General features: G+C 72.9%; 49 protein-coding genes and 2 pseudogenes (1 of these 51 only partly in view). 27 read left to right on the top strand and 24 right to left on the bottom strand.

Features of this window, described 5'->3' with window-relative positions; translation table 11 throughout:
• Positions 1-200 precede the first annotated feature (200 nt).
• A complete protein-coding gene (locus G6W55_RS10910; RefSeq protein ID WP_175520601.1) occupies positions 201-464 on the bottom strand; it encodes a hypothetical protein in 264 nt (87 codons plus the stop codon).
• Here G6W55_RS10910 and G6W55_RS10905 point away from each other — a divergent pair.
• Positions 435-530, top strand: a pseudogene (locus tag G6W55_RS10905) (helix-turn-helix domain-containing protein); the annotation flags it as partial. The gene G6W55_RS10910 and the pseudogene G6W55_RS10905 sit on opposite strands and share 30 nt — an antisense overlap.
• Positions 531-692: 162 nt before the next feature.
• Here the strand turns inward: G6W55_RS10905 and G6W55_RS10900 are convergent.
• Positions 693-1283, bottom strand: a complete 591-nt coding sequence (locus G6W55_RS10900; RefSeq protein ID WP_175520600.1) for a TetR family transcriptional regulator — start codon at positions 1281-1283, stop codon at positions 693-695.
• A gap of 113 nt (positions 1284-1396) precedes the next feature.
• Between G6W55_RS10900 and G6W55_RS10895 the strand changes: the two genes are divergently transcribed.
• The 4 genes from G6W55_RS10895 (at position 1397) to G6W55_RS10880 (ending at position 5285) form a co-directional block, all read left to right on the top strand.
• Complete coding sequence (locus G6W55_RS10895) at positions 1397-2089, top strand: SDR family oxidoreductase (RefSeq protein WP_175520599.1); 693 nt, start codon at positions 1397-1399, stop codon at positions 2087-2089.
• A gap of 69 nt (positions 2090-2158) precedes the next feature.
• A complete protein-coding gene (locus tag G6W55_RS10890; RefSeq protein WP_175520598.1) occupies positions 2159-3214 on the top strand; it encodes an aldo/keto reductase in 1056 nt (351 codons plus the stop codon).
• A gap of 144 nt (positions 3215-3358) precedes the next feature.
• Entirely contained in the window at positions 3359-4363 is a 1005-nt protein-coding gene (locus G6W55_RS10885) for an NADP-dependent oxidoreductase (RefSeq protein ID WP_175520597.1), read from the top strand.
• 52 nt (positions 4364-4415) lie between these two features.
• Positions 4416-5285, top strand: coding sequence for an alpha/beta fold hydrolase (locus G6W55_RS10880; RefSeq protein WP_175520596.1), 870 nt, complete (start codon positions 4416-4418; stop codon positions 5283-5285).
• A 61-nt stretch (positions 5286-5346) separates the two neighbouring features.
• On the opposite strand, the gene G6W55_RS10875 is transcribed toward G6W55_RS10880, so the two are convergent.
• The 4 genes from G6W55_RS10875 to G6W55_RS10860 all read right to left on the bottom strand — a co-directional run bounded on the left by G6W55_RS10875 (position 5347) and on the right by G6W55_RS10860 (position 9643).
• Positions 5347-6039 (bottom strand): CBS domain-containing protein, encoded by a 693-nt coding sequence (locus G6W55_RS10875; RefSeq protein ID WP_175520595.1) that lies wholly within the window; start codon positions 6037-6039, stop codon positions 5347-5349.
• Between the two features lie 104 nt (positions 6040-6143).
• The gene (locus G6W55_RS10870) at positions 6144-7169 is read right to left on the bottom strand and encodes an alcohol dehydrogenase catalytic domain-containing protein (RefSeq protein ID WP_175520594.1); all 1026 of its coding nucleotides are present in this window, start codon (positions 7167-7169) and stop codon (positions 6144-6146) included.
• Between the two features lie 91 nt (positions 7170-7260).
• Complete coding sequence (locus G6W55_RS10865; RefSeq protein ID WP_217686777.1) at positions 7261-8778, bottom strand: bifunctional aminoglycoside phosphotransferase/ATP-binding protein; 1518 nt, start codon at positions 8776-8778, stop codon at positions 7261-7263.
• Positions 8771-9643, bottom strand: a complete 873-nt coding sequence (locus G6W55_RS10860; RefSeq protein WP_175520593.1) for a universal stress protein — start codon at positions 9641-9643, stop codon at positions 8771-8773. Before G6W55_RS10860 ends, G6W55_RS10865 begins: the two co-directional genes overlap by 8 nt.
• Before the next feature lie 304 nt (positions 9644-9947).
• Between G6W55_RS10860 and G6W55_RS10855 the strand changes: the two genes are divergently transcribed.
• The 5 genes and pseudogenes from G6W55_RS10855 (at position 9948) to G6W55_RS10835 (ending at position 14231) form a co-directional block, all read left to right on the top strand.
• Positions 9948-10553 carry a hypothetical protein gene (locus G6W55_RS10855; protein WP_175520592.1) on the top strand — a complete coding sequence of 202 codons (606 nt, stop codon included), beginning with the start codon at positions 9948-9950 and terminating at the stop codon, positions 10551-10553.
• Positions 10554-10692: 139 nt separating this feature from the next.
• Positions 10693-12018: pseudogene (locus G6W55_RS10850) on the top strand (nicotinate phosphoribosyltransferase); the annotation flags it as partial.
• A 12-nt stretch (positions 12019-12030) separates the two neighbouring features.
• Positions 12031-12333, top strand: coding sequence for a DUF1876 domain-containing protein (locus G6W55_RS38570; RefSeq protein ID WP_309243685.1), 303 nt, complete (start codon positions 12031-12033; stop codon positions 12331-12333).
• A 37-nt stretch (positions 12334-12370) separates the two neighbouring features.
• On the top strand, positions 12371-13279 hold the full coding sequence (locus G6W55_RS10840; protein WP_175520591.1) for a DUF1918 domain-containing protein: 909 nt from the start codon (positions 12371-12373) through the stop codon (positions 13277-13279).
• Positions 13280-13355: 76 nt separating this feature from the next.
• The gene (locus G6W55_RS10835) at positions 13356-14231 is read left to right on the top strand and encodes a universal stress protein (protein ID WP_175520590.1); all 876 of its coding nucleotides are present in this window, start codon (positions 13356-13358) and stop codon (positions 14229-14231) included.
• Between the two features lie 121 nt (positions 14232-14352).
• On the opposite strand, the gene G6W55_RS10830 is transcribed toward G6W55_RS10835, so the two are convergent.
• Positions 14353-15750, bottom strand: a complete 1398-nt coding sequence (locus tag G6W55_RS10830) for an Hsp70 family protein (RefSeq protein WP_175520589.1) — start codon at positions 15748-15750, stop codon at positions 14353-14355.
• A 182-nt stretch (positions 15751-15932) separates the two neighbouring features.
• Between G6W55_RS10830 and G6W55_RS10825 the strand changes: the two genes are divergently transcribed.
• A complete protein-coding gene (locus tag G6W55_RS10825) occupies positions 15933-16952 on the top strand; it encodes a phosphotransferase family protein (protein WP_175520588.1) in 1020 nt (339 codons plus the stop codon).
• Here G6W55_RS10825 and G6W55_RS10820 read toward each other — a convergent pair.
• Complete coding sequence (locus G6W55_RS10820; protein WP_175520587.1) at positions 16916-17548, bottom strand: ankyrin repeat domain-containing protein; 633 nt, start codon at positions 17546-17548, stop codon at positions 16916-16918. The genes G6W55_RS10825 and G6W55_RS10820 overlap by 37 nt on opposite strands.
• Positions 17549-17669: 121 nt before the next feature.
• Here G6W55_RS10820 and G6W55_RS10815 point away from each other — a divergent pair, with 121 nt between their 5' ends.
• On the top strand, positions 17670-19259 hold the full coding sequence (locus G6W55_RS10815; RefSeq protein ID WP_175520586.1) for an adenosine deaminase: 1590 nt from the start codon (positions 17670-17672) through the stop codon (positions 19257-19259).
• An 85-nt stretch (positions 19260-19344) separates the two neighbouring features.
• Here G6W55_RS10815 and G6W55_RS10810 read toward each other — a convergent pair whose 3' ends face one another.
• Complete coding sequence (locus G6W55_RS10810) at positions 19345-20082, bottom strand: SDR family oxidoreductase (protein ID WP_175520585.1); 738 nt, start codon at positions 20080-20082, stop codon at positions 19345-19347.
• Positions 20083-20145: 63 nt separating this feature from the next.
• On the bottom strand, positions 20146-20847 hold the full coding sequence (locus tag G6W55_RS10805) for a TetR/AcrR family transcriptional regulator (protein WP_175520584.1): 702 nt from the start codon (positions 20845-20847) through the stop codon (positions 20146-20148).
• A 179-nt stretch (positions 20848-21026) separates the two neighbouring features.
• On the opposite strand from G6W55_RS10805, the gene G6W55_RS10800 reads away from it, so the two are divergent.
• The 3 genes from G6W55_RS10800 to G6W55_RS10790 all read left to right on the top strand — a co-directional run bounded on the left by G6W55_RS10800 (position 21027) and on the right by G6W55_RS10790 (position 23946).
• Complete coding sequence (locus G6W55_RS10800) at positions 21027-21551, top strand: hypothetical protein (RefSeq protein ID WP_175520583.1); 525 nt, start codon at positions 21027-21029, stop codon at positions 21549-21551.
• 199 nt (positions 21552-21750) lie between these two features.
• Positions 21751-23439 (top strand): cytochrome c oxidase subunit I, encoded by a 1689-nt coding sequence (ctaD, locus tag G6W55_RS10795; protein WP_309243677.1) that lies wholly within the window; start codon positions 21751-21753, stop codon positions 23437-23439.
• A 3-nt stretch (positions 23440-23442) separates the two neighbouring features.
• Positions 23443-23946: a hypothetical protein gene (locus G6W55_RS10790; protein WP_175520582.1), complete on the top strand. Its 504-nt coding sequence runs from the start codon at positions 23443-23445 to the stop codon at positions 23944-23946.
• A 315-nt stretch (positions 23947-24261) separates the two neighbouring features.
• Here G6W55_RS10790 and G6W55_RS10785 read toward each other — a convergent pair whose 3' ends face one another.
• Positions 24262-24963: a response regulator transcription factor gene (locus tag G6W55_RS10785; RefSeq protein ID WP_175520581.1), complete on the bottom strand. Its 702-nt coding sequence runs from the start codon at positions 24961-24963 to the stop codon at positions 24262-24264.
• A 117-nt stretch (positions 24964-25080) separates the two neighbouring features.
• On the bottom strand, positions 25081-25551 hold the full coding sequence (locus tag G6W55_RS10780; RefSeq protein ID WP_175520580.1) for a cyclic nucleotide-binding domain-containing protein: 471 nt from the start codon (positions 25549-25551) through the stop codon (positions 25081-25083).
• A gap of 234 nt (positions 25552-25785) precedes the next feature.
• On the opposite strand from G6W55_RS10780, the gene G6W55_RS10775 reads away from it, so the two are divergent.
• The 3 genes from G6W55_RS10775 to G6W55_RS10765 are packed head-to-tail and all read left to right on the top strand — an operon-like array spanning position 25786 to position 28628.
• Positions 25786-26691, top strand: coding sequence for a universal stress protein (locus tag G6W55_RS10775; RefSeq protein WP_175520579.1), 906 nt, complete (start codon positions 25786-25788; stop codon positions 26689-26691).
• Between the two features lie 27 nt (positions 26692-26718).
• Positions 26719-27741 (top strand): zinc-dependent alcohol dehydrogenase, encoded by a 1023-nt coding sequence (locus tag G6W55_RS10770; RefSeq protein ID WP_175520578.1) that lies wholly within the window; start codon positions 26719-26721, stop codon positions 27739-27741.
• The gene (locus G6W55_RS10765) at positions 27738-28628 is read left to right on the top strand and encodes a universal stress protein (protein ID WP_375372442.1); all 891 of its coding nucleotides are present in this window, start codon (positions 27738-27740) and stop codon (positions 28626-28628) included. The genes G6W55_RS10770 and G6W55_RS10765 overlap by 4 nt, the downstream gene beginning before the upstream one ends.
• A gap of 139 nt (positions 28629-28767) precedes the next feature.
• On the opposite strand, the gene G6W55_RS10760 is transcribed toward G6W55_RS10765, so the two are convergent.
• Positions 28768-29790 carry an NAD-dependent epimerase/dehydratase family protein gene (locus tag G6W55_RS10760; RefSeq protein ID WP_175520577.1) on the bottom strand — a complete coding sequence of 341 codons (1023 nt, stop codon included), beginning with the start codon at positions 29788-29790 and terminating at the stop codon, positions 28768-28770.
• Between the two features lie 172 nt (positions 29791-29962).
• On the opposite strand from G6W55_RS10760, the gene G6W55_RS10755 reads away from it, so the two are divergent.
• Positions 29963-30526, top strand: coding sequence for a TetR/AcrR family transcriptional regulator (locus G6W55_RS10755; RefSeq protein ID WP_175520576.1), 564 nt, complete (start codon positions 29963-29965; stop codon positions 30524-30526).
• A gap of 83 nt (positions 30527-30609) precedes the next feature.
• Here G6W55_RS10755 and G6W55_RS10750 read toward each other — a convergent pair whose 3' ends face one another.
• Together G6W55_RS10750 and G6W55_RS10745 are read right to left on the bottom strand one after the other, a co-directional pair.
• A complete protein-coding gene (locus G6W55_RS10750; protein ID WP_175520575.1) occupies positions 30610-32835 on the bottom strand; it encodes an MMPL family transporter in 2226 nt (741 codons plus the stop codon).
• Positions 32836-32897: 62 nt separating this feature from the next.
• Positions 32898-33500, bottom strand: a complete 603-nt coding sequence (locus tag G6W55_RS10745; protein WP_175520574.1) for a class I SAM-dependent methyltransferase — start codon at positions 33498-33500, stop codon at positions 32898-32900.
• 221 nt (positions 33501-33721) lie between these two features.
• On the opposite strand from G6W55_RS10745, the gene G6W55_RS39395 reads away from it, so the two are divergent.
• Both G6W55_RS39395 and G6W55_RS10735 read left to right on the top strand, forming a co-directional pair.
• Positions 33722-35059: a histidine kinase gene (locus tag G6W55_RS39395; RefSeq protein WP_175520573.1), complete on the top strand. Its 1338-nt coding sequence runs from the start codon at positions 33722-33724 to the stop codon at positions 35057-35059.
• A complete protein-coding gene (locus tag G6W55_RS10735) occupies positions 35056-35751 on the top strand; it encodes a response regulator transcription factor (protein ID WP_175520572.1) in 696 nt (231 codons plus the stop codon). The genes G6W55_RS39395 and G6W55_RS10735 overlap by 4 nt, the downstream gene beginning before the upstream one ends.
• Before the next feature lie 17 nt (positions 35752-35768).
• Here G6W55_RS10735 and G6W55_RS10730 read toward each other — a convergent pair whose 3' ends face one another.
• The 6 genes from G6W55_RS10730 to G6W55_RS10705 all read right to left on the bottom strand — a co-directional run bounded on the left by G6W55_RS10730 (position 35769) and on the right by G6W55_RS10705 (position 43420).
• Entirely contained in the window at positions 35769-37574 is a 1806-nt protein-coding gene (locus G6W55_RS10730) for a serine/threonine-protein kinase (protein ID WP_175520571.1), read from the bottom strand.
• A gap of 200 nt (positions 37575-37774) precedes the next feature.
• Positions 37775-38527 (bottom strand): YqjF family protein, encoded by a 753-nt coding sequence (locus tag G6W55_RS10725; protein ID WP_175520570.1) that lies wholly within the window; start codon positions 38525-38527, stop codon positions 37775-37777.
• Positions 38528-38571: 44 nt separating this feature from the next.
• Positions 38572-39363: an MBL fold metallo-hydrolase gene (locus tag G6W55_RS10720; protein WP_175520569.1), complete on the bottom strand. Its 792-nt coding sequence runs from the start codon at positions 39361-39363 to the stop codon at positions 38572-38574.
• Between the two features lie 107 nt (positions 39364-39470).
• Positions 39471-40484 (bottom strand): hypothetical protein, encoded by a 1014-nt coding sequence (locus G6W55_RS10715; RefSeq protein ID WP_175520568.1) that lies wholly within the window; start codon positions 40482-40484, stop codon positions 39471-39473.
• A 78-nt stretch (positions 40485-40562) separates the two neighbouring features.
• Positions 40563-41279 (bottom strand): triacylglycerol lipase, encoded by a 717-nt coding sequence (locus G6W55_RS10710; RefSeq protein WP_175520567.1) that lies wholly within the window; start codon positions 41277-41279, stop codon positions 40563-40565.
• A gap of 197 nt (positions 41280-41476) precedes the next feature.
• Positions 41477-43420, bottom strand: coding sequence for a glycoside hydrolase family 15 protein (locus G6W55_RS10705; protein ID WP_175520566.1), 1944 nt, complete (start codon positions 43418-43420; stop codon positions 41477-41479).
• A gap of 275 nt (positions 43421-43695) precedes the next feature.
• Between G6W55_RS10705 and G6W55_RS10700 the strand changes: the two genes are divergently transcribed.
• From G6W55_RS10700 to G6W55_RS10675, 6 genes are all read left to right on the top strand, one after another.
• Positions 43696-44733, top strand: a complete 1038-nt coding sequence (locus G6W55_RS10700; protein ID WP_175520720.1) for a LacI family DNA-binding transcriptional regulator — start codon at positions 43696-43698, stop codon at positions 44731-44733.
• Positions 44734-45007: 274 nt separating this feature from the next.
• Positions 45008-46102, top strand: a complete 1095-nt coding sequence (locus G6W55_RS10695; protein ID WP_175520565.1) for an ABC transporter substrate-binding protein — start codon at positions 45008-45010, stop codon at positions 46100-46102.
• An 86-nt stretch (positions 46103-46188) separates the two neighbouring features.
• Positions 46189-47751, top strand: a complete 1563-nt coding sequence (locus G6W55_RS10690; protein WP_175520564.1) for a sugar ABC transporter ATP-binding protein — start codon at positions 46189-46191, stop codon at positions 47749-47751.
• Positions 47744-48706: an ABC transporter permease gene (locus tag G6W55_RS10685; protein ID WP_175520563.1), complete on the top strand. Its 963-nt coding sequence runs from the start codon at positions 47744-47746 to the stop codon at positions 48704-48706. Before G6W55_RS10690 ends, G6W55_RS10685 begins: the two co-directional genes overlap by 8 nt.
• A complete protein-coding gene (locus G6W55_RS10680; protein WP_175520562.1) occupies positions 48703-49737 on the top strand; it encodes an ABC transporter permease in 1035 nt (344 codons plus the stop codon). The genes G6W55_RS10685 and G6W55_RS10680 overlap by 4 nt, the downstream gene beginning before the upstream one ends.
• 140 nt (positions 49738-49877) lie before the next feature.
• Positions 49878-52262 carry an AbfB domain-containing protein gene (locus G6W55_RS10675; protein ID WP_175520561.1) on the top strand — a complete coding sequence of 795 codons (2385 nt, stop codon included), beginning with the start codon at positions 49878-49880 and terminating at the stop codon, positions 52260-52262.
• Between the two features lie 93 nt (positions 52263-52355).
• On the opposite strand, the gene G6W55_RS10670 is transcribed toward G6W55_RS10675, so the two are convergent.
• The 3 genes from G6W55_RS10670 to G6W55_RS10660 form a co-directional block, all read right to left on the bottom strand.
• Positions 52356-55634, bottom strand: coding sequence for a LamG-like jellyroll fold domain-containing protein (locus tag G6W55_RS10670; protein ID WP_175520560.1), 3279 nt, complete (start codon positions 55632-55634; stop codon positions 52356-52358).
• A 321-nt stretch (positions 55635-55955) separates the two neighbouring features.
• Entirely contained in the window at positions 55956-56603 is a 648-nt protein-coding gene (locus G6W55_RS10665; RefSeq protein WP_309243676.1) for a maleylpyruvate isomerase family mycothiol-dependent enzyme, read from the bottom strand.
• On the bottom strand, positions 56584-57134 hold the 3' portion of the coding sequence (locus tag G6W55_RS10660; RefSeq protein WP_175520559.1) for an O-methyltransferase. It continues 19 nt past the right edge of the window; 551 of the gene's 570 nt are visible here — the last part of the coding sequence; its start codon lies off the right edge, out of view — the gene reads right to left on this strand; the stop codon is at positions 56584-56586. Before G6W55_RS10660 ends, G6W55_RS10665 begins: the two co-directional genes overlap by 20 nt.

Genomic DNA, 57134 nt, shown 5'->3' with positions numbered 1-57134 from the left:
CGCTTCAAGACGCCGCCGGGCAAGCAGCTCTTCCTCTGCGTGAGACCCGGAAGGCGGTCCGTCGGCCGCGGTGGTGATGACCTTGTACGTGCCGCGCTGCCTCCTACAGCGGGGAACGCGGCCCTGCGCCAGTGCCTCCTGAAGACGCGCACGGGCCATCGGCCCGATATCCAGAGCAACCTCGACGGCACCGGTCACCGTCATGTCCGCGGCACCGAAGCGGGGAGGACCAGGCAGGCCAGGGCGAGGGCGAAGACGGCCCCGCGCAGCACGCTGACCGTCGGCCTCGGCCAACTCCGACTCCCTGTCGCGCTGATCGGCCCGGGGCCGCCGCGTTCCACGCGGGCCATCAGTTCCTGGGTGGCTTCGGCGAGCTTGACCAGGTCACCGGCTCGGCATGAAGCCCTCAGGGACGTCGTCGGAGCAGAACTGCTGCGCGCACAGCCGAGGCGCTGCACCTGCACGTCAACACAGTCCACTACCGGGTCCAGCGCGTCGAGCACTTCACCGGCCGCGACCTGCCCAGCCTCGCCGACCGGGCCCGACCCGTCCGGGGGCTGGGAGCCGGGCGCCGTCGACCCGGGCGCGCCGGGAGGCCCCGCGTCCGGATCTTGGCCGCCGGGCCACCCCGCAGTCGTGACCGATGCCCACGCGCCTCCCGGCAACAGGGGTTCTTGCTGTCGGGAGCGCCGTCACGCCGATTCCGTCAGCGCCGCGTGCGCGGCCGCGAGGAGCTCCTCCGAGAGGGGGGAGCCCTGGGTGGCCCGGGCCAGGATCAGCGCGCCGACCAGGGTGGACAGCCGGGTGAGGCCGTCCCGGGCGGCGTCCTCGGCGTCGGCCTCGGTGGCCCCGTCGGGGGCGAGGAACGCGGCGAAGGCGGCCACGCCCTCCGCGTAGACGCGGCGGGCCTCGCGGTCCTCGGGTTCGCGTGCGACGTCGGTGGCGAGCCCGGCGACCGGGCAGCCGTCCGCCGCGTCGTCGCGGTGCTCGGTGGAGAGGTAGGCGTCGATCAGGGCCCGCTGGGCGGCGTCCCGCTGCCCGCTGTACTGCTCGAGGCCCGCCGTGTGGCGCCGGGCGAGGTCGGCGAAGGCGTGGGCGGTGGCCTCGTCGACGAGCGCCTCCTTGGAAGCGAACTGCTTGTAGAAGGCGCCGTGGGTGAGGCCGGCCGCCTTCATGAGATCGGCGACGCTGACGCCCGTGCCCTGTTCCCGGAACAGCCTCGACGCGGTGTCCACCACCCGCCTGCGATTCTCCTGCGCCTGCGCCTGCGATACGCGGGCCATGGCCACCTCCATTTGGATGTCGACTGGCATCTATCGTAATCCGGTGTTTAGATTGGTGTCGTAATCTAAACGGCGCGGGCGTCAGACGGCACCCGCGAGGACCGGGAGCGGACATGGAACTCGACAAGGCGGTCGCGGTGGTCACCGGAGCCAACCGGGGCCTGGGCAGGCACCTGGCCGCGCAGTTGGCGGAGCGCGGCGCGAAGGTCTACGCGGCGGCCCGCCGCCCCGAAACCGTCGACCTGCCCGGCGTCACCCCGCTGCGCCTCGACGTGACGGACCCGGAGTCGATACGGCAGGCCGCCCGCACCGCGTCGGACACGACACTGCTGATCAACAACGCGGGCATCTCCACCGGCGCGACGCTGGTCGACGGCGATCCGGACGACGTACGTCGCGAGATGGAGACCAACTTCTACGGCCCGCTCGCCGCCACCCGCGCCTTCGCCCCCGTCATCGAGGGCAACGGCGGCGGCGCCATCCTCAACGTCCTGTCCGTACTGTCCTGGCTGCACCCGGCCGGCCTCGGCTCCTACGCCGCCTCCAAGGCCGCCGCCTGGGCCCTGAGCGGCGCGACCCGAGAGGAACTGGCGCCCCGCGGCATCACCGTCTCCGCCCTGCACGTCGGCTACATGGACACCGACATGGCCGCCGCCGTCCCCGCCGACCAGAAGACCCCGGCCGCCGACGTCGCCGCCCGGGCCCTGGCCGGCATCGCGGCGGGTCTGCCCGAGATCGTCGCCGACGACCTCACCCGCCAGGTCAAGCAGAGCCTCGCCACCGAACCCCGGCCGAGCCAGGTCTGACCCGCACCCCCTGCCACCCCTCGGCCCGACCGCCGCCTACCGAGCCAACCCCTTACGTCAGGACATCCCATGCGTTACACGACCTTTGGCCACCGGACCGGACTGCGCGTGTCCGAATTCGCGCTGGGCACCGCGAACTTCGGAACCGGCTGGGGTGCCGGCGCGGAGCCCGACGAGGCCCGCCGGATCTTCGACCGGTTCGCCGAGGCCGGCGGCACCTTCCTCGACACCGCCGACGGCTACCAGTTCGGCGAGTCGGAGGAACTCACCGGCAAGCTGATCTCCGCCGACCGTGAACACTTCGTCCTGGCCACCAAGTTCGCCCTCGGCGCCGCCCCGCAGCCGGACATCTCCCGGACCGGCAACAGCCGTAAGAACATGGTCGCCTCCGTCGAAGCCAGCCTGAGGCGCCTGGGCACCGACTACATCGACCTGTTGTGGGTGCACTTCCCCGACCAGCTCACTCCGATGGACGAGCTGCTGCGCGGCCTTGACGACCTGGTCACCGCAGGCAAGATCCACCACGCCGGGCTGTCCAACTTCCCCGCCTGGCGCGTCTCACGTGGCGCCGCCCTCGCCGACCTGCGCGGCCAGGCCCCGATCGTCGGCATCCAGCACGAGTACAGCCTGGTCGAGCGCACCGCCGACCGTGAGCTGCTGCCCATGGCCGAGAGCCTCGGGCTGGGCGCCGCCCTGTGGTCCCCGCTCGGCGGCGGACTGCTCACCGGCAAGTACCGCACCTCGTCCGAGGGGCGCCTGAGCGACCTGGGCGTGGTCATCCACACCGAGAACACCAGCCAGAAGACGGCTGTGGTCGACACCGTCCTGGCCGTCGCAGAGGAGGCCGGCGTGACGCCCGCCCAGGTGGCGGTGGCCTGGGTCCGCGAACGGGCCGCCCGCACCACGGCCACGCTGGTCCCGATCATCGGCCCGCGCAGCCTCTCCCAGCTCGACAGTTACCTCGGCGCGCTCGACGTCCGGCTCACCCACGAGCAGTACACCCGCCTCGACGAGGTCAGCGCGGTGCCGCTCGGTGTGCCGCACGAAGGCATCGCCGGATCGCTCGGCCACCTCCAGGGCGGCGACACGGGCCGCGTCATCGCGTCGGCCGTGCCGGTGGCCTGAACCCGGAAACGGGGTTCGACGACACGGCGAGAACGCCTCGCGAAACGCCACAGACAATCCCGTGCCGCGGCACACGCCCATCACGGACAGAGCCCCGTCCCCGCCCGGACGGGAGACCGAACCGAACGAAGGAAGACGAAGACGATGAAGGCATTCATGGTCGAGAAGTACGGCGACGCGACCGGAATGCGCGCCGCCGAGGTGCCGGACCCGCAGGTGGGCGCCGAGGACGTCCTGGTCCGGATCCACGCGGCGGGCGTCAATCCGCTGGACATCCGCATCCGGAACGGCGACTTCAAGGCGTTCCTGCCCTACCGTCTTCCCCTCGTCCTGGGCAACGACCTCGCCGGGACCGTCGTACGGACGGGACCGGAAGTGACCCGCTTCACGGTGGGCGACGAGGTCTGGGCCAGGCCCGACAAGGACCGCATCGGCACCTTCGCCGAACAACTCGCCGTCCACCAGGACGACTTGGCCCTCAAACCCGCCACGCTCACCATGGACGAGGCCGCCTCCCTCCCTCTGGTCGCGCTGACCGCATGGCAGGCCCTGGTCGAGCGGGCCCAGGTGCGGCCGGGTCAGAAGGTCCTCGTCCACGCGGGCGCCGGCGGCCTGGGATCCATCGCCGTCCAGTTGGCCAAGGCACTGGGCGCCCACGTGGCCGCCACCGCGAGCACCGCCAAGGTCGACCTGGTCAGGGAACTCGGCGCTGACGAGGTCATCGACCACCGCACCCAGGACTTCACCGAACTCCTCGACGGCTACGACGTCGTCCTCGACTCCCTCGGCGGCGAGAACCTCGCCAGGTCCCTGCGCGTCCTCAAGCCCGGCGGCCAGGCCATCTCCGTCGCGGGGCCGCCCGACCCGTCCTTCGCCCGCGAACTCGGCCTGAACCCGGTCCTGCGCCTGGCCATGACCGCACTCAGCGCCAGGACCCGGCGCCAGGCCAAGCGCCTCGGCGTCACCTATTCCTTCCTGTTCATGAAGGCCGACGGCGACCAACTGCGCCAGCTAACCCCCCTCATCGACGCCGGGAAGATCCGTCCCGTCGTCGACCGGGTCTTCCCCTTCGCCGAGACGCTCCAGGCGATGGAGTACGTCGAGAAGGGCCGCGCGAAGGCCGGCAAGGTCGTCGTCTCCATGACCTGACCGCAGGCCCAGCCCCTAGCCGGAAGATCCTCCACCCACCCCAGGACGGACCATGACCACATCGTCCAGCTTCCCCGCACCCGCCCCGTCGCCGTACCGGACGGCGAAGACCCGCTCCGTGTCCGTGCACGGCGTGAACTTCGCCTACCGGCAGCACGGTCCGGAGGTCGGCATACCGCTGATCCTGCTCAACCACCTGTCCGCGGTCCTGGACAACTGGGACCCCCGCGTCGTCGACGGACTCGCCGCCCGTCGCCATGTGATCACCTACGACAACCGCGGCGTCGGCGCGTCGGGCGGCGCCACGCCCGACACCATCGAGGCGATGGCCCGCGACACGGTGCTGTTCATCCGGGCTCTCGGGTACGACCGCGTCGACCTGCTCGGCCTGTCCATGGGCGGCTTCATCGCGCAGGTCGTCGCCGCGGACGAACCGGACCTGGTACGCAAGGTCGTCCTCGCGGGCACGGGCCCCGCCGGAGGCCCCGGGATCGACAAGGTCACGTCCCTCACCGTCAAGGACACCCTCAAGGCCGTCCTGACCCGCAAGGACCCCAAGCAACTCCTCTTCTTCACCGACACCGAAGGCGGCCGACGGGCGGCCCACGCCTTCCTGGACCGGCTGAAGGAGCGCACGGACGACCGGGACAAGGCCATCTCGCTCCCGTCCTTCCGCGCCCAGTTGAAGGCGATCCACCGCTGGGGCGTTCAGGCCCCCGCCGACCTGTCACGTATCCGACAGCCGGTCCTGGTGGCCAACGGGGAGAGCGACCGGATGGTCCCGAGCGTCAACACCCTCGACCTGGCGGCCCGGCTGCCCCGAGGCGAACTCGTCCCCCTCTACCCCGACGCCGGCCACGGCGGCATCTTCCAGCACCACGACGCCTTCGTCCCACGGGCCTTGAAGTTCTTGGAGGCGTAGCCGAACCGGCGGCGAGGTGTGAGGGCGCGCCCCGCTCCTCGCGCCCGCCGTTCCTCCTCGCTCATCGGGCGTGGTGCGTCGCCTCCGGCTCGGGTGTGGTGGTCGTGTCGTCCACGTGGTGGTTCAGGTCGGCGGTGACGTCGACCACTCCGTCCACGCCCTGGCACAGGCGGACGGTGACCGGGACGAGCGACTTGCGCTCGACCGTGCCGCGCAGGGTGACCCGGCCGTCGACGACGTGCACGGTGACCTCGCCGGGCTCGATGCCGAGCGTGCGCAGGAGGACCTCGCCCGAGATCTCCTCGCGGATCGCGCTGTCGCCCCGCAGGAAGACCCGTAGGAGGTCGGCCCTGCTGACCAGGCCGACCAGGCGGCCGGCCTCGTCGACCACCGGCAGGCGTTTGACGTGGTGGCGTTCCATGACCTGGGCGGCCTCCACCGCGGTCCACTCGGGGCGCGCGGTCACGGCGGGGCTGTTCATCAGGCCCTGCGCGATCGTGGCCTCGGCCTTGGCGCGGTCGGCGGGCCGGGGGCGCAGGACCGGCAGCAGGCCGGCCGGGTCGAGTCCGGCGGCCTCCTTGCGCAGCAGATCCGCCTCGGAGACCACCCCCACGACGTGCTCCTCGTCGTCCACCACCGGTACGGCCGTGATGCCGTACTCGGCGAGCAGCTTGGCGATCTCCTTGAAGCCGGTGTCCCGGCGCACCCGGACGACCGACGTGGACATCAGGTCGCTCACCTTCCGGTGCCACATGGTTCCCGCCTCCTCGTGTCGCGTGCGTGGTGTCGCGTGCGTTGCTCCTTCCACTCTCCGCCGGGCACGGCCGCGCGGCTTGGGCCGGTCGGCCCCGATCGGTCTCAGCGCAGCAGGACGATCTTGAGGGCGCCCGTGACGGTGCCCCGGGCGAACGCCTCGTAGGCGTCCTCCGTCCGGTCCAGGGGCAGGGTGTCGGTGACCAGCCCGGACACCTCCAGGTCGCCGTACCGCACCATCCCGAGGAGCCAGGGGACGGACGACGTGTCGACCTGGCCGGTGCTGATGGTGACGTTCTTGTGCCACAGGGACTCGAGGTGCAGCGTGGCGGGTCTGCCGTGCACGCCGATGGTGGCGATGTGCCCGCCGGAGCGCACGGCACGGGTGCTCAGGACGAACCCGTCCGGCTCGCCGGACGCCTCGATGACGACGTCGGCCCCGGGCCCCTCGGCCAGGTCGGCGATCAGCTTCCCGGGCAGGACCGCGGTGTCGCCGCCCACCCGGGCGGCCGCCTCCAGCCGCGCGGTGGACAGGTCGACCACCATGATCCGGCGCGGCGAGTACAGCCGTGCCACCAGCACCGACGCGAGCCCGATCGGCCCGGCGCCCACCACGACGACCGTGTCACCGGGGCTGACATGGCCGTTGCGCACGCCGACCTCGTAGGCGGTCGGCAGGACGTCGGAGAGCAGGACCGCCTCGGCGAGCGGCACGCTCGCGGGCCGCCGGTGCGTGGAGTGCTCGGCGAACGGGACGCGCACCAGCTCGGCCTGGGTGCCGTTGATCCGGTTGCCCAGGATCCAGCCGCCGCCCCGGTTGCACTGCCCGAACAGGGTGTTGCGGCACGCCCGGCAGCGGCCGCACGCCGAGACCGCCGACACGATCACCTGGTGGCCGGGGCGGAGCCGCTCGACGTCGGGCCCCACCTCCACGACCTCGCCGACGGCCTCGTGACCGAGGACCGTGCCCGGCTTCACCTCGGGCAGGTCGCCCCGCAGGATCCGCAGATCGCTGCCGCAGACGGTGGTGGCGTCGACCCGCACGATCGCGTCGCCCGGCTCCTCGATCGCGGGGTCCGTGACGGTGTCCCAGGACCGCTGCCCCGGGCCGTGATAGACGAGCGCTCGCACGGTACCAACTCCCTCGCTGCCCCCACTCAACCGTCACTCCGGGCCCGCACCCGGGCAACCGGGCCCCGTGCCGGACCGTGACGGGCGCGGATCAGCCGGGTTCCATGTACGGCCGCCGGAAGACCGGCGCCTGCTCGCCGCCTCCCGGCCGTACGGCCGCCAGTGCCCGGGACACGGCGGACTCCAGCGGCCCGCCCGTGTCGACGGGGACGGCCTCCGGCCAGGGCGGCTCACCGGCCGCCATGGCGCGGGCGATGCCGGCGTCGGCGTCGGACGGCCCTGCGGTCCGGGTGCTCAGCCGGGCCTCGGACACCTCCTCCGGCACCCGGCAGTGCAGGGCCACCAGATCCGCCTCGGCCTCCTCGGCCACGCGCCGCGCCGCCGTACGCTGCTCCGCCGTCGACCAGGTGGCGTCCAGCACCACCGACTCGCCGAGGGACAGCAGGACGGCCGCCCGGTCGAGCAGGGCCGTGTACGTGCGGGCCGTCCACTCGGCGCTGTAGATCCCCTCGCCGTAACCGGCCGCCGCCGACCGCTCCGGCGGGATGCCCGCCAGCTCCTTGCGCAGCCGGTCGCTGCTCAGCAGCGTGGCCTCCAGCCGGTCGGCGAGCGCACCGGAGAGCGTGGACTTCCCGCTCCCGGGCAGTCCGCCGACGAGCGTCAGCCCGACGGAGGCGGTCCGCAGATGGCGCAGCGCCGTCGAGACCAGCCGCCGCGCCGCGGACCGCGCGCCTGCCGCCCCCTGGCTGGCCCGGATGAGCGACACCTTGGCCCGGACGAACGCCCGGTAGGCCACGTAGTGGTGCCACAGGGACGCGGGCGCGGGATCGCCGGAGTACTCGCCGTAGCAGGCCAGGAAGTGCGCCGCCGTCTCCGGGGCGCCGAGCTGCTCCAGGTCCATGGCGAGGAACGCGGCGTCGTCCAGCCCGTCGACGTACCGCAGCCGGTCGTCGAACTCCAGGCAGTCCAGGACACGGGGGCCGTCGTCCAGACAGAACACGTCCTCGGCGAGCAGGTCGCCGTGGCCGTCGACCACCCGCCGCTGCTCGATCCGGGAGTCGAACAGCCGCTCGCGGCCGCCCAGATAGCGCCGTACGAGCCGCTCGACCTCCGGCACCCCGTCGGGCACCCCGTCCTCGCCGGTCAGCTCACGGACCTGCGCGAAACTCGCCTCCCAGCGCGCGGACAGCGCGTCCCGGGTGCCCTGGGCGTCCACCTCGGGGCCGCGCGGCGCCGCCGCGTGCCAGGCGGCGAGCCGGCGGGCCACGGCGCGCACCACGTCGTCGACCGGGGCGCCCGTCCGTACGAGCCGGGACAGCCGTCGGTCGGCGGGCATCCGGCGCATCACCACCAGGGGTTCCGGACCGTCCGCCCCGGGCTCCTGGAACTCGCCCAGGCCCAGGTACACGTCCGGCGCGAACCGGCGGTTGAGCGCGATCTCGCGTGCGCACGCCGCCCGGCGCGCCGACCGTGTGGTGTAGTCCAGGAACCCCAGGTCCACCGGCTTCTTGACCTTGTACGCGCGGTCGCCCGCGAAGAACACGATCGCGGTGTGGGTCTCGCACACCGCGGCCCCGGGGGACTCATTCGGCCCAGGGGTCTCAGTCATGGGGGACGACGGCCACGGGGCAGCGCCCGTGGTGCAGGGCGGCGTGGGCGACGGGACCCAGATGGGGCGCCACTCCTCGCCGGTGCGCGCGCCGGCCGACGACGAGCAGCGAGGCGTCCTCGGCCGCCCGCACCACGGCCTTGGCCGGGCTGGTCAGCCGGACGCTGTCGGCCACCTCCACCTGCGGGAACTTCTCACGCCACGGGCGGAGCGCCTTGACCAGCGCGTCGTCCGCCTCCTTCGTCAGCTCCTCGGTCACATGGTGGTCCGTGCCCCAGGGCATGCGCGCGTGGAACGGCACACTGCGGCCGTGGACGGCCAGCAGGGGCAGGCCGCGGGCGGCGGCGCTGCGGAAGGCGAAGTCGAGCAACTCGTCGCCGGGGCCGGTCAGTTTGAGCGCCACGACCACGGGACCCGCGGGCGGGGCGGGCCGGTGCCCGTCCTCGGCGGGCTCCGCGCGGACCAGGACGACGGGCCGTTCGGCCCGGGCCACGACCGGCATGCTGACGTCGCCCAGGAAGTAGCTCTCGACGGTCTCCAGACCCCGCGAGCCCAGCACCAGCATCTCGGACTCGGCGGCGGCCCTGAGCAGCGCCTCCTGGGCGTCCTCGGCGACCAGACTGCCCACGACCGTCAGACCGGGTCTGCGGGCCTGCAACTCCGACTGTGCGGTGTGGACCAGACGCTTCGCCCAGTAGTTCTGGTCGACCTCGGCCGGGGCGCGGGCCGGCTCCGGAGCCAGCAGCGGCCAGGCGTGCAGCAGCCGCAGCCCGAGCCGGCGCTGATCGGCCTCGTCGGCGGCCCAGCGGGCGGCGGCGAGACTCTCGGGTGAGCCGTCCAGGCCCACGGTGACGACGGGTTCCATGGCGGCGGCGCTCTCCCTCTTCGGATGCTCCTCATCGGGTTCCCACGGGTTCTCCTCTTCGAGAAGTACCCCAATCCCCTCCGGCGCGCATGTGGACCGGCCGCCCGCACCGGGTCCGTCACCGGGTCCCGCAGGGGTTCCGCACCGCGTCCCGCGCGGGGTCCCGGTGCGCGCGGGAGCGGGCGGGACCCGGTAGGGACCTTCGGCCCTTTGACCGGAGTGCGCCCGTGCCCGAAGCTGATAGAGCGAGCGGGGGGAGCCAGGATCGGGGGAACGCGACCAGCGAACCGCTGGAGGCCGACCCATGAACGCACACGAGTCGCCGTACCCGTCCGGCCCGCCCCTGCCGCACGACGCCCGTACGCCGGCGCGCGGCAACCCGCTCCGGCGGCCCTCCGACCGCTTCGAGTGGTGGTTCCGGCTCCTCCTGATGGCGCTCCTCGCCGTCGGGCTGCCCCTCGCCGCGTACAGCGCGGGCACCGCCGCGTACGACTCGGCGATGCGCGCTGTCCGGGCCCAGGCGGCCGAACGGCACCAGGTCACGGCCCGGCTGGCCGAGGACGTCGTACGCGACACCACCGTGGCGAAACGCGCCGCGAAGGTCCGCTGGACCGACGCCGACGGCGCCGTGCGCACCGGATCGGCACTGGTGAAGCCGGGGACCGCCAAGGGGTCCGCCGTCCGCGTGTGGGTGGACCGCGACGGCACCGTGACCAGCCCGCCGGCCACCGCGCTCAACGCGCGCACCACCGGCTGGGTGACGGGCGGCGCGGCCGCGCTCGGCGTGGGCCTCGGGGCCTACGGCGTCTGGGCGGGCACCCGTCTGCTGCTCGACCGCGGACGGTACGCGCGCTGGGAGGCCGAATGGGAGCGGGCGGAGCCGCAGTGGTCGGCCCGCTTCCGCCGCTGAGAAGCCGCCGCTGAGAAGCCGCCGATGAGCAACCCGAAGAGCCGCTGAGGAGCCGCCGAGAAGCCGCTGAGGATCCGTCGACAGCCGCCGGAGCGCCGGTGACCGCCACGCCGCCCGCACAGCACGAGGAGGCAGCACCATGTCGGACGCCACGACCACCGATCTGTACGAGGTGACGATGGCGATGTCCTACCTCCGGGAGGGCATGACCGCCCCGGCGACGTTCAGCCTCTTCGTCCGCGAGCTGCCTCCCGGGCGCGGCTTCCTCGTCGCCGCCGGACTGGAGTCCGCCCTCGACCTGCTGTCCGGCTTCCGGGTCGGCCCCGAGGACGTCGACGCCTTCGCCGCCGCGCTGCACCGGCCCCGCCGGGACCTGGAGCCGCTGCTCGGCCTGGAGTTCACCGGTCGGGTGCGGGCGGTGCCGGAAGGGCGGACCGTGCTCGCGGGCGAACCCCTGCTGGAGGTGACGGCACCCCTGCCGCAGGCCCAGCTCGTGGAGTCGTACGTGCTCAATCTGCTCAGCCATCAGACGGCGGTCGCCTCGAAGGCCGTGCGCTGTGTGCTCGCCGCGGCCGGGCGTCCGGTGGTGGACTTCTCGCTGCGGCGCACCCACGGCCCGCAGGCCGGGTTCCAGGCCGCCCGGCTCGGCGCGCTGGCCGGCTTCGCCGGGACCAGCAACGTGGCCGCCGCCACCGCCCTCGGCATCCCCGCCGTCGGCACCATGGCCCACTCCTACGTGGAGGCGTTCCCCTCCGAGGAGGACGCGTTCCGCGCCTTCGCCCGCACCCACCCCGGCCCCGTGACCCTGCTCGTGGACACCTACGACACCGAGGAGGGCGTCCGCGTCGCGGCCCGTGTCCTGCGCGACCTGGACCGCGGGCCCGGCTGCGCCGTACGGCTGGACAGCGGCGACCTCGGCGACCTCGCCGTACGGACCCGCGCGCTCCTGGACGAGGCCGGGCTGCCCGACGTGCGGATCGTCGCCAGCGGCGGCCTGGACGAGTACGCCGTGGACGGCCTGGTGCGCTCCGGGGCACCCATCGACACCTACGCCGTCGGCACCCGCGTCGGGGTGTCCGCCGACGCCCCCTACCTGGACTCCGCGTACAAGATGGTCGAGTACGACGGCCGCCCGGTGATGAAACTGTCGTCGGCGAAGGTCACGGCACCCGGCCCCAAACAGGTCTTCCGCCGCCCCGGCCACGCGGACGTGATCGCGCTCGCCGGCGAACGGCCGCCGCCGGACGGCGTCCCGCTGCTGGAGACGGTGATGGAGCACGGCCGCCGCACCGGCGGCCCGGCCACGCTCGCCGAGTCCCGGGCACGCTGCGCCGCGGACCTGGAGGCCCTGCCCGCCGCGGCCCGCCGGATCCGGGAGCCCGTCGCGCCCCGCGCCACGACCTCCGAGCGGCTGGACGCGCTCACCGCCCGCGTCCGGCGGGACATCGAACGGCGAACGGCGGCACACCGGCCCGACATGAGGAGGAGAGCCATGGCGCACACGGCGGAATGGAAGGTCCGTCTGCACCTCTTCGAGGAGGACGACGGAACGACGAAGGCCCGGCTGGTGCTGGACACCGGCACCACCGAACTCACCGGCCACGGCGCCGCGCACTGCCATCCGGCGGACACCGACGTCCCGGAGATCGGTGACGAACTGGCGGCCGGACGGGCCCTGAACGACCTGTCCCGGCAACTGCTGCGCATCGCCGAGCAGGACATCGAGGACCAGGGCGCACAGCGGCCGCGGGCCCGCGAGAGCGCCGCCTGGCCCATGTGACCCCGTGCACCCCCGACTCGAGGAGAGGGCGGCCATCATGCGAGCACACCTCGGCGACCAGCTCGTCGTCGAACGGACCAGGTCCGGTCAGCCCCGGCGCGACGGCGAGATCGTGGGCCTCCGTCACACGGACGGGACACCGCCGTACGAGGTGCGCTGGTCGGACACGGACGAGATCACCCTCGTCTATCCCGGGCCCGACGCGCACGTCCACCACCTGGAACACGGCGGGCCCGGCGCACCGCACGCCGGCGCGGCCCGGAGCGTCCCCCCGGCCGTCCCGTCGGCCGGCGCGGCCAACCCCGGCGACCTCGGCCGCCGTGTGGCCGCCGAACGCCGCGCCCGCGGACTCGGCCGCGAGGAGACGGCCCGCCGCGCCGGGATGGCGCCCGGCTACCTCGCCTACCTGGAGGAACAGCCCGCCGACCCGAGCGTGACGGCACTCATCAGACTCGCCGACGCCCTGGGCACGACCGCCGCCGCCCTGCGCGGAGGCGGCTTCGACCTGCCGCCGGGCCAGGGCCACGCACTGCTGCGGCCCCGGCTCCAGGACCTGGGCCCGGACGAGTGCCGCGCCCTGCTGTCCACCCACGGCATCGGGCGCGTCGCCGTGTCCGCGCCCGACGGCCGCCCGGCGGTCGTCCCGGTCAACTACGAGTTCCACGACGACACGATCGCCTTCAGGACCCGGCCCGGCTCGCTGCCCGCGGCCGCCGTCGGGACCGAGGTCGCCTTCGAGGTCGACCACGCGGACGACGCCCTCAGCCAGGGCTGGAGCGTCCTCGCCGTCGGCCCCGCGAGCGTCGTCACCGACCCGCGGGCGGTGCAGGAACTGGTAGAGCGGTCCCACACCCTGCCCTGGCCGGGCGGCGAACGCGACCTGTGGGTGTCGATCCGGGCCTCGACCCTGACCGGCCGCCGGATCACCGCGGCGGACCCGCACTAGGGCCTGTCCGGCCGGTGTCGCGGCGATCCGCGGGCGGTGCGACGGTAGTCACACGGACGGTAAGGCGGTGGTGAGGATGGAACTCCCGCTGGTCGTGGGCGTCGACGGATCGGCGTCCAGTCTGCGCGCGGTCGACTGGGCGGTGGACGAGGCGGCACGGCACGGACTGCCGCTGCGTCTGGTCCACGCCTCCCGCTGGGAGCGCTACGAGCGCGCCCTGCCCTCCTTCACCACCGGTCTGCCCGCCGAGGACGCGACGGCGCGGACCGTCGCCGCCGCCTGTGCGCGCCGCGCCGAACTCCGGAACCCCGAGGTCAAGGTGTCCGAGGAGGTGCTGCCCGACGACGCCGTGTCCGCGCTGCTGCGGGCGGCGCCCGAGTCGTTCGCCCTGGTCGTGGGGGACCGCGGCCGGGGTGAGCTTGCCGCGCTGCTGCTGGGCTCGGTCAGCCTCGCCGTCGCGGCCCGCGCGGCGTGTCCGGTCGTCGTCGTCCGCGGCGCGGAACCCAACGTGGGCGGCACCTTCGGCCGGATCGTGGTCGGCGTCGGCGACACGGCCGAGCGGACCGGCGCCGTCCGGTTCGCCGCGCGCGAGGCACAGGCACGCGGCTGCGCGCTGACCGCCGTACGGGCCTGGCGGCGGCCGGCCCACGAGCACCGGGACCATCTCCTGGTCGCGGACGACGCCGTGCAGGCGCACGACGAACGCGCCGCCACCGAACTGGAGGACGCGCTGAGCGAGGTCGTACGGGAGCACCCCTCCCTCACCGTCCACCGCCGCACGGCGGACGGCCCGGCCCGCCGGGTGCTGCTCGACGCGGCGGCCGAGGCGGACCTGGTCGTCGTCGGCGCCGTCCGCCGGCACGGCCACTTCGGCCTCCAACTCGGCACGGTCGCCCACACCCTGCTGCACCACGCCGACTGCCCGGTCGCGGTCGTTCCCCAACGGGTCTGAGCCCGCACGCCGGACGGGGATAACCAGTGGCCGCGGGACGCGCCGCGCCGATAGGGTCCGGGTCCCGGACGGCCGTATCGTCGGCGAGATCCAGGTGATCCACACGTTCCGTCCGTAACCGCTAGAAGGAGAAGCGGTGTTCCCTCCCGGTCACCGGGTGGCGGACGCGGATGACGAGTTCGGCGCTGGCGTCGAGGTCGAAGGTGACGTCGATCGGCTTGCCGAAGGCCGCGCGGCCCAGGTCGGTGATCGTGACGTGGCCGAGGAGGACGTTGTCGGCCAGCAGGTCGCTCTCGCCCTGGCAGACGGGGATGCGCAGGCTCTCCGTGTCCGGGTCGACGGTTTCGAAGCGTTCGGTGCGCCGGGTCGGGATGTCGGTGTTGCGCTCGATCAGGCGGCGGACGGTACCGCCCTTGGTGCCGATGCCCAGGGACAGCGGCGTCACGTCGGACAGCAGGGTCGTCCGGTACAGGCCCCGCAGGACGGCGGCCTGGAGCGCGGCGCCGTGCGCGACCAACTCGCCCGGCAGATGATGCAGTCTGGCCCGCGGGCCGACCACCCGGGTGACCAGGTCGCGTACCGCCGGCATCCGCGCCGACCCGCCCACCAGCACCACGCGGGTGACCTCGGTGGGGAGCCCCGCGTCGGCGAACACCTTGCGCAGGGGGCCCTCGCAGCGGGCCAGCAGGTCGGCGGTGACGGCCTGGAAGGTGGCGCGGGTGAGGGTCTCCCGGAGATGGAGCGGACCCTCGGTCGCCGTCGCCGGATAGAGGTACGGCAGGTCGATCTCGGTCTCGGACCGCGAGGAGAGATCGGTCTTGGCGCGTTCGGCGGCGTCGGTCAACCGGGTCAGGGCGGCGGGGGAGTTGCCGCGCCCGGCGGCGAGATGCGCGGCCAGCGCGGCGTCCCAGTCGTCGCCGCCGAGCGCGTTGTCACCGCAGGTGGCCAGGACGTCGACCACGCCGTCCCCGACCGCGATCAGCGACACGTCGAACGTGCCGCCGCCGAAGTGGACGACCAGAAGAGTCGTGTCGTCCCACTCGCGGTCCCACAGCCGCGAGTGGTCGTAGGCGAAGGCCGCGGCGGTCGGCTCGTTGACGATCCGCAGCACCTCCAGACCGGCCCGCCGCGCCGCCTGCCGGGTGGCACGCCGGCCCAGCTCCGAGAAATGCGCGGGCACGGTGAGCACGGCGGCCGTGACCGGCGCCCCCAGCCGGGCCTCGGCGTCCCGCTTGATTTTGGCGAGGATGTGCCCGCAGATCTCCTCGGCGGTGTACACCTCGCCGTCCACGGTGACGGTCCGTCCGCTGCCCAGATGCCGCTTGGCGGACACCACCGTGCGCTGCGGATGGCTCAGCGCACGGCGCCGGGCGGCCTCCCCGACCAGGATCCTGCCGTCCTCCGCGAACGACACGACACACGGGGTGGTCGGGGACCCCTCCGCGTTGGGCAGGGTCTCGCAGCGGCCCTCGCGGAACACCGCGACGGTGGCCGACACCGTCCCCAGGTCGATCCCCACCGCGACTCCCGCGGCCCCCGCCCCACCACGCTCCATCTGCGCTCCCCCCGGTACCGCCGACGCTGCCGCCAGCGTAGGGGCATCTCTGTCCTATAGAGGGACTTTCCATACCAAGTGCCGGTGGATCCGGTGGCGGTGATCAGCATGAGGGACGATGGACCGAGCCGAGACGGGGAGCGGACGTGGAGAGCATCACCAAGAACCGGCAGTCACCGCGGGTCCTGCGGGCCATGGTCGAACGCGCCTACGGCCCGGACCGTACGCCCGAAGGCGAGGGCTGGATCAACGAGTTGGGCCACGGCTGGTTCAACGTCGCCTACCGGATCCGGCTGCGCGACGGCTACGAGGCCGTCCTGAAGATCGCGCCACCGCCCGGAGTCGAGGTGATGACCTACGAACGGGGCGCCATGGCCACGGAGTTGGCGGCGCTGGACCTGATCCGCAAGCACACCGCCGTGCCCGTCCCCCGGGTCGACTTCGCCGACCGCGCCCACGACCTGTGCGACGCGGACTGGTTCTGCATGCCGTTCATCGACGGCGACAACCTCTCCGTCGCCGGCCCCGGGCTGCCCGCCGCGGACCTGGCCGCCTTCAAGGAGCGGGTCGGCGCGGCGAACCGGGAGATCAACTCCGTTCGCGGTACGGCCTTCGGGCCACTGGCCGGGCCGGGGGACAGCTCCTGGCGCCGGGTGTTCACGGGCATGGCCGAGGAGGTGCTGACGGACGGCGAACGGCGCCACGTCGACCTCGGGTGGGACTACGACACCGTGCGCGAGGTGCTGGCCGAGCACGCCGCGAGCCTGGACGAGGTGCGCGAGCCGAGGCTCGTGGAGTGGGACCTGTGGGACGGCAACGTCCTGGTCCGCGACGGCGGGATCGCCTCCGTCATCGACCACGAACGCGCCTTCTACGGCGACCCGCTCATCGAAGTCGGCTTCGCCGGAACCCAGTTGGCCGCCTTCGGTGACCCCGCCCCCTTCCTGCGCGGCTACGGGCGCCCTCCGCTGACCGCGGGCGAGACCGTGCGCCGCCGGCTGTACTGTCTGCACCTGGCGCTCGTCATGGTGATCGAGACGGTCTACCGCGGCCACACCGACCCCGGACCCTACGACTGGGCGCGCGAGCGGCTCGCCGAGGCGATGGCCCTCCTCGGCCGTGCCCCCGGTCAGAGTGCGGACCAGCCCTCGGGGGTCACGCGGTAGAACTGGCCGGCGTCGAAGTCCATCCGGGAGTGCCCGTGCACATGGACATGGTCCTCGTCGAGGCGGTAGGTGAAGCCGCCCATCATGCCGACGACCGTGAAGACGATCTGCACGGCGGGCCCCTCCGTCAGCGGGGACAGCGGCGGCAGCAGGTGCTCGACCTGGTCGAAGCAGCGGCCCGTCCGGTCCCGCAGGAGTGCGTGGAAGTGCCGTTCGAGCGCGGCCTCGGGGGCCGGAAGGCGTCGTACGGCGACCGGTTCCAGCAGGTCGAGCAGATGGGTGTGGCCCCGCTCCCGGGCGATGTCCATGGCGCGCCGTCCGTCCCGGGTGCGCTGGGTGCGCCAGCCGCCGTGGGCGATCAGCCGGGAGACGACGGCGAACTCCGCGCCGTGCCAGGCCGCCTGGTGCAGTGCGGTGAAGCCGCTGCGGTTGCCGGGCCGGGGCAGGTTCACCCAGTCCGGGTGCTCGCCCAGCACCGCGAACACGCCGTTCCAGTCGGCGTCCCGGGCGCGGTCGGAGAAGCGGTCCCGTTCCCCCAGATAGTGGTCGCCGAAGGTCCCGCGGTCCGTGAGGCCGTCCCACTGCACGCTGATCACCCGCCCAGGCTAACCGGGGCACGCGCGCCGCCGAAGGCCGCCCGTCACTCTCTCGGGTGGTCATCCGCCGTGCGCGGTGCGCTGCCCCGACGGTCCGGCGGCATATGCCGATCATGAGGCGGTGACCTATCAGAGCATCCGACGCCTCCGTCGGCCGCGCACCCTGCTCACCGTGGGACTGGGCGCCCTCACCCTGCTGTCCGCCCAGCCGGCCCAGGCCACCGCTCCGCCGCCCCGCCCGGCGACCGCGGCAGAGGCCGGTACCAACGCCTATCTGGCCGCCGTGAAGAACGACCCGGCGGCGCTGCGGCGCTTCTTCCAGCGGCTGCCCAAGGGCGCCGACCTGCACAACCATCTCTCGGGCGCGGTGTCGACCGAGTACCTGATCCGGCTGGCCGCCGAAGACGGTCTGTGCATCGACACCACCACCCTGACCGCCGTCGTCCCGCCCTGCGGCCCCGGCACCCGCCCGGCCTCCGACGCCCTCACCGACCGCGCCTTCCGCGACGCCGTCATCCGGGCCTGGTCCATGCAGGACTTCCCGCCGGACGGCAACGGACACGACCACTTCTTCGACACGTTCGGCAAGTTCGGCGAGGTGACCTGGCGGCACCGCGGCAAGCTGCTCGCCGAGGTCGCCGACGACGTCGTACGCAACAACCAGTTCTATCTGGAGACGATGGTCAGCCCCGCCTCCGACAGCGCGCGCAAGCTCGCCGACGAGGTCGGCTGGGACGACGACTTCGCCCGGCTGCACCGCAAGCTCGTCGCCGAGGGCAAGCTGGACGCGGTGGTGGCCGAGGCGCGCAAGGAGAGCGACGACTCCGACGCCGAGTTCCGCGCCGCCGCCCGCTGCGGCACCGACCGGGCCCGGCCCGGCTGCCGGCTGCCCGTGCGCTGGATCTCCCAGGTCTCGCGCGGCGGCACACCGGAGCGGGTCTTCACCCAGATGGCGCTGGGTATGCGGCTCGCCGAACGCGACCCCCGCTTCGTCGCCGTCAACCTCGTCCAGCCCGAGGACTGGGACAGCTCGCTGCGCAACTACAGCCTCCAGATGCGCATGCTCAAGTACCTGCGGAGCGTCTACCCCAAGGCCCATGTCACCCTGCACGCGGGCGAGTTGTGGACCGGGCTGGTCAAGCCGGAGGACCTCAGGTTCCACATCGCCGAGGCCGTGAACGTCGCCGGAGCCGAGCGCATCGGCCACGGCGTCGACCTGGTCCACGAGGACGACTGGCAGCGCACCGCCCGCACCATGGCCGCCCGGGAGATCGCCGTCGAGGTGCCCTTCACCAGCAACGCCCAGATCCTCGGCGTCAAGGGCGCCGAACACCCCTTCAACACCTACCGCGCGTACGGCGTACCGGTCGTCCTCGCCACCGACGACCCCGGTGTCAGCCGGATCGACATCACGCACGAGTACCAGTACGCGGCCCGGACCTACGGTCTGTCCTACCGCGAGCTGAAGAACCTCGCCCGGGCCTCCCTGGAGTACGCCTTCCTGCCCGGGCGGAGCCTGTGGCGGGGCAACCCGACGCGTGACGGCTACTCCCTGGGCGCCGCCTGCCGCGGCGAGCAGCCGGGCCGGGCCACGCCGGGCCGGCTGTGCCGCCAGGCGATCGCGTCGAGCCCCAAGGCCGCCGCGCAGTGGCGCCAGGAGGCCGCGTTCCGCCAGTTCGAGCGCACCTTCGGCACCCGCGGCCGCTCCTGAGCCGCCGCCGCACCACCCGCGCCGGCCGGTACGCGCCATGTACCGGCCGGCGCCGCGCGTCGAGGGGCGGCACAGGGAGAGGGCGTCAGGCCAGGCCGCCGTTGGCGTACAGGACCTGGCCGTTGACCCAGCGGGCCGGGCCCGCGAGGAACGCGACCGCCTCGGCGATGTCGTCCGGCGTGCCCAGCCGTTCGAGCGGGGCCGCCTTGGAGAGGTTCTCGACGGTCGCCTCGTCCTTGCCCTCCAGGAACAGTGGTGTGGCGGTCGGGCCGGGGGCCACGGCGTTGACGGTGATGTCCTTGCCGCGCAGTTCCCGCGCCAGGACGAGCGTCATGGCCTCGACCGCGCCCTTGCTGGCGGCGTAGGCGCCATAGGTGGGGAACCGGAGGCGGGTGACGGACGTGGAGAAGTTGATGATCGCGCCGCCGCCGCGCACCCGCCGGGCCGCCTGCTGCGAGACGACGAACGTGCCGCGGATGTTGGTGCGGTGCATCCGGTCGAGATCGTCGAGGTCCAGGGTCGCGATGGGCGACAGCAGCATGATGCCGGCGGTGTTGACGACGACGTCGAGTCCGCCGAACTCCCGCTCCACGGCGTCGAAGGCGGCGGACATGGCGTGCTCGTCGGCGACGTCACCGCCCACCGCGACGGCCCGGCCGCCGGCCGCGACGATGGCGGCGACCGTCTCGTCCGCCCGGGTCTTGTTGCCGGAGTAGTGCACGCCGACGGCGATGCCGTCCGCCGCGAGGCGCTCCGCGACCGCGCGGCCGATACCGCCGGAGCCACCGGTGACGAGGGCGACGCGTGGGGTGTCGGTGGTCATGGTTCTGCCCTTCGGTATGGGTTCCGATGCTTCTGTTCGGGGTGGGGTCCGGTGCGGTGGCCGTCAGGCGTCGCCGCTGCCCTTGCCCGCGATATGGAGCAACCACTGCCCCAGCAGCGCCGATTCGGCCTGGGTGAACGGCTGCGGGGTGAGGTCGCCGAGTGCGGACAGCAGGGTGGTGGCGGCCGCCCGCCGTATGTCGTGCTCGGTGGTGTCCGTCCGCGGGTCCAGCAGGATGTCCCGGTGGATCGCGTCACGGACCAGCTCGGACAGGTGTCTGTCGGGGTACAGCGCCGGGCGGGTGATCAGCGCGAGCGCGACCCCGGTGTTCGCCGTCATGACCATGCGCGCGGCGTCGTCCGGCGGGAGGCGCAGTCGGCCCTGTGCGGCGAGCCGCTCCAGGACCTCGCGCAGCAGACGCATGGCCTCCTCCGCGGCCTCGGGCTGGGAGCGCAGGGCCGAGGAGGACATCAGCTTGTAGGCGTTCGGGTGCGCCAGCGCGAAGGCCGTGTGGCTGTCCCAGCCCGCCCGCAGGTCCCGCAGCGGATCGGCGGACTTCCCGGCCGCCCGCTTGCTCGCCAGGTACTGGTCCCAGACGTGGTCGACCGTGGCCGTCAGCAGCCCGTCCTTGTCGCCGAACAGCCGGTACAGCACGGGCTGTTGCACCCCCGCCGCCTCGCAGACCGCGCGCGTGGACACATCGCCGCCGGGGGAGTGCGCCAGCAGGTCCGCGGCCGCCTCGATGAGCGCTGATCTCGTATCCATGTAATCGACGATAACAGGTTCGGTTTTCGGTGACAACGGGAATCTGTTATCGGTGATACGGACCTCTTGGTGGCGGTGCGCGCGGCCTGGGCCGTTCGGCTCTAGCCGGGTGCGGCCGGTGCTGACTTCACTGGGCGCGGACCGGGCGAAGGACGCCGGACGACGGGAAGGAAAGCCGGATGATCGCGGTGGTGGGCCACGCCGATGTGACCACGGAGACCCTGGGGCTGCTGGAGACCGGGCTGACGGCCCTGCTGGAGCGGGACACCGGGGACGAGCCGGGTGTGGTGCGCGCCGGGGGCGGGGCCGCGGTGGCGTTCGGACGCGCCGCGCGCCGGGCGGGGCGGGCTCTGGTCGTGGTGATCCCGACCTCGGGCATGGTCCCGGCCCTGCTGCCCGAGCGCGACCGGGTGCCGATCGGTGAACTCCTGCTGCTCGCCCGGTGGGTGCGGCTGCTGACGTACGACCCCGCCGACCGCGACGCGTGCGTGGGGGCGGACGAGGAGATCGTCGCGGGCGCCCGCCGGCTGGTGGCCGTCTGGGACGGATCGCCCTCCGACGGCCGGGACGCCACCGCGCATCTGATCGCCTTCGCCCGCGCCCGCGGGATCCCCGTCGAGGTGCTCTGGCCGGCGGGCGCCGCCCGCACGGGCCCGCGCGCGTTGCCGTCGCACGGCGGCGAGGCGCGCGCCTGCCGCCGCTGAAGTGGGGCCGATCGGCCCGTGGGCCCGGGCCGGCCAGGGCCGTTCGACCCTATCGGGGCCTCCCGCCCCTGCCGCGATCATGGACCGGCGGCCGGGAGGATCCGGTCCGTGGTCCCGCGTCCACGGCACTTCCCGTCCCCGTCATCGGCACGGACGGACACGAAGGGGAGGACAGGAACCCGTGGAAGAGGCACGGCCCGTGGATGAGGCACGGACAGAACCGAGGGGGACCGGGCGGCCCAGCGCCGCCGCCGTCCCCGCCACCCGTGAGGCGCCGCCGTCCGGCCGTCCCTCGTGGGTGGAGTGGCTGACGACCACCGACCACAAGAAGATCGGCACGCTGTATCTGGCCAGCGCGTTCGCGTTCTTCGTCGTCGGCGGCGTCCTCGCGCTGCTGATGCGCGCCGAACTCGCCCGGCCCGGACTCCAGATCATGTCCAACGAGCAGTTCAACCAGGCGTTCACGATGCACGGCTCGATCATGCTGCTGATGTTCGCGATGCCGCTGTTCACCGGATTCGCCAACTGGATCATGCCGTTGCAGATCGGCGCCCCCGACGTCGCCTTCCCCCGGCTGAACATGCTCGCCTTCTGGCTGTTCCTGTTCGGCTCGCTGATCGCGGCGTTCGGCTTCCTCACCCCGGGCGGTGCCGCCGACTTCGGCTGGTTCCTGTACGCGCCGCTGTCGGACTCCGTGCACTCGCCGGGCCTCGGCGCCGACCTGTGGATCATGGGCGTGGCGCTGTCGGGCTTCGGCTCGATCGCCGGCGCGGTCAACTTCATCACCACGATCATCTGTATGCGCGCGCCCGGTCTGACCATGTTCCGGATGCCGATCTTCACCTGGAACGTGCTGCTGACCGCCGTACTGATCCTGCTCGTCTTCCCGGTCCTGGCGGCCGCGCTGTTCGCGCTGGAGTGCGACCGGAAGTTCGGCAGCCACATCTTCGACGCGGCCAACGGCGGGGCGCTGCTGTGGCAACACCTGTTCTGGTTCTTCGGGCATCCCGAGGTCTACATCCTGGCCCTGCCGTTCTTCGGGATCGTCTCCGAGGTCATCCCGGTCTTCGCCCGCAAGCCGATGTTCGGCTACTTCGGCCTGGTCGCCGCGACGATCGCCATCGCCGGTCTGTCGGTGACGGTGTGGGCGCACCACATGTATGTCACCGGCGGTGTGCTCCTGCCCTTCTTCTCCTTCATGACGTTCCTCATCGCCGTCCCGACCGGGGTGAAGTTCTTCAACTGGATCGGCACGATGTGGAAGGGCTCGCTGTCCTTCGAGACACCGATGCTGTGGACCACCGGCTTCCTCATCACGTTCGTCTTCGGCGGCCTGACCGGCGTCATCCTGGCGTCACCGCCGATGGACTTCCATCTGTCCGACTCGTACTTCGTCGTGGCGCACTTCCACTACACGGTCTTCGGTACGGTCGTGTACGCGATGTTCGCCGGATTCCACTTCTGGTGGCCCAAGTTCACCGGCCGGATGCTCGACGAACGCCTCGGCAAGATCACCTTCTGGACGCTCACGGTCGGCTTCCACCTCACCTTCCTCGTCCAGCACTGGCTCGGCGCGGAGGGCATGCCCCGCCGCTACGCCGACTACCTCGCGGCCGACGGCTTCACCGCCCTCAACACCCTTTCCTCCATAGGCTCGTTCCTGCTCGGCCTGTCCCTCCTGCCCTTCCTCTACAACGTCTGGAAGACCGCCCGCTACGGCGAGAAGGTCGAGGTCGACGACCCCTGGGGCTACGGCCGTTCCCTGGAGTGGGCCACCTCCTGCCCGCCGCCCCGCCACAACTTCACGTCCCTGCCGAGGATCCGCTCGGAGTCCCCGGCGTTCGACCTGCACCACCCGCAGGTCGCGGCCCTCGAAGCGGAGCACTAGGCGATGATCCAACCCGTCGCCGCGCTCGGCGCCGCGATGCTGACCCTCTCCGGCTCCGTCTGGTATCTGCCCGCGCTCTCCGATCTGCGCGCCGGCGCCGACCGTCCGGACTCCCGGCGTACCGCTGCGGCCGCCTGTCTGAGCGGCTGGAGCACGACCGGGCTCGTCGCCCTGCTGCTCCTCGCGGCGGAGGCGTGGTGGGTACCGGGCGGCGCGGCCGTCACCGGGGCGGTGGTCACCGTCTGCCTTCTCGGGCGCGCGAGCGTCCAGCGCCGGCGCGAGGCGCGGGAGGCGGCGCGGGACTGGGCGGAACTGCGCACCGGTCCGCTGCCCTCGGCGCGGGCCCGGACCGTCGTCGTCCTGCTGCTGGCCGCCGGCCTGATCACCGCGCTGGCCACGGCCGCCCTGTCGGCCCGCGAGGGCTGGTCCCCGCTGACGGCGGCGGCTCCCGCAGGGGTGACGATCGCCGTCGCGGTGGGGTACGCGCGCGTGGCGCGCCGCCCGTGACGGTCGGGGTCGCCCGGGACCTGGTCGGTCCGCGTCCGGTGCATCGGCGCGGCTGACCGGGTCCGCCGCGATGCCGTCCCGGTCCGGGCGGTGCGGCCGCGGGTTGTCGGCGGGCTCCTGCGGCAGTGCCGGCGCCAGGTTTCGGCGCCCGTACCCCGGCAGTGGCGGTGCCAGGTTCCGGCGCCCGGACCTGCGAGCCCCGTCCGCACCCTGCGGGCGGGGCTCGCGCGGCGTGGCGTGGACCGCCTCGGCGCCCGTGAAGGTCGGCTGCTCGACGGCGGTGGCCCGGGCGGCGACGGCATCCGGGCCGGGACGTCACCTCGCCCGGTGGTCGCCCGGGTCCGGCTGGTCCAGATGGGAGGCCAGGACCGCGGCCTGGACGCGGCGCTGGACGCCGAGCTTGGCCAGGAGGCGGGAGATGTGGTTCTTGACGGTCTTCTCGGAGAGGTACAGCTTGGCGCCGATCTCGCGGTTGGTCAGGCCGTCGCCGATCAGCGCCAGGATGTCCCGCTCGCGCGGCGACAGGCTCGACAGCTCGGACGGCACCTCGGGGCTGTGCACGGGGTCGGCGCGCAGCGAACTCATCAGCCGGGCCGTGGTCGCGGGGTCCAGCATCGACTGCCCCGAGGCGACCGTGCGCACCGCCGAGACCAGGTCCGACCCCCTGATCTGCTTGAGGACATAGCCGGACGCACCGGCCATGATCGCGTCGAGCAGCGCCTCCTCGTCGTCGAACGAGGTCAGCATCAGACAGGCCAGCTCCGGCATCCGGTCGCGCAGCGCGCGGCAGACCGAGATGCCGTCGCCGTCCGGCAGCCGTACGTCGAGGACGGCGACGTCGGGACGGAGCGCGGGCCCGCGGGCGAGCGCGTGGTCGACCGTACCGGCGTCGCCGACCACGGAGATGTCCGGTTCGGCGTCCAGCAGGTCGGTCAGGCCCCGGCGTACCACCTCGTGGTCGTCCAGCAGGAACACGCGGATCGGGTTCTGCTCGGTGAAGACGCGCGGCTGCGGCATGGTGACCCCTGGTTCCCCGGTGACGTACAGGGTGCGGTCCGCCCCTGCTGCCGATCCTCACGCGCGGGGGCCGGACGCACCAGGGCCGACCGGCCCCACTCGCGCGGGACCCCCGGGTCAGACGCCGGCGCCGGCGCCGTACGGGGCGTAGAGGTCGAGCAGCCGGGTGCGGGACGAGCGGAGCCGGTGGGCGAGGACCTGGCCGGCCCAGCGGGCGATGTCGTTGCCGAGGGCCGGGTCCTCCTGGCACATCGCGCGGACGGTGGCCGCGTCGAACTCGTAGGCCCGCACCGGTGTGGTCGCCTCGGCGCCCAGGTGCCAGACGTGCGGGGTGAACAGCCAGGACCAGCCGACGAGTTCGTTGTGCCCGAGGCTCTCGATGACGGCGGCCCGGCGGCCCGGCACCCGCATGTCGAGTTCGATCCGGCCGGTGCGGATGATCCAGAACCGGTCGGCGAGGCCGCCTTCCTCGAAGAGGCGGGTTCCCTGCGGGACGGACACCTCCCGGGCGATGTCGAGGAGCCGCCGGCGGTGCTCGGCCGACAGCGCGCGCAGCATGCTCGGGCTGGGGGTGAGGGCGGTGTTCATGGCGGACCTCCGGCGGCGAGGTGGCGAGATGGGCGAACCCGCTTGCAGGGCCAGGGTGGACCCGTTCTCCCGCCTTGACCATGGGCCACCCGGTCCATGCCCCGCGCCGTACGGCACGTCGCCGGTCACGCCCGGGGAAGGGCCGACCGGCCCTGTTCCGGGACCTGTGGCCCCTCGCAGCCGTCGCCGCCGCGGGCCACGCTGGAAGCAGATCCCCTGCTGGAGGTGGAGAGCATGACCCGCACCATTACCGTAGGTCTCGACGGCTCGCTGGAGAGCCGGGCCGCCGCGGAATGGGCAGCCCGGGAAGCCGAGCTGCGCGACCTGCCGTTGAAGATCGTCCATGTCTGGGAGCCCGTGCCGGAGCCGATGGCCCAGGCGCCCCTGCTCGGTGCGGAGACCCAGCAGCACTGGACCGAGCGCATCCCGCGCGAGGCCGCCCAGGGCATCGCACTGCGCCACCCCGGCGTCCAGGTGATCAGCGAACAGCTCACCGGCTACCCGGGTGACGCCCTGGCCAAGGCGGCCAAGGAGGCCGAACTGCTCGTCCTGGGCTCCCGCGGCCTGGGCGGGATCGGCGGATTCATGGTCGGCTCGGTCAGCCTGTCCGTGGTCGCCCACTCCGACCGCCCGGTCGTCCTGGTCCGGGCGCTGGAGACGGCCGCCGACGAGCACGAGCCCGACCCGGCCGGCATCCCCTCCGCCGCGACCCCGTTCCGGCCCGTCGTCCTCGGCCTGGACACCCAGCACCCCGACGACACCCTGATCGAGTTCGCGTTCGACGCCGCCCGGCGCCGCGCGACCTCCCTGACCGTCGTCCACGCCTGGAACCCGCCCCCGTACTACGCCTACGGCACGCCCGCCAACCCGGCGCTGCACGAGGCCCTGGCCACGGCCGACGCGCAGGGGCTGGCGGAGGTGCTGCGGCCCTGGCGGGCCAAGTTCCCGGACGTGAAGGTCACGGAGGAGTCCCGCTACGGCAGCCCCTCGGTCCACGTCGTCGACGCGGCCGGCGGAGCGTCCCTCGTCGTGGTGGGCCGGCGGATGCGGCGCAGCCCGCTGGGCGCCCACATCGGGCACGTCACCCACGCGGTGCTGCACCACTCCACGGCCCCCGTCGCCGTCGTCCCCCACGCCTGACCCGACCCGTCCGAGGAGAGCAGACCCATGAAGGCAGCGGTCGTACGAGCGTTCGGTGAGCCTCTCGTCATCGAGGAGCGCCCCGACCCCGAGCCCGGACCGGGTCAGGTCCGGGTCCGGGTGGAGGCGTCGGGCCTGTGCCACACCGACATCCACGCCGCGCACGGCGACTGGCCCGTCAAGCCGAACCCGCCGTTCGTCCCCGGACACGAGGGGGTCGGCCTGGTCGAGAAGCTGGGCGAGGGCGTCACCCACCTCGCCCTCGGCCAGCGGGTCGCCGTGCCGTGGCTCGGCAAGGCGTGCGGGCGGTGCGAGCACTGCCTGTCCGGCTGGGAGACGCTGTGCGAGCAGCAGATCAACACCGGTTACGGCTGCGACGGCGGTCACGCCGAGAAGATGCTCGCCTGGGCCGACTTCGCCCAGCCCGTGCCGGACGGCATCGGCGCCCTGGACGCGGCCCCGCTGACCTGCGCGGGCGTGACGACGTACAAGGCCCTCAAGGTCGCCGGCGTCCGGCCCGCGCAGCTCGTCGCGATCTCCGGCGTCGGCGGCCTCGGCCATCTCGCCGTGCAGTACGCGAAGATCGCCGGTGCCACGGTCGCCGCGATCGACGTCACCGACGAGAAGCTCGCGCTCGCCGCCGAACTCGGCGCGGACCTCGTCATCGACGCCCGCAAGGAGAACGTCGGCGAGGTGCTCAAGCGGCACGGCGGCGCCCACGCGGCCGTCGCGCTCGCGGTGAACGACGCGTCCTTCGCGGCCGTCAACTCCGGTCTGCGGCGCGGCGGCAAGCTGGTGATGGTGGCCCTCCCGGCGCACGGCACGGTCCAGGTGCCGATCTTCGACACCGTCCTCAACGGCACCTCCGTGATCGGCTCGATCGTCGGAACCCGCCAGGACCTCGCCGAGGTCTTCCAACTGCACGCGGCCGGCCGCACCCACGTCGTGCGCGAGGCCCGCCCGCTCGATTCCGTCAACGACTCCATCGACGAGGTGCTGCGCGGCGAGGTCAAGGCCCGGATCGTCTTCGACCTGGACACGGGGCGGTGAGACGAGTGGTCCCCCCGATCGTCGTCGGCGTCGACGGCTCCGAACCGAGCCTGCGCGCCGTCGACTGGGCGGCGGACGAGGCCGCCCTGCGCGGAGCACCGCTCCGCCTCGTGCACGCCTCCCTGTGGGAACCGGCCGAGGAGAAGAACGAGGACGGGTCGGAGGGGACCACCGAGTACGCCGAATCCGCGGCCACCGCCGAGGACATCGTGCGGGCCGCCGCTCGCCGGGCCCGGCTGCGCCACCCCGACGTGCTGGTCTCCACCGAGGTGGTGTCCGAGGAACCCGAGTACGCCCTCGTCCGCGCCGGACGCACGGCCTCCGCCCTGGTACTCGGCACCCGCGGCCGCAGCGGACTGGTGGAGATGCTGCTCGGGTCGGTCGGTCTGACCGTCGCCGGGCAGGCCGACTGCCCGGTGATCGTGCTCGGCGGCGGCCACGACAACCGGGTGGGCGCCGGGGAGGGCGGCCGTGTGGTGGTGGGCGTCGGCGAGACGGGCACGGACTCCGCCGCCCTCCGCTTCGCCGTGCAGGAGGCGCGGCTGCGCCGGGCGCGCCTGGACGCCATACGGGCCTGGCGGTGCCCGCCGCACGAGAGCGTCGAGCATCCGCTGTTCGCCGGCGATCCCGCCCGGCTGCACGAGCAGTACGCCGCCGACGTCCTGGAGCTGGCGCTGAAGGAGGTGCCGCCGGAGGTGGACCTGCGGCGGCGCACCGTGGAGGGCTCGGCCCGGCGGGTCCTGCTGGACGCCTCGCACGGCGCCGATCTGCTGGTGGTCGGGGCGCGCCGGAACCCGGGCCATCTCGGGCTGCGGTCCGGACGCGTCGTCCACGCGGTCCTGCATCACGCCGACTGCGCCGTCGCGGTCGTACCCGAGGAGGAGTGAGGGGGGAACACGGAAGCGGAGCGACACCGCGGGGGATCGGTGCCGCTCCTGTCGTCACTCTCTCGCGAGTCGCGCCGTTCTTCCAGGTGCCGTTGGTCCCCGGCGGCGGGGCCGGAGGTCCCATACACACCATGAGCCCCTACCGCACCGCGCCGTGGGCGATCAGGCTCTCCGCGCAGTCGAGGATCGCCTCACGGGCGGGCCGCGGCCGCCAGCCGAGGACCGTGCGCGCCTTCTCGGTGCTGTGACGGTTGCGGCGGCCCAGCGCGGGGGTGATGTCACGCAGCGAGGGGTCCGTGAAGCGGGCCGCGAGACGGACGGCGAAGTCGGGGATCCGCCGGGTGGAGACCCGGCCGCCGCGGGGGCCGAGACCGTCGCGCAGGATGCGGGCCATGTCGGCCATCCAGACGAACTCGCCGGTGGCGAGGAAGCGTTGACCGGCCGCCGCGGGCGAGGTCATCGCCCGCAGATGCACGTCGACCAGATCACGGACGTCGACGACCTCCAGGCCGATCCGCGGTACGCCCGCCATCCGGCCCGAGAGCATCCGGGCGACGATGCCGACGGACCCGAGATTGTCAGTGGTGAGAACCGGCCCGAACACGGCGCCGGGGAGGACCGTGGTGAGTTCGGTCGGGCCGTCGTAGGTCTCCATGAAGTCCCAGGCGGCGCGTTCCGCGAGGGTCTTGGAACGGCGGTAGGGGATCAGCGTCGGATCGTCGGGGTCGGTCCACAGGGTCTCGTCCGTGACGCCCTCCTCGGCGTACGACGACGGGCTCGCCGCGTTCGCCGCCGACGTCATGACCACGCGCCGTACGCCGGCCGCGGTCGCCGCCCGCAGGACCCGCAGGGTGCCGTCGCGGGCCGGGCCGATCAGGGCCCCCGGATCGTCGGAGGAGGCGCCGAGCGGGGACGCGACATGGAGGACGCGGTCCACGCCCTTCATCGCCGCGTCCCAGCCGTCGTCCGACGTGAGGTCGGCGACGGCGAAGCTCAGCCGTCCCGCCGGGTCGACCTCGCCGGAGACGGCGTCGACCACGGCCCGCTCGCGCTCCGGTGAGCGCACGGTGGTCCGTACGTCGTAGCCGCGCTCCAGCAGTTCGGCGACGCACCAGCCGGCGATATAGCCGGTGCCGCCGGTGACCAGTACCAATTCGGGCATGACGGTGCTCCAGGGAAGGGGTGGGGGATGTGTCAGAATGAAGGGAAACGGAGGGCCCTCCGGTACACCTCCAACGTAACGGAGGCCCCTCCGTTTGGCAATCCGAGACGTCGGGGACCGTATGCCCCGGCGATCCCATGACGGCGATCCGCACGATTGGACGACCCCGCCCGTGAACCCGCCCCCCGCGAAGCCCACCCGGAGAGACGCCCTGGACAACCGGGAGCGGATCCTGGCCGTCGCGCGCGAAGCGCTCGCCGGGTCCGGCTCCGCGTCCCTGACGGCGATCGCCAAGCAGGCGGGCGTCGGCATCGGCACGCTCTACCGGCACTTCCCGACCCGGGAGGCGCTGGTCATGGAGCTGTACCGGCACGACATCCAGGCGCTGATCGACCGGGTGCCCGCCCTGCTGGACACGCACCCGCCCCTGGACGCCCTCCGCCTCTGGTTCGAGGAGGTCGCGCACTACGGCCGGCTCAAGTTCGGTGTCGCCGAGGTCATCCACGCGGCGACCGGCGGCGGCGCCGACGACGAGCACTACGAGCCCTTCGTCGCCGCCATCGCCCGCCTGCTCGACGCCGGCGCCGCCGACGGCACCCTGAAGGCCGGCCTCGACGCGGAGGACGTCCTCCTCCAGCTCAGCGTGCTGTGGCGCATCGACCCGGCCCGCGGCGGCGAGGAGCGGGCGGCCCGCGTCCTGACCCTGATCGTGGACGGACTGCGGGCCAGACCCTGATCGTGGACGGGTTGCGGGTTGCGGGTTGCGGGCCGCGGACCCTGCTCGTGGACGGACTGCGGGCCGGACCCGCCCGACCCGGCTCAGCGCGGGGCCGGCACCGGCGTCCGGTCCCGCGCGGGCGCGTCGTCGGGATCGTCGGGACGGCCCTCCAGGTGCAGCGCGGGCAGGACCCGGTCGAGCCGGCGCGGCAGCCACCAGTTGCGCTCGCCGAGCAGATGCAGCGCCGCCGGGACCAGCACCAGCCGGACCACGGTCGCGTCGAGCAGGATGGCGGAGGCCATGCCGACCCCGATCAGCTTGAGCACGACCGAACCGCTCGGCACGAACGCGAGGAACACGGCGATCATGATGGCCGCGGCCGCCGTGATCAGCCGCCCCGTGCCCGCCAGCCCGTCCGCGACGGCCTTGGCGTCGTCCCTGTCGCGCAGCCACGACTCCTGGACCCGGCCGAGCAGGAACACCTCGTAGTCCATCGACAGACCGAACAGCACGGCGAACATCAGGACGGTCACGAACGGCGGCAGCGGCGTCGGCGTGTCGATGCCGATCAGCCGGCCCGCCCAGCCGCCCTCCAGCACGAGCGCGACGACACCGTACGCGGCCGCCACCGACAGCAGGTTCATCGCCGCCGCCTTCAGCGGTACGGCGACGCTGCGAAAGGTGACCAGCAGCAGAAGCATCGACAGCACGATCACCCCGGTGATCAGGTACGGGATGCGCCGGGCGAGGTCCGCGGTGCTGTCGATCGACTGGGCGCTGGCGCCGCCGACGTACACCCGGACGCCGGTGCCCTCGGTCGCCGCCGGGACGGTGCGCTCCCGCAGCCGGTTCACCAGCCGCTCGGTGGCGTCGTCCTGCGGACCGCTCGTCGGGGTGACGGTCAGGATCGCGGTGTCGCCCCCGGGGTTGAGGCGGGCCGGTGACACGGACGCGACCCCGGCCGTCCCGGCGGCCTCGCTGCGCAGGGAGTCGAGGACGGTGTCGTCGCCCTCGGGCAGGCTCGCGACCAGCAGCAGCGGCGCGTTGGCGCCCGCCCCGAAGCCCTCGGCGACGGCGTCGTACGCCTGCCGGGTCATGCTGGTCTCGCGGTTGTTGCCCGCGTCCGGGAACCCGAACCGCACCCCGAGGAACGGCGCCGCGAGCGTCAGCATGACCGCCGTTCCGGCGAGGGCGGCGGCGAACCGGTGACGCCGGATCAGCCGGCTCCACCGCACCCATCCGCCCCCGGCGGCGCGGGCGACGGTACGGCGTCGCCGCCGGGGCAGCGGGATGCGCAGGCGGTCGATCCGCGTCCCGGCGTATCCCAGGAGCGCGGGCAGCAGCGTGAGGGCGGCCGCGAGGACGACGAGGACGGCGACGATCGCCACCAGCGCGGCACCCCGCATGTACGACAGCCCCATGGCGAACAGCCCCAGCAGGCTGACGACGACCGTGATCCCGGCGACGACCACCGAGCGGCCCGCGGTGTCGAGCGTGGCGGCGGTCGCGTCCTCGGGACCCAGCCCGGCCGCCCTGGCCTCCCGGAAGCGGGTCACCAGCAGCAGCACGTAGTCGATCCCGATGCCGATGCCCAGCATGGCGGCCAGGGACGTCGACCAGTCCGGCGCGTCCACGAGCCGCACGACCAGACCGGTCGCCCCGGCGCTCACCGCGAGCCCGGCGAGGGCGACCAGGATCGGCAGCCCGGCCGCGACCACGGACCCGAACGTCAGCAGCAGGATCACCGCCGCGACGGCGAGCCCGAGCGCCTCGGAGCCGATCTCCCCGCCCTCGGCGAGGGCGACGGCCTGACCGCCGAGGAAGACCCGCGTCCCCTCCGCACTGTGCTCGCGGGCGATGTCGACGAGCCGGGTGGTGTCCTCGACCGGCATGTCGGTCGCGTCGGTCACGTCGAGGCGTACGGACGTCAGCAGGGTCCTGCCGTCGGCGGTGATCGCGCCGGGCGTGGTGTAGGGGTCGTCCACGCGGCTCACGTGCGGTGCTGCCCGCAGATCGGCCAGCAGGCCGGCCACGGGCGCCCGCTCCTGCCGTACGCCCCGGTCGGCCTCGACGACGACGGTGACGGTGGCCCCCGACTGGCCGGCGAAGCGTTCTTCCAGCAGCCGCTGGGCCTGCTTGGACTCGGAGCCCGGCGCCGCGTAGTCCGCGCTGAAGTCACCGCCGAACACGCGCGACAGGGCCAGCACGGCGAGCAGCCCGGCCAGCCAGGCGAGCAGAACGGCCCCGCGACGGCGGTACGCCCTCCGGCCGATCCGGCCCAGCAGGCCGTCCGGGGGCCGTCGGCCCGGGGCGGAAGTGGTGGTCATGGCAGGTCTCCTTCAGGAACGGGGCAGGGGGTCGGGCAGCAACAGGGCAGGGGGCGGGCGGGTCAGCGGAGGGGGCGGCGGCAGTGGTAGACCAGCGCGGGCGGCAGGTTGTCCCACACCGTCCGGCCGACCACCACCTCGTCGAACCGCGAGCCGAGCGACCGCATCAGGCGCCGGGCCGGGGCGGTCCACCGGGCGTGGACATAGGCGAACGTCGTGAACGCGCCGTGCGGCCGCAGCGTCGAGATCACGGCCGCGAGCACGTCCCGCTGGTCGCGCGGGGAGAACGCCGCCCACGGCAGGCCGCTGACGATGACGTCCGCCGTGCCCAGCCCGCGTTCGGCGAGCACCGACACCAGATCGCGGGCGTCGGCCCGCGCGACGTCCACACCGGGGTGCGAGACGGCCAGCCGACGGGCGAAGGGCTCGTTGACCTCCACCGCGAGATGATGGCCGCGGCCCGCCAGCCGGCCCTGGATGGCGGTCGTGAACGCGCCCGTTCCCGGCCCGAGTTCGACCACGAGCGGGTCACCGGCGCTCGGCACGGGCGCGGTCACCACCCGGGCCAGGGACCGGCCGCTCGGCGCCACGGCGCCCACGGTCAGCGGACTGCGCAAGAACTCCCGGAGGAACGACACCGGCTTGAGGACCTCTCTCGTGCACATCGGGGGAGACGACGCCGGCCACCGCCGACGCGCCGGACCGCCGGGCACCCGTACGCCGGCCTCCGAGAGGTCCGACGGGCCCGCCGCGGCCGCGCCTCGACGCTAGGTCCGGCACCGCCCGCGTTCCTTCCTGCCCGAGGCCGTACCCGCGGCCCGAAGCAGGAGGCGGGGCGGCCGAAGGGAGGAGGTGGGGCCTCCGCGGCCGGACGTATGGTGAAGCGGTGAGCGCATCCCGAGGGCCGGTCGCAGGCCGAGGTCCGGCCGCGTCGCGAGGTCCGGCCGCATCCCGAGGGTCGACCGCAGGCCGAGGGCGGGCCGCCTCCGGAGGGCCGGCCGTCTTCCGAGGCCCGGCCGTCTTCCGCGGCCCGGTCGCCTTCCGAGGCGCGGTCGGCCTCCTGCGGCGCCGCCCGGCAGGCGACATCCTGATCGCCGTCGCGGCGGCCGCGGTCGGCGCGGCCACCGTCCTCCTCGGTCCGCCCTCCGACCGTCCCCTCGCCGAGTGGGTGCTCGTCGAGGCCGCGGCCCTGACCCTGGGGCTCGCCCGCGCCCTGCCCGTCGTCGCGCTGGCCCTCGACGTGATCCTGATCGTCGTGACCGACGTCGTCCTGCCCGGCACCAGCCATGTGGCGCCCCTGGTCGCCGCGCTCGCGCTCGGCGCGGTCGCCTACCGCTGCGGCACGGTCGTCACCGCCCTCTCCTGGGCGGCCACCTTCACCGCCGTGCTCGTCAGCGTGGGCCGCGACGCGGGCGGACTCCTCGCCGGGGCCGACGGCTTCCTGCGCATCCTGTCGACCGCCCTGGCCGTCGCCGCACCCGTGGCCTTCGGCCGCTACCTCGCCGCCCTGCGCCAGGCCGCCGCCGTCGCCGAGGAACGCGCCCGGGAGGCGGAGGAACGCCGACTCGTGGAGACCCGCGCCGCCCGGATGACCGAACGCGCCCACCTCGCCGGCGACCTCCACGACCTGGTCGCCCACCATGTGTCCGCCATCGCGCTCACCGCCGGCTCCGCCAAGTACGCCGCCACCCACGCCCCCGGCCAGGCGCAACGCCTCGACGCCGCCCTCGAGGGCATCACGTCCATCCACGACAGCGCCCGCCGGGCCCTCGTCGACCTGCGCGGACTGCTGCACGTCCTGCGCGACCCCAACGCCCCCGACCTCCTCGTGGACCCGGAGCAGATGATCACCGACGCCGTCGAGCGCAGCCGGACGGCCGGACTGCACGTCACCCTCACCCACGACGAACGCGCCGTGGACGCCCCGCTCGCCCCCCGGGTCACCGCCGCCCGCGTGATGCAGGAGGCGCTCACCAACGCTCTCAAGCACGCCGGGCCCGGCGCGGACGTGGCGGCCGTCGTCGCCGTCCGCGACGACCGCATGCTCATCGACGTCACCAACACCGTCCGCCGCGAACCGGCACCGGACCTGCCGCCCTCCGGGCACGGCCTGACCGGCATGCGGGAACGCGTCGAGGTCCTCGGCGGAACCCTCGCCGCGGGCCCCACCGGCGACGGCTGGCATCTGGCCGCCGCCCTGCCGCTGGCGGCGGTGCGCCCGTGATCCGCGTCCTCGTCGTCGACGACCAGGCACTCGTCCGCGCCGGGGTCACCCTCCTGCTGCGCACCGCGGGCGAGGACGTCGTCGGGGAGGCCGCGGACGGCCAGGAAGCCGTCCGGCTCGCGGAACGGCTGCGCCCCGACGTGATCCTCATGGACCTGCGCATGCCACGCCTGGACGGCATCGAGGCCACCCGCAGGATCCTCGCCTCCGTGCCCACGGCCCACGTGCTGATGCTCACCACCTTCGACGACGACGCCGAGGTGTACGGCGCGCTGAGCGCCGGCGCCGTCGGCTACCTCCTCAAGGACGGGCCCCCGGAGGCGATGATCGACGCGGTGCGCACCGCCGCCCGCGGCGAACCCCTGCTCGCCCCGGCCGTTCTGACCCGCGTCCTCGCCCGCGCCGTACAGGCCCACCACGACAGCGAGGCACGGAGCGGCGACGACGACATGGGCACCGCCCGCGGCTCCGCGCTCACCGCGCGGGAGAGGGACGTCCTCACCCTGGTGGGCGCGGGTCACTCGAACGCGGAGATCGGCGAGGCCCTGCACCTCGGTGTCACCACCGTGAAGACGCATGTCGGCGCGATCACCCAGAAGCTCGGTCTGCGCAACCGCGTCCAGGCGGCGGTCGTGGCCCACCGCCTCGGCCTGGTGGACGACACCTTCCGGCCGGTGGGCCGCCCCGTGTGACGGTGGGCCGGAGCGCGCTAGTCGGCCGTGACGAACCGGAGTCGGCGCCGGGCGGGCGGGGGCGGGTTCCTGCGGGCCCGGATCTCCTGGACGACGGCGGCGATCAGCAGCAGGAGCCAGACGACCGCGAACACGCTGGCCTGCTCGTCGTCCCCGAAGGCCAGCCAGCCGACCCCCAGGCCGCCCAGGGTGAGCCCGCAGGCGGCGGCGAGGGACGACAGGTGGCGGCGGCTCAGCGCGCGGAACAGGCACAGCGCGGCGAGGACGAGCAGGGGAGCGGCCAGGATCTCGACGTTGTCGTGCGCGGTGTAGTAGTGGCTGACCTCGGTCTCCGCGGGTGCGTACCCGCCGCTGTAGTCGTCCTCGAAGAGCCGGTTGCCCGAGGAGTCCGTCGGCAGCTCGTAGTAGCCCTGGTAGGAGGTGTCGTAGTAGTAGAGGGTGCTGAAGTCGGACTCGGTGACGGACTGGTACTCGTAGTCGTAGACCCCGCCGCCGATCGTGATGCTCGCGGCGACCAGGGCACCGGCTCCCCACCACAGGACCGTCGAGGCGAGGGGCAGCCAGCGGAACAGGGCCAGCCCGAGCACGGCGGCGACCGCCCACACGCCGACCAGCCCGTCGAGCGAGTCCTCGTACACCTCCTGGTAGCCGAGGACGACGGCACCCGAGATGAGGATGCCCAGCAGGCCGATCACCCGGTCGGCGGTGAGACGGAACCGCCGCTCGGCGGGCGCGGGACCGGTGGCGACCGTGGGAGTCGTGGTGTCCGCACCGGAACCCCCGCCGGTGACCGGTGTGTCGCCCGGTCGGGCGGGCGGCGGGACGACGGGCTTGGGCGGGGTCAGCGCGGTGCGGGTGTCCTGCTGGGCCAGCGCCGTGTGCCCGGGGCCGGTGCCGGACTCGGCGTCGGCGCGCGCGGGCGGCACGGATGGTGCGGGCGGCGCGGCCGGCACCGAGGCGGCGGCCGCCGGCGCGGGCGCGGCCACCGGGGCGTCGAGGTGTGCGAGGGTGGCCGCCAGCGCGTCCCTCAACTCTCCCGCACTGCCCAGCCGTTGGTCACGGTCCTTGGCCAGGGTCCGCAGGACGAGCGTGTCCACCGAGGAGGGGATCTGCGGGCGCAGCCCGGACGGCGGCACCGGCTCCTGGCTGATGTGCTGGTGCATCACCGCGAAGGGGGAGTCCCCGCTGAACGGCGGCCGTCCGGTGAGCAGTTCGTACAGCAGGCAGCCGGTGGAGTACTGGTCGGAGCGGCCGTCCACCGGCCGGCCCGTGAGCTGCTCGGGGGAGAGATAGGCGGGCGTGCCGACCGTCATGCCGGTCGCGGTGAGCCGGGTGGTGGTCTCCGCGACGACCTTCGCGATCCCGAAGTCCAGTACCTTGATGCCGCCTTCGGAGGTCAGCATCACGTTGGAGGGCTTGATGTCGCGGTGGATGAGCCCCTGGGCGTGGCTGTGGGCGAGGGCGTCGGCGATGTCCCGGCCGACCGACAGGGCCCGTTCGACGGTGAACGGGCCGTCGGCCAGCACATCGGTCAGGGTGCGGCCCTCGATGAACTCCATGACCAGGAACGGCGTCGTCTCGCCGTCGGCGGTGTCCTCGCCGACGTCGTGCAGCACGGCGATGTTGCGGTGGTTGAGCGAGGCCACGGTGCGGGCCTCCCGGCGGAACCGGACACGGAACTCCTCGTGCCGGGTGAGTTCGGGCGGCAGCACCTTCACCGCGACGGTGCGGCCCAGTTCGCGGTCGGTGGCGCGCCAGACCTCCCCCATGCCACCGCGCCCGACCGCTTCGATGAGTTCGTATCTCTCCACGAGCACCCGCATGATCCGCCCCCTGGCGATGGAGGGCGGCCCCGCCGTGGACGGGGCCGCCCGATGTTCCTGTTCCACGGCAGGCGAAGGCGCGGCACACCGGTACCCCCCGGTGCCGGTGCGCCGTTCGTCCGACCGTGCGCACACCCTACTGGCGGGGCTTCACTCAGGGGACATTCAACGACATCTCGTACGGCGGGCTTTCCCTCACCTCAGGGAGTCGGGATGCCCGCGGGCCGGGCCGGGCGGCCGAGGCGGACCGGAACCCCCGGGGAGAACAGCACGCTCACCGGTGTGCCGAGGGGCGTCGGGATTCCGGCGGCGGCGACCAAGTCCTCCTCGCAGTCGAGGAGTTCGGCACGGTAGAGAGGCCAGCGCGGATGGTCGTTCGGGAGATAGGCGGCGCCGCCGAAGAACGCGTTGTGCATCCCCCAGCGGGCGGTGAGGAAATGCTCCAACTCGGTGGGCCGCTCGATGCGTTCACCCGTGCGTACGGTGATCCGGCTGGACGCGCCGCGCGGGCCGGGCCAGCGGCGGGAGCTGGTGTAGGTGACGGTGTCGCCGACGGTGCGCACCCGCATCCGCGACCACAGGTACGGCAGCCGGAACCCGGCCCGGCCCATCACCACGGGGATCAGCCGGGACGCGTCCATCGAGCGGAAGACGACCCCGCGCCGGCCGTGCCCGTCGACCGAGTACAGACGCACATTGGTCTCCGGGAACGACCCGAGATACGGCACCCCCGGCAGCCGGAGCCATCCGACCCGGTGCATCCGGAAGGCGACGAGCCCGACGTACGTCAGCCCCTCGTGCGTGTCCGGCACGGTCCCCTCGGGCAGCAGCCCCGCCACGAGGCCGGGTTCGACCGCCCAGTGGACGAAACAGAGGTCCAGCCACTGCTGGGTGAGGAGCGGTGCGCGGACGACGGCGGGGGCGTCGGGGCTGACCGGGGCGGGCTTCTCCACGCAGCCAGGATCGCAGACGCCCGCCGCGCAGCGGGCCCCGGCCCCTACCCCTCCGTCCTTACCCCTTCATAAAGGACCGGGTCGTGGGCGCAGACGAGCGCCAGGTCGGGTTCCGCGCGCCGGTACAGCTCGGCGAGGCGCTCGTGGTTGGCGCGGACCTGCCCGCGGTCGTACGCCACGGCCCGCTCCGCGACGCTCAGCGCGGAGGGGACGCGGGTGTGCCCGTCCAGGGTGCCGCGGTGGTAGAAGGCGTCACCGGCATGGAGGATCCAGCGGCTGCCCGCGTCCACCGCGACACAGGCGTGGCCGCGTGTGTGCCCCGGCAGCGAGACCAGGACGATCCCGGGGGCGACGGCGTCGAGCTGCCGGGCCGCGGCGAACCCGCGCCACGCCTCCCCGTCCGGGCTGTGCTCCACGAGCGTCGGACCGTGGCCCCACTGCACGGACCGGAAGCGCAGCCGCTCGCGCCGGGACGGGGCGTGCACCGCGCCGCGCGCCTCCGCCGCGGTGACATGGACGGAGGCGTGCGGGAAGTCGGCGAGCCCGCCGATGTGGTCGGCGTCGAAGTGGGTGAGGACGATGTGCCGGACGTCGTCGCGGCCGAACCCGAGGCGCTCGACCTGGCGGGCGGCCGTCTCGGCGGGATCCAGGGCCGGCTTGATGAAGTGGCGCATCGCGCCGAGACGGCGTCCGGGGGCGGCCACGTCCTGGAGGCCGAAGCCGGTGTCGACCAGGACGAGCCCCGCCGTGTCGGTCTCCACGAGCAGGACGTGACAGACCAGACGGAGGCCGCCGGGCGGGCGCATGGTGCCGCAGTTGAGGTGATGGACCTTCATGGGCGGAGTCACCTTCGGGGTCTCGACGACTGCACGGATGCTGGACGTACGGGGCGAGGGGTGTCAAGGGCGGCGGATGCGCCGCCGCCCTCGGCCGAAGGCGTGAATCAGTGCACGGACGCGGCGACTTGGGCGAGCAGCGCCGCCGACTCCTCCGCGGTGAGGGCGCGTTCGTACACCAGCTCCCCGGTCATGCCGGGGAAGAACCGCCCGGCCTGCCAACTCCGCTGGTACGGAGGCGGGTCGACCACCACGAGGCGGACGCCGTCCACGACCGGGATGTCGGCGGGGTTCCCCTCGTTCCAGATCCACTCGCCGTCGGCACCGACCAGGTTGAAGGAGCCGGTCGTCAGCACCATGCCGGCCCGGTCGCGGCAGCAGGCGACCGCCTCGGCCGACGGGGCCTCGCCGGTCACCAGGCCGCGGCCGATCAGCGCGTCGGCGAGGAGCGTGTGCAGTTGGAAGTTGTCGCCGACACCGGAGAAACGCAGCGCGAATCCGGCGCCGGTGGCCCGGTCGAGCGCGACGAGCGGCTCGTCGTCGAGGACGGCGAGGGCGTAGGCGAGGCACTTGAACTGTTCGCCGGACAGCTCCGCGACCCGGGCCACGGCGGCCCGCAGTTCCGCACGGCCGGGCACCTCGCGGCGCACCCGGGGGGAGTTGAGCATCGCCACACAGGCCATCTCGAACTGGGGGAGGGCCTGCCACGCCGCCACGGGCTCGAAACCGAGCCGTTCCACGTCGGCCTCCTCCAGCCCGTCGCCGTCATGACCGGGCAGCGTGCCCCGGTCCGCCGCGGCCCACCCCTCGCAGAAGACGGCGGCCTGCTCGAAGGCGTCCAGGGCGCCGGCGAACACGGCGGGCGCGCAGAGCACCGGGTCGGCGCCCCGCTCGACGCACGCCCCGATCAGCACGGCCACGACGCCCCGCGGCCCCGGCGGGACCTCGTCCAGCAGGGCCGCGAGCCGGGGCCCCGCCGCCACCAGGTCGGTGTCCTGCACGGCGGCGAGGTCGCTCGTCAGCTCCGCGAAGGAGCGTTCCGCCGCTTCCACGTCCCGGGCGCGCACGGCCGTCTCGAAGTCACCCACGGCGGCCGGGAACCGCCCACGTCCGAATATCATGCGCGCACCCTAACGTGACGTGCCGGACGCCCCGTTCCCGGCCGGGGCGACGGCCGGGAACGGGGCGGGTGCGGCGGGTCAGGAGGCGACGAAGCCCGCGATCTGCCCGAGGACGCTCGTGTCCGCGAGGAACCCGATGTGGGTCTGGCAGAGCACGTTGTTGTTCGTCGCGCCGTCCAGCCGGGTGCTGGTGTACGGCAGGATGACGCCGTCGCAGGCCGAGTACCAGGTGGCGTAGCGGGTGCTGCCCGGCGTCTCGTCGCCCGAGGTGATCTGGGCGATGAACGACGACCCCGGGTACATCTGCTGACAGGTCGTGTAGATCAGGCAGGCGGCCGCGTAGGTGGTGCCGTGGTTGGCGCCGGCGATCGAGGCGAGGTGGCTGACGCTGGTGTGGCCGCCCAGCACCTTCAGGTAGTACTGGCTGACGAGACCGCCCATCGAGTGATTGACGATCGCGACCTTGCTCGCGCCGGTGCGCGCCTTCACGTTCTCGACGTAGGCCGCGAGGCCCTGGGCGTTGGTGACGTTGTTGCCGTAGGAGTCGTACTCGTAGGCGAAGAGGTTCGCGCTGGACCAGCCGCCCAGCCGGAAGACGCTCATGGCGGTGGTCCAGTTGGAGGCGCTGCCGGTGTATCCGTGGACGAAGACGACCGGGGTGCTCGTCGACAGCGGCTGGACGGCGGCGGCCGGGGCGGCCGCGGCACCGGCCACCGGGGCCGACGCGAACAGGGTGACACCGAGGGCGGCGGCCGCGAGGACACCGAGAAGCCGGCGTGGGGAACGACGACGCATGGGTACTCCTGACGAGGATGCGGGTGCTGGTCCTCATCAGAGTCGGGGCGCTGGCGCCCGCCGCAATCGGTGAAATCACCGGTGTGTCGACGAGGCCACCCTCCTGCCACGCGAAGCGTCGGCGTCAGCCCTTGCCCGCCCGACAGCTCACCCGCCCGCAAGGCCGCGCGGTCGTGCCCGGCTCGGTGTCCGCCGGTTCACCCATCGGTGTCGCCTCCAGGTGCCTTTCCGGGAGCGCCCTCGGGCTCGTCCTCGGGAGCGTCCTCGTCGGGCAGCGTCAGGCCGTGGGTCACCGGGTGGCCCTGGTCGCCGTGGGCCGTCCGGCCCTTCTGGAGTTCGTCGTCCAGGGCCATGGCGGCGGTGACCAGGGCGAGATGGGTGAACGCCTGGGGGAAGTTGCCGAGTTGCTCGCCGGAGGGGCCGATCTCCTCGGCGAAGAGGCCGACATGGTTGGCGTAGGTCAGCATCTTGTCGAAGGCGTACCGGGCTTGGCGGAGCCGGCCGCTGCGGGCGAGCGCCTCGACGTAGAAGAAGCTGCACAGGTTGAACGTGCCCTCGGAGCCGCGCAGTCCGTCGGGGGACGCCTTCGGGTCGTACCGGTAGACGAGGCTGTCGCTCACCAGCTCCTCGTCCATGGCGTCGAGCGTGCTGAGCCAGTCCGGATCGTGCGGCGAGACGAAGCCGACCTTCGGCATCAGCAGCAGGGAGGCGTCCAGGACGTCGGTGCCGTAGTGCTGCACGAAGGCCCGCCGCTCGTCGTCCCAGCCGCGTTCGACGATCTGGCGGAAGACCGTGTCGCGTGCCTCGGTCCAGCGGGCGAGGTCGGCGGGGCGGGAGAACTCGGTGGCCGCGCGGACGCCGCGGTCGAACGCCACCCAGGTCATCAGCCGGCTGTAGGTGAAGTCCTGCCGGCCGCCGCGGGTCTCCCAGATCCCCTCGTCGGGCCGGTCCCAGTGGTCGGTCAGCCAGTCCAGGACGCCGCTCAGCGCCTTCCAGCCGCGGATCGTGCCGACGTCGTGGCCGACGATCAGCGCGTCCGACGCCTCGCCGTAGATATCGAGCTGGAGCTGGTCGGCGGCGGCGTTGCCCGCCCGTACGGGCCGGGAGCCGAGGTAGCCCTCCAGATGGTCGAGGTTCTCCTCCGTCAGGTGGGGGTCGCCGTCGACCCGGTACATGATCTGCAAGGGGTCCGCGGAGGCCGTCGCCCGTGCCTCGATGCGCTCGCGCAGCCAGCGGCGGAAGGCGTACGCCTCGTCCCGGAACCCCAGGTCGATCAGGGCCCGCACGGACAGCGACGCGTCCCGGACCCAGGTGTAGCGGTAGTCCCAGTTGCGCTCGCCGCCGATCTGCTCGGGCAGTCCCATGGTGGCGGCGGCGATGGGCGCCCCCGTCGGGGCGTACGTGAGCAGCTTGAGCGTGATCGCGGAGCGGTTCACGATGTCCTGCCAGCGGCCCCGGTAGGTGCACGACCGCAGCCACGACAGCCAGTACGAGCGGCAGGTCTCCAGCGCGTCCGCGACGCCCTCCAGGGAAGGGCCGGGCGGGGCGGGGTCGCCGCTTACCGTGCTGGTCAGCACGACGGCCGCCACCTGGCCGGCCGAGAGGGTGAAGCGGGCGTCGATGTCGTCGCCGTCGGCGCGGAGGGCGACGCCGGGGGTCGACTGCACGTGCAGGTCGGTGCCGGGGCCGCGGAAGAGCGCCGCGTGGGGGCCGTCGAGGGTGAGTGTGTGCGGGGCGCGGCCGTAGTCGAAACGTGGCCGGCACGTGAACGCGAACGGCAGACTGCCGCGGACGACCCGCGCGACCCTGATCAGCCGGTGCGTGGCGGTCGGCGTCGGGGACTCGTCGGGCACCATGAAGTCGCAGACCTCGCCGACTCCGCCGGGTGTCATGAACCGGGTGACGAGGATGGCCGTGTCCGACAGATACAACTGGCGGACGGTCAGGTGGTCGCCGTCCGGCAGCTCCGCCGCCAGCCGGCAGTGTCCGCCGCGTTCGCTGTCCAGCAGTGAGGCGAAGACGCTGGGGGAGTCGAAGCGGGGCGTGCACCACCAGTCGACGGTGCCGCCGGACGACACCAGGGCGGCGGTCTGGAGATCGCCGACCATGCCGTGGTCCGCGATGGGCGGGTACCGGTCCACAGGGTCTCCCAGCCGGCTCGGTGCGGCGCCGTGGCGGCACGCGCGCGTGCCCGCCACCGGCCTGTGCCAGGCAAGCCTTCGGCATCACCGAGGGCCGGCGCTTCACCCTCGGGGGGTGAAACCCGTACCGTCCGTCCGTGAGCCGGACGATCGCCTCTTTTGCGCCGATCACTCGGCGGGGACACTGTGCGGCGTGGCCGGTCAAACCCCTGTCCGCCTCCTTGTCAGTCCGCCGAGGGCGCCTGTATAACGTTGTAAAAATGAAAGGGAATGCCGTGCGGGTCAGCCTCAAGGACGTCGCCGCGCACGCGGGGGTTTCCATCAAGACCGTCTCCAACGTGGTCAACAACTACCAACACGTCACGCCCGCCATGCGCGAACGCGTCCAACGGTCCATCGACGCACTCGGGTACCAGCCCAACCTGGCCGCCCGGCATCTGCGCAAGGGGCGGACGGGCATCATCGCGCTCGCCCTGCCCGAACTCGGCAACCCCTACTTCGCCGAGCTGGCGGCCGCCGTGATCGACGCCGCCGCCGCGCACGACTACATCGTGCTCCTGGACCACACGGGCGGCCGTCGCGAGCAGGAGATCCTGGTCAGCCAGGGGTTCCGGGCGCGGGTCATCGACGGACTCATCCTCAGCCCCATCGAGCTGGAGCCCGAGGACCTCAGCGACCGGACGGAGAAGGTGCCGCTGGTGCTGCTGGGCGAACGGGACTACGACCTGCCGTACGACCACATCGCCATCGACAACGTCGCCGCCGCCCGCACCGCCGTCCGGCATCTGACCGGGCTCGGGCGGCGGGAGGTGGCCTTCATCGGCGCCCGGCGGGGCCGCAGCGAACCCGCCCAACTGCGCGTCCGCGGCTGGCGCGAGGAACTGACCGCCGCCGGACTGCCGTCCGACGACGGGCTCGTGGCCGCCACCGACGGCTGGGGCCACGCGGACGGGGCGGCCGCGATGACCCGCATCCTGGACTCCGGACGGCGCCCCGACGCGGTGTTCGCCTACAACGACCCCATGGCCATCGGCGCCATGCGCGTCCTGCACGAACGGGGCCTGCGGGTCCCCGAGGACATCGCGGTCGTCGGCTTCGACGACGTGGTCGAGGGGCGCTTCGGCGCGGTGACCCTCACCTCCGTGTCCCCGGACAAGGAAGCCATCGGCCGGCTCGCGGTCGAGTCGGTGCTGACCCGGCTCGGCGGCGACGAGGTGCTCACCGAGCCGCGCCGGGTGCGGGCCGACCACCGGCTCGTGGAGCGCGAGAGCACCGTGGGCCGGACGGCAGCGGGCGGCACCGGCCAGGGGTGACAGCCGTGAGGGACGGCGGGGGCGGCGCGCGAGGCACGCCCCTCGCAGCCGTGCCCTCGGCCGGGCGGGCCCCGGCTCGCCCGGCAGGTCGTCAACCCGGCCGCCCGGAGGGAACGTTGCTCGCACAGGGGGTTTACAGCCTCCTTCCAACGATGTAAAAACCACTGTGCGGCAGGTCGAACGACCGTTCCCGCCAGGGGAGAAGCACCCGCTCGGCCTCTGTACGTCCCGCTCTCCCCAGTGTCCTTTCAGCGTCGCCCGGATCGGGGTCACCATGCAGCGCACCACCCACCGTCGTCGTCTCCTCGCCCGTCCCGTGGTCGTCTCCCTGGCCGCGGCGGTGGCCTTGACCGCCACCTCCTGCGCGAAGTCGGAGGACGACGCGTCGAACGGCAGCTCCTCCTCGTCCTCCGCCGACGCCGCACAGCAGGTCGCCTCGCCCGCGCCGGACGGCAAGACCTGCACCGTCGACGCTTACGACGGCAAGAAGCTGGACCTCAAGAACGCCACCGTCGGCTTCTCCCAGTCGGAGAAGGAGGCCAACCCGTTCCGTATCGCCGAGACGCAGTCCATCAAGGACGAGGCGAAGAAGCGGGGCGTCAAGCTGCTGACGGCCAACGCCCAGTCGCAGTTCTCCAAGCAGATCAGCGACGTCCAGGACCTGCTGGCCAAGGGCGCCGACCTGCTCGTCATCGCGCCGCTCAACTCCGACGGCTGGGACCCGGTGCTCCAGGCCGCCGCGGCCAAGAAGGTCCCGATCGTCACCATCGACCGCAAGATCAACGCCACCGCCTGCAAGGACTACGTCTCCTTCATCGCCTCCGACTTCGTCGAGCAGGGCAAGCGCGCCGCCGACCAGATGATCGAGGCCACCGGCGGCAAGGGCGAGGTCGCGATCCTGCTCGGCTCGGCCGGCAACAACGTCACCACCGAGCGCACCAAGGGCTTCAAGGACCAGATCGCCGCCAAGGCACCCGGTCTGAAGGTGGTGTTCGAGCAGACCGGTGACTTCGCCCGCGAGAAGGGCCAGCAGGTCACCGAGCAGCTCATCCAGTCCAAGCCCGGCATCAAGGGGATCTACGCCGAGAACGACGAGATGGGCCTGGGCGCGGTGGCCGCCCTCAAGGGCGCCGGCAAGAAGGCCGGCGACGTCAAGATCGTCACCGTGGACGGCACCCGCAACGCCGTCCAGGGCATCGTGGACGGTTGGATCAGCGGCGTCATCGAGTCCAACCCGCGCTTCGGCCCGCTCGCCTTCCAGACCCTGGACACCTTCACGAAGGGCGACGAGGTCGCGCAGGACATCATCATCGAGGACGGCGCCTACACCTCCGGCAACGCCAAGTCCGACATCGGCAAGGCGTACTGACCCACCGTCAGGGGACCCGCCGTCCGGGCGGGCCCCCTGCGCCCGAACCCCGCACACCTTTCGTGCAACGCACCCTGGAGGCACAGGTGGCACCCCCCGCCGAAGTGCTCGCCGTCCGCGGACTGAGCAAGACCTTCCCCGGCGTCCGGGCCCTGGACGACGTCGACCTGACCCTGCACGCCGGTGAGGTCCACGCCCTGATCGGCGAGAACGGCGCCGGCAAGTCGACCCTCATCAAACTCCTCACCGGCGTCCACCGGCCCGACGCCGGAGAGATCGTCTTCCAGGGCCGCACCGTCTCCTTCGGCACCCCGCTGGAGGCCCAGAAGGCCGGGATCTCGACCATCTACCAAGAGGTCAACCTGATCCCGCTGCTCAGCGTGGCCCGCAACCTCTTCCTCGGCCGTGAACCCCGCACCCGGCTCGGCGTCCTCGACATGGCCCGGATGAACCGCGAGGCCGAGGAGATCCTCGGCACCTACGGCGTCCGCGTCGACGTCCGCCGGCCGCTGCGCACCCTCGGGGTCGGCGCCCAGCAGATGGTCGCCCTGGCCCGCGCCGTCGCCACCGACGCCCGCATCGTCGTCATGGACGAACCGACCTCCTCGCTCGAACCCCGCGAGGTGGAAACCCTGTTCGCGGTGATCCGGCGGCTGCGGGACGCCGGGATCGCGGTCGTCTACGTCAGTCACCGACTGGACGAGCTGTACGCCGTGTGCAGCACCGTCACCGTGCTGCGCGACGGCCGGCGCGTCCACCACGGCCGGCTCGCCGACCTCGACCGCCTCTCCCTGGTCTCCACGATGCTCGGCCGCGACCTCGGCGAGGTCCGCACCGAGGGCCTCACCAAGTTCACCGGCGACCACGCCGCCGCCGGCACCGAACCCGTGCTCTCCGCAACGGATTTGACGGTTCCTCACAAACTGCACGGCGTCTCGCTGAGCATCCGGCCCGGTGAGGTCGTCGGTCTCGGCGGGCTGCTCGGCTCGGGACGCACCGAGACCGCGAAGACCATCGCCGGTGCCCTGCCCGCCCGTTCGGGCGGCGTCACGGTCGCCGGGGTGCCGCTGCGCGCCGGCTCGACCCCGGCCGCCATCCGCGCCGGCATCAGCCTGCTGCCCGAGGACCGCAAGAGCGAGGGCATCGTCCCCGGACTCTCGGTGCGCGAGAACATCGCCCTGGCCGTCCTGCCCCGCCTCTCCCGCTTCGGCCTGGTCTCCGAGGCCCAGGTGGACCGGGTCGTCGACACCTTCATCGCGCGGCTGCGCATCAAGGCGTCCTCACCGCACCAGAAGGTCGGCGAACTCTCCGGCGGCAACCAGCAGAAGGTGCTGCTCGCCCGCTGGCTCGCCATGAACCCCAAGGTGCTGCTGCTCGACGAACCCACCCGCGGCATCGACGTCGGCGCCAAGGCCGAGGTGCAGAAACTCGTGGACGAACTGGCCGCCGACGGCCTGGGCGTCCTGCTCATCTCCTCCGACCTGGAGGAACTCATCGAAGGGTCCGACCGCGTGGTCGTACTGAAGGACGGCGCCGTCGTCGGCGAACTCACCGGCGACGACGTCACGGAGGACAAGCTGATGCGCACCATCGCCGGGAACGCCCCCGCGCCCGACGCGAGCCAGGAGGAGGCGGCCGTCGATGGCTGAAGCCACCCTCCGCACCGCCCCGCTGGACAAGGCCCGCCTCCTCCAGTGGCTCCAGACCTACGGCGTCTACGCGGGCGTCGCCGCCCTGCTCCTCGTCAACTCCGTCATCACCCCGTACTTCCTGACCACCGAGAACTTCCGCACCCAGGCCGTCCAGGTCGCCCCCGTCATCATCGTCGCCCTGGGCATGGCCCTGGTCATCGGCACCGAGGGCGTCGACCTGTCGGTGGGCGCCGTGATGGCGCTGGCCGCCTCGGTCACCGCCCTCTACCTCGGCTACGGACTCCTGCCCGCCCTGCTGGCGGTCGCCCTGTTCGCCGCCGTGATCGGACTCGCCAACGGGGCGCTGGTCGCGCTCGTCGGCGTCCAGCCGATCGTCGCCACCCTGGCGCTCATGGTCGGCGGCCGCGGCCTCGCCCTGGTGCTGCTCCCGCAGCTCAAGGACCTGCGCAACCCGTCCCTGGCCTCCCTGGGCTCCGGCGACGTCCTCGGCGTCCCCTACCTCATCCTCATCGCCGCCGCCCTGGCCGTCCTGCTGGCCTTCGTGATGCGCCGCACCACCTTCGGCCGCCAGCTCCTCGCCATCGGCGACAGCCGGCCCGCCGCCCAGCTCGCCGGACTGCCCGTCCGCCGCGTCCTGATCGTCGTGTACGTCGTCAGCGCGCTGCTCGCCGCGGTCGCGGGCGTCCTGGCGACCGCCCGCCTCCAGGCCAGCGACCCCACCTCGCTGGGCAACCTGATGGAACTGTCCGCGATCACCGCGGTCGTCGTCGGCGGCACCCCGCTGACCGGCGGCCGGGTCAACATCGGCGGCACCGTGGCGGGCGCCGTCCTCATCCAGCTCCTCACCGCCACCCTCATCAAGCACGATCTGCCGCCCTCCTGGACCCAGATCGCCCAGGCCGTCGTGATCGTCGCCGCCGTCTACGCGGCGCGGGGACGGGGGAAGCGATGACCACCACGAACCCGGACGCACCCGTGACCACACCGCCCGCCGCACCGCGCAAGGAGGACCGCCCGGTGGGCTCCGGGCGCTCCGAACGGCTCAGCGCCCTCGTCCAGCAGCACGGCGCGCTCGCCGTCCTGTTGATCGTCTCGCTCATCGCGTCGTTCTCCTTCGACTCCTTCGCCACCGGCGACAACGTCAGCAACATGGCGACCAGTTCGGCCTTCCTGGCGATCGTCGCCCTCGGCATGACCTTCGTCATCATCACCGGCGGCATCGACCTGTCCGTGGGCTCCCTGTTCGCCCTCGGCGGCGTCCTGGCCGCCTGGGGATCACGCCACGGCACCCTGGTCGCGCTGCTGCTGCCGCTCGCCGTGTGCGGTCTGATCGGCGTCGTCAACGGCCTGCTGGTCGCCCGCTCCCGCCTCGCGCCCTTCATCGTCACCCTCGCCGCCATGCTCGGCGCGCGCGGACTGATGCTGTCCATCACCGACGAGGGCGCCGACACCTATCTCATCGGCAAGGGCTCCTTCCTCGCCGAACTCGGCCAGGGCAGCACCCTCGGCCTCGGCAACCCCGTGTGGATCACCCTGGCCCTGTTCGCCGGCGGCGCCGTCGCCCTGCGCCGCACCCGCTTCGGCCAGAACGTGTACGCGGTCGGCGGCAACGAGGACGCCGCCGCCCTGATGGGCGTCCCGGTGGCCCGCACCAAGATCCTCGTCTACGCCCTGTCGGGACTGCTCGCCGGACTCGCCGGCGCGCTGAACGCCGCCTGGCTCGCCTCCGGCGTGACCATCCTCGGCAGCGGCATGGAACTGGACGCCATCTCCGCCGTCGTCATCGGCGGCACCCTGCTCACGGGCGGGCTCGGCTACGTCAGCGGCTCCCTCGTCGGGGTGCTGCTGCTGAAGGTGATCCAGAACGTCATCAACCAGATCGGCTCGCTCGACTCCTCCTACCAGCAGGTCGTCAGCGGCGCCTTCCTGGCCGTCGTCGTCATCGCACAGACCTGGCTGGGCCGCCGACGACAACTCATGTGACCGACAAGCCCCGGCCTCACGACGGCGGATCCCCCGCACCACCCCGCCGCGTCCGACCGGTTCCAGGAGGCGGCCGGACCTCCCCCCGGCCGCCTCCTCGCACGCGTACGTCTCCGCACCCCACGAGTCAAGGAGGCACGATGCGCCAAGCACCCGCAGGACGAAGGCCGTTGGGATGGCTGAGACGACGGGCGCGGTGGACCACCACCGCGCTCGTCGCGCTCGTTCTGGCCGCCGCCACGGCCCTGACGGCGACCGGTCCCGCGACCGCGGCCGGATCCGCCCCTTCCGCCGCACAGGCGTGGACCCCCAAACCGTCCCCGATGACGACCCCGTGGACGAACCAGGTCCCCACCGACACGCCGCTCGCCGAATACCCCCGCCCGCAGCTCACCCGCCCCGACTGGGCCAACCTCAACGGCATCTGGGACTTCGCGGTCACCTCGGCGGACGCCGGCCGGCCCGCGTCGTTCACCGAACAGATCCGCGTCCCCTTCGCCGCCGAGTCCGCGCTCTCCGGCATCCAGCGCAAGATCACCCAGAACGACAAGCTCTGGTACAAGCGCACCTTCACCGTCCCCTCGAACTGGAACGGCCGCCGCGTCCAGCTCCACTTCGGCGCCAGCGACTGGCGTACGACGGTCTGGGTCAACGACCGCCAGGCCGGAGCCGTCCACAGCGGCGGCTACGACGCCTTCTCCTACGACATCACCGACCTGCTCGTCGGCGGCGGCACCAACACCGTGGTCGTCTCCGTCTGGGACCCCACCGAGACCGGCGGCCAGGCCGTCGGCAAACAGCGCATCCGCGACGTCGCCCCGCACGCCGGCGGCGGCATCTTCTACACCGCCGCCTCCGGCATCTGGCAGACGGTCTGGCTGGAGCCGACCGCGCCCGCCCACATCGGCCGCCTCGACCTGGTGCCCGACCCTGCCAACAACCGCCTCAAGGTGACCGTGCGGGGCACCGGCACCAACGGCCACCAGGCCCGCGTCACGGTCTCCACCGGCGGCACCACCGTCGGCACGGCCACCGGCCCCGTCGGCACCGAGTTCACCGTGCCCGTCCCCAGCCCGCGCCTGTGGACCCCCGACGACCCCTTCCTCTACGACGTCCGCGCCGACCTGCTCTCCGGCACGAACACCGTGGATTCCGTGGGCAGTTACACCGGTATGCGCACCGTCGGCCTGGCCCGTGTGGACGGCCTGCTGCGGCCGGTCCTCAACGGCCGGTTCGTCTTCCAGACCGGCACCCTCGACCAGGGCTACTGGCCCGACGGCATCTACACCGCCCCCACCGACGCGGCCCTGCGCCACGACCTCCAGAAGCACAAGGACCTCGGCTTCAACATGGTCCGCAAACACATCAAGGTCGAACCGCAGCGCTGGTTCTACTGGGCCGACCGGCTCGGACTGCTCGTCTGGCAGGACATGCCCTCCATGGACCTGCGCACCCCCGACAGCGCCGCCCGCACCCAGTGGGAGGCCGAGTACGACCGCATCATCGACCAGCACCGCAGCTCACCCTCCCTGGTGATGTGGGTCAACCAGAACGAGGGCTGGGGCCAGTACGACCAGGCCCGCATCGCCACGAAGGTCAAGGCGTACGACCCCTCCCGCCTGGTGAACAACATGAGCGGCGTCAACTGCTGCGGCTCCGTCGACGGCGGCAACGGCGACGTCGTCGACCACCATGTCTACGTCGGCCCCGGCACCACCGTCCCCAGCGCCACCCGGGCCGCCGTCCTCGGCGAGTTCGGCGGCCTCGGCCACAAGGTCGCCGGACACGAGTGGTACCCCGGCGGCGGATTCAGCTACGAGGACCAGCCCGACCTCGCGCACCTGAACAACCGGTTCGTCGGCCTGCTGGACGCGATCCGCGAGGTACGCATGCCCCGCGGCCTGTCCGCGTCCGTCTACACCGAGATCACCGACGTCGAGAACGAGGCCAACGGCCTGCTCACCTACGACCGGCAGATCGTCAAGGTCGACGAGGCCCGCGTCAGGGCCGCCAACCGCGCCCTCATCGACGCCTCCCAGGCCGCCCCGGCCCCCGTCACCCTGCCCGTCGGCCAGTACAGATCCCTCAGGGTGACCACCCCCGGTTACACCGACCGCTATCTGCGCCACCGCGACGGTCTGGCCTACACCGACGTCGTCGACGGCGGCAGCACCGTGCTGCTGAAGAACGACGCCACCTGGAAGATCGTCCCCGGGCTGGCCGACAGCTCCTGCTACAGCCTCGAATCGCGCAACTACCCCGGCCAGTACCTGCGGCACCGTGACTTCCGCGTCTACAAGGAGGCCGGCAGCGGCGACCTGTTCCGCGCCGACGCCACCTTCTGCCCCGTCCGCGGCGCGAACGGCGGGGTGCGGCTGTCGGCGTACAACTTCCCCGAGCAGTATCTGCGCCACTACAACGCCGAGTTGTGGCTCGCCACCCCGGGCGGCACCCACACCTGGGACAACCCCGCCCTGTTCACCGAGGACACCACCTGGTCCGTGGACGCGGCCTGGGCACCCTGACCGGGACACGGTCACCGGAACGACGAACGGTCCCGGGGCGGGAGATCGACTCCCGCCCCGGGACCGCCGTACGTCCGACGCCGCCGGCTACGGCTACGGCTTCTCGGCGCCGTACAGGGTGCTCACCTCCTCGGCGGTCAGCACCCGGTCGACGGCGTGCACCTCGTCGACCGCGCCGTTCCAGAAGTCGACGTTCGCGCCGTCCCAGTGGGCCCGTCCGACGGTCAGCCCGCCGGTGCTGCCCAGGGCCGCGCCGCCGGTGGCGGTCGCCGCGAGCGTGCCGTCGACGTAGAGCCGGATCTGGTTCGTCGTGGCGTCCCGCACCCCGACCAGGTGGTACCAGCGGCCCGTCTCCACCGCCGTGGTCACCTGGGCCCGGCGCTCGCCGGGCGTGCTGAAGGCGAACGCCCCGTGCCCGTACTGGAGATAGAACGAGTTGGCCGTGGCCCGGGAGTCCTGGCTGACCGCCGTCGCGTAGTTGCCGGGGACGGCGTCCAGCCGCACCCAGGCCGCCACCGAGTAGCTGCCGCTGGTGTCGAGCACCGGTCCCGCGGTCTCGGCGTACTGGCCGCGGCCGTCGAACTTCAGGGCGCTGCCGCGGACTCCGGGCGTCCAGGAGGCGCCCTCGCGCAGGGTGAGGGGCCGTGCGTTGGGGCCCGAGTCCTTCGCGGTGGTGCCGGTGCCCTCGTCGAGCGTCCAGCGCCCGCCGCCCCGCGGCGGACCCTCACGGCCCGCGGCGGCACCCGCCGCGATCACCTTCCGGTTGACCGCCCGCACCTGCGCGGCATCGACCTTGATCTCCCGGCGGTCGTACGTGTACAGGCCGTTCAGCTCGTTCTCCAGGTCGGTGATCTGCGTGTACACCGACCCCGACAGTTCGGCGCGGGCCTGGTCGAGATAGAACCGCTCGGTGTTCTCCACGTACTTGCGGGTCAGCTCCTCCTTGCTGTTGACGCCGCTGTAGATCACCGTCGGGGCGCCCGGCCACATATGGCCCGGGGTGCGGAGCACGAATCCGCCGTGCTCACCGTCCATCGCCGCCCGGCGCTCGTCCGGGAAGGCGGGGTCGGTGTTGTTGTAGTCGTGGTGGTCGATGATGTCGCCCTTGCCCGAATCACCCTTGGAGTTGCAGCAGTTGACCCCGCTGTGGGCGTTGACGATCCGGGACGGGTCGGCGGCCTCGACGGATTCGGTGATCCGGCCGGTCTCCTCGCGGTTCCACTCGCCCCAGCCCTCGTTGAAGACGATCCAGCCGATGACGGAGGGCGCGTTGTGGTGCTGCCGCATCACCTCCTTGCCCTGGTCGACGAACGCCTTCTGCCCGGTCTCGTTGGTGATGTTCCCGGAGACGAAGTCCTGCCAGACCAGCAGGCCCAGCCGGTCCGCGTGGTAGAACCAGCGCGCCGGCTCCACCTTGATGTGCTTGCGGACGGCGTTGAAACCGAGCTTCTTGTGCGCCTCCAGGTCGAAGGCGAGGGCCTCGTCGCTGGGCGCGGTGTACAGGCCGTCGGGCCAGAACCCCTGGTCGAGCGTGGCGAGGGAGAAGACCGGCTTGCCGTTCAGGACGAGCTTGTTGAAGCCGCCGACCTTCTCGACGGCGACCTCGCGCATCCCGAAGTAGCTGCCGACCTCGTCGGTCGACCGGCCGTCCGTGAGCGTGACGTCGAGGTCGTAGAGGTAGGGGTCGTCCGGGCTCCACAGATGCTGCTTCGCCACCGGCAGCCGCAGTTCCCGCCCGGCCGCTCCGGTGACCCTGCCGACGACCTTGCCGCGGGTGTCGCGGGCGACGGCCTCGACCCGGGCGGTGGGGGAGGCGTTCGCGGAGTTCACCGTCACCGCGAGGGTGCCGGTGTCGATGTCGGGCGTGGTGACGATGTCGTCGATCGACGCCGGGGCGACGGGCTCCATCCACACGGTCTGCCAGATGCCGGACGTCTGCGTGTAGAAGATGCCGCCCGGGTTGGTCGACTGCTTGCCCATCGGCTGGTCCGCGCCACCGGTGTCGGTGACGGCGACGACGATCTCCTGCGGCCCGCCGCCCTTGAGCGCGTCGGTGATGTCCGCGCTGAACGCGTTGTAACCGCCGGTGTGTTCGGCGACCTTCGTGCCGTTGACATAGACACGGGCCTGGTAGTCGACGGCGCCGAAGTTGAGCTTGAGCCGGTTGTCCCGGCCGCTCTTGCCGACCTTCCAGCCCTTCGGGACCTCGACGGTCCTGCGGTAGAACATGTGGTCCTCGTGCCGCTCCAGCCCCGAGAGCTGGGACTCGACCGGGAACGGCACGATGATCTTCTCGTCCAGCTTCTTGCCGAAGACCGGCTGTTCGCCCGCCTTCGCGGCGCTGAACTGCCAAGGACCGTTGAGGTTCTGCCACTTGGACCGCACCTGCTGCGGGCGCGGGTACTCCGGCAGCGGATGCTTCGTGTCCAGCTCGTCGCCCCACTCGGTGGTGAGGCGGTGCGTGGAGGCGTTCTCGGCGTACCGGACGACCTTCGGCACGCTTTCGCCGCCGACCGTCAGCGCGCCCGCGCCGTCGTAGGCGACGCGCACGAGCTGGTTCTTCTGGATCGCCTCCGAGAGGTTCACGTAGAGGGAGTTGGGGTCACCGGGGACGGACGCCACCGACTTGACCGGCAGCGCGGTGGTGTCGGCCTCGACCTTCAGATGGTCCTTCAGACCGCTCTGGAGCCGGCCCACCCTGCCGTCGAACCGGGCGCGCAGCCGACGGCCGTTCTCGGCGACGGTCAGCTCCACCGGGAACACCTCGAAGCCGGCCGGCGGGGTGAACGCCGACATCGGCACGATCTGCTTGGCCAGGGTCGGAGTCGACCAGCGCAGGAACATGTTGGCGCCGCCGGTGTCCTGGAACAGCTCCAGCCGGAAGTCGTGCTTCTCGCCGGCGGTCAGCCGCACCGGGGCACTGGTCTGCTCCCGGTCCCAGTCGCCCACCCAGTGGTCGATGACGGGTTCCCCGTCGATGAACAGCCGGAAGCCGTTGTCGCCGATCGCGTAGAAGGTGTAGTCACCGGTCGCCGGCGCCTCGATCTGGCCCGTCCAGCGGGCGGTGGTGTGCTCCGTCCGGCCGGTCAACTCCTCGAAGGTGCTGGTCAGTCCGGAGAAGTTGATCTGCGGGTCGAGCAGGGTGCCGCCGAGCTTGTCGAAGTCGCGGGCGCCGGGCGCCGACATGCTGAAGTACTCGCCCTTCAGCCCGTGCGTCTCGACGGCGGCCTGACCTGCCGGCTGCGCCGCCGCGCCGCTCACCGGCTCGGCCGCGGCCGCGACCGGAAGCAGCCCGCTCGGGGGAAGGACCAGGGCCGCCGTCGCCAGCAGCGCCCATATACGGGCTCTGGGGCGGGTGTTGTGTCGTGTCATCGAACCTTTCCTCGTACAGAGGCCGCCGTGGGGGTCGGGGAGCCTTTTCAACGTTGGAAATCCTGTGACAGCGGTATGACAACACGCTCACAGAGGCATGTCCAGACCTCGCGCAGCACTCGGTCACGGGGCGGGCGGGGGGGGGGGTGGGTGCGAGGTGGGTGTGAGGTGGGGCGAGGGTCAGGGGGCTTTGTGGGGGCGGGAGTTGGGGCTGAGCGGGGAGGCTCCGGGGGCGGGCGGCTGCTCGGGCTCCGGGGCTGCCCCGACCGGGCATGGCTGCTCCCGGCCCAGCTCCTGGATCGTTCAGAGCGGCATGACGCCCTACTCCTCCGGTTCCCAGGCGCGGAGGAGGTCCAGGATCCCCCTGTCCCCGTCGAGGCGGAGGGAGGTCGCCGGGACCCGGTTGTACAGGAAGAGGACCAGGTCACTGGCCGTGCCGTGGACGGAGACGTCGGCGCTGCCCGGGGCTCCCTCGGGCCGTGCGCCGTCGGCGTCGAGCGTGAGGCGCCAGGTGCGGCCCTCACCCTCCGTGGCATGGAAGTCGAGGACCGCGGGCTTGTGCGGCCAGGGGCTGGTCGTCGCGACGCAGGTGCTGAGGAACTCGTCCACACCGTCGAGCGCGGTAGCCTCCGGCAGCGGTTGCGGTGTGCCGAGGGCGAGTTGGGCGTCGTGGGTGTGCACGGCGGTCTCCTGGACGCGGTGCCGGGCGACGCCGCCCGAGTGCCGCGGGGTCCGCGACGCACCCCACCACGTCCAGCAGCCACGCTCCGGGCCGGCCTCCCGCAACGCGTCGATCAGCGCCCACGTCGAATCGGCGAGCCAGGCCACCAGGGCGTCACGCTCGCGCGGCGCCTCCACGGTCGCACGCGTGGCCGCGGCCTCGGCCGACGGTGCGTCGGCGGGCCCTGCGGCGACGACGGCGGCCCAGAAACGGTCCCCGCGCCGCCGGTCAGGCGCGCCGCACGGCAACAACCGCTGAACTGACCGGCGTTGTGAGCACCTCGGTGGCTTCCAGGGCGGGATGGGTGAGATAGAAGAGCCGTAGCTCGTCCACTTCGTTGCCGAAGCGGGGAGGCCAGTGGGGCGAGGGAGTGAAGTCGTCCAGGATCAGAAGGCCACCGGGAGCCAGCAGTTCAACGACCCTCTCGGGCGCGTCGCGCTTGCCCCCGCCGTCGCAGAAGAAGACGTCGAAGGGAGCGTGCCGCTCCAGCAGCCGCCAGTCTCCGGTGAGCACGCTGACCCGGGCGTCGTCCGCGAAGATCTCGGCCGCCCGGCGGGCCAGTTCCTCGTCACGCTCCACCGTGATCAGCCGGGCGCCCGCGCCGAGCCCGCTGTGCAGCCAGGCCGTGCCCACGCCCGTGCCGGTGCCGCTCTCCGCGACGAGGCCGTGCGGCTTCGACGCGGCGGCCAGGCGCAGCAGCCGGCCCACTTCCGGGATGCAGCCCTGCTGGAATCCCGCCTCGGCGGCGACCCGCTCCGCGATCGCCACACGGGGCGGGA

It is taken from the genome of Streptomyces sp. CAI-85, assembly GCF_013363615.1.
Lineage (GTDB): Bacteria > Actinomycetota > Actinomycetes > Streptomycetales > Streptomycetaceae > Streptomyces > Streptomyces antibioticus_B.
The sequence above is the reverse complement of the archived record's forward strand: the minus strand, read 5'-3'. Positions and strand labels throughout refer to the sequence as shown.

What these genes read in the sequence shown, in the direction of transcription:
- G6W55_RS10840 (WP_175520591.1), top strand. Translation starts at nt 12,371, where the DNA reads ATGCGAGCACACCTCGGCGACCAGCTCGTCGTCGAACGGACCAGGTCC.
- G6W55_RS10855 (WP_175520592.1), top strand. Translation starts at nt 9,948, where the DNA reads ATGAACGCACACGAGTCGCCGTACCCGTCCGGCCCGCCCCTGCCGCAC.
- G6W55_RS10745 (WP_175520574.1), bottom strand. Translation starts at nt 33,500, where the DNA reads ATGTGCACGAGAGAGGTCCTCAAGCCGGTGTCGTTCCTCCGGGAGTTC.
- G6W55_RS38570 (WP_309243685.1), top strand. Translation starts at nt 12,031, where the DNA reads ATGAGGAGGAGAGCCATGGCGCACACGGCGGAATGGAAGGTCCGTCTG.
- G6W55_RS10680 (WP_175520562.1), top strand. Translation starts at nt 48,703, where the DNA reads ATGACCACCACGAACCCGGACGCACCCGTGACCACACCGCCCGCCGCA.
- G6W55_RS10775 (WP_175520579.1), top strand. Translation starts at nt 25,786, where the DNA reads ATGACCCGCACCATTACCGTAGGTCTCGACGGCTCGCTGGAGAGCCGG.
- G6W55_RS10780 (WP_175520580.1), bottom strand. Translation starts at nt 25,551, where the DNA reads ATGAACACCGCCCTCACCCCCAGCCCGAGCATGCTGCGCGCGCTGTCG.
- G6W55_RS10835 (WP_175520590.1), top strand. Translation starts at nt 13,356, where the DNA reads ATGGAACTCCCGCTGGTCGTGGGCGTCGACGGATCGGCGTCCAGTCTG.
- G6W55_RS10805 (WP_175520584.1), bottom strand. Translation starts at nt 20,847, where the DNA reads ATGGATACGAGATCAGCGCTCATCGAGGCGGCCGCGGACCTGCTGGCG.
- G6W55_RS10810 (WP_175520585.1), bottom strand. Translation starts at nt 20,082, where the DNA reads ATGACCACCGACACCCCACGCGTCGCCCTCGTCACCGGTGGCTCCGGC.
- G6W55_RS10750 (WP_175520575.1), bottom strand. Translation starts at nt 32,835, where the DNA reads ATGACCACCACTTCCGCCCCGGGCCGACGGCCCCCGGACGGCCTGCTG.
- G6W55_RS10720 (WP_175520569.1), bottom strand. Translation starts at nt 39,363, where the DNA reads ATGAAGGTCCATCACCTCAACTGCGGCACCATGCGCCCGCCCGGCGGC.
- G6W55_RS10715 (WP_175520568.1), bottom strand. Translation starts at nt 40,484, where the DNA reads ATGATATTCGGACGTGGGCGGTTCCCGGCCGCCGTGGGTGACTTCGAG.
- G6W55_RS10675 (WP_175520561.1), top strand. Translation starts at nt 49,878, where the DNA reads ATGCGCCAAGCACCCGCAGGACGAAGGCCGTTGGGATGGCTGAGACGA.
- G6W55_RS10885 (WP_175520597.1), top strand. Translation starts at nt 3,359, where the DNA reads ATGAAGGCATTCATGGTCGAGAAGTACGGCGACGCGACCGGAATGCGC.
- G6W55_RS10770 (WP_175520578.1), top strand. Translation starts at nt 26,719, where the DNA reads ATGAAGGCAGCGGTCGTACGAGCGTTCGGTGAGCCTCTCGTCATCGAG.
- G6W55_RS10860 (WP_175520593.1), bottom strand. Translation starts at nt 9,643, where the DNA reads ATGGAACCCGTCGTCACCGTGGGCCTGGACGGCTCACCCGAGAGTCTC.
- G6W55_RS10790 (WP_175520582.1), top strand. Translation starts at nt 23,443, where the DNA reads ATGATCCAACCCGTCGCCGCGCTCGGCGCCGCGATGCTGACCCTCTCC.
- G6W55_RS10880 (WP_175520596.1), top strand. Translation starts at nt 4,416, where the DNA reads ATGACCACATCGTCCAGCTTCCCCGCACCCGCCCCGTCGCCGTACCGG.
- G6W55_RS10710 (WP_175520567.1), bottom strand. Translation starts at nt 41,279, where the DNA reads ATGCGTCGTCGTTCCCCACGCCGGCTTCTCGGTGTCCTCGCGGCCGCC.
- G6W55_RS10695 (WP_175520565.1), top strand. Translation starts at nt 45,008, where the DNA reads ATGCAGCGCACCACCCACCGTCGTCGTCTCCTCGCCCGTCCCGTGGTC.
- G6W55_RS10670 (WP_175520560.1), bottom strand. Translation starts at nt 55,634, where the DNA reads ATGACACGACACAACACCCGCCCCAGAGCCCGTATATGGGCGCTGCTG.
- G6W55_RS10900 (WP_175520600.1), bottom strand. Translation starts at nt 1,283, where the DNA reads ATGGCCCGCGTATCGCAGGCGCAGGCGCAGGAGAATCGCAGGCGGGTG.
- G6W55_RS10685 (WP_175520563.1), top strand. Translation starts at nt 47,744, where the DNA reads ATGGCTGAAGCCACCCTCCGCACCGCCCCGCTGGACAAGGCCCGCCTC.
- G6W55_RS10800 (WP_175520583.1), top strand. Translation starts at nt 21,027, where the DNA reads ATGATCGCGGTGGTGGGCCACGCCGATGTGACCACGGAGACCCTGGGG.
- G6W55_RS10785 (WP_175520581.1), bottom strand. Translation starts at nt 24,963, where the DNA reads ATGCCGCAGCCGCGCGTCTTCACCGAGCAGAACCCGATCCGCGTGTTC.
- G6W55_RS10730 (WP_175520571.1), bottom strand. Translation starts at nt 37,574, where the DNA reads ATGCGGGTGCTCGTGGAGAGATACGAACTCATCGAAGCGGTCGGGCGC.
- G6W55_RS10875 (WP_175520595.1), bottom strand. Translation starts at nt 6,039, where the DNA reads ATGTGGCACCGGAAGGTGAGCGACCTGATGTCCACGTCGGTCGTCCGG.
- G6W55_RS10895 (WP_175520599.1), top strand. Translation starts at nt 1,397, where the DNA reads ATGGAACTCGACAAGGCGGTCGCGGTGGTCACCGGAGCCAACCGGGGC.
- G6W55_RS10890 (WP_175520598.1), top strand. Translation starts at nt 2,159, where the DNA reads ATGCGTTACACGACCTTTGGCCACCGGACCGGACTGCGCGTGTCCGAA.
- G6W55_RS10865 (WP_217686777.1), bottom strand. Translation starts at nt 8,778, where the DNA reads ATGACTGAGACCCCTGGGCCGAATGAGTCCCCCGGGGCCGCGGTGTGC.
- G6W55_RS10760 (WP_175520577.1), bottom strand. Translation starts at nt 29,790, where the DNA reads ATGCCCGAATTGGTACTGGTCACCGGCGGCACCGGCTATATCGCCGGC.